The organism is Xanthomonas sp. WHRI 7064 (assembly GCF_040202355.2).
Taxonomy (GTDB): Bacteria; Pseudomonadota; Gammaproteobacteria; order Xanthomonadales; family Xanthomonadaceae; genus Xanthomonas; species Xanthomonas arboricola.
In genome coordinates, this window is the sequence record NZ_CP167821.1 from 686687 (window position 1) to 744357 (window position 57671).

Here is a 57671-nt window from a genome sequence, read left to right on the forward strand (position 1 = left end):
ATGGCAGCACCTCCACCGCCGGCGCCGACAGCACCTTGATCGCCGGCTATGGCAGCACACAGACCTCGGGCGGCGACAGCTCGCTGACCGCCGGCTACGGCAGCACGCAGACCGCACGCAGCGGCAGCGACCTGACCACCGGCTACGGCAGCACCTCCACCGCCGGCGCCGACAGCACCTTGATCGCCGGCTATGGCAGTACGCAGACCTCCGGCGGCGACAGCTCGCTGACCGCCGGCTACGGCAGCACGCAAACGGCGCGCAAGGGCAGCGACCTCACCACCGGCTACGGCAGTACGTCCACGGCCGGTGGCGACAGCACCTTGATTGCAGGGTACGGCAGCACGCAAACCTCTGGCGGTGACAGCTCACTCACTGCTGGCTACGGCAGTACGCAGACCGCGCGCAGCGGTAGCGACCTGACCACCGGCTACGGCAGTACCTCCACCGCTGGCGCCGACAGCACCTTGATTGCAGGGTATGGCAGCACGCAAACCTCTGGCGGTGACAGTTCGCTCACCGCCGGCTATGGCAGCACGCAGACCGCGCGTAAGGGCAGCGACCTCACCACCGGTTATGGAAGTACCTCGACGGCTGGTGCCGACAGCACGCTGATTGCCGGTTATGGCAGTACGCAAACCTCGGGCGGCGACAGTTCCCTGACGGCGGGCTATGGCAGCACGCAGACTGCCCGGAAAGGCAGTGACCTCACTGCCGGCTACGGCAGCACCTCCACCGCCGGTTCGGACAGTTCATTGATCGCCGGCTATGGCAGCACGCAGACGGCCGGCTTCAAGAGCATCCTGACCACCGGCTATGGCAGCACCCAGACTGCGCAAGAGGGCAGCATGCTCACTGCCGGCTATGGCAGTTCTTCCACCGCAGGCTCGGACAGCTCGCTGATCGCCGGCTACGGCAGCACCCAGACCGCCGGCTTCAAGAGCATCCTCACCGCCGGCTACGGCAGCACGCAAACCGCGCAGGAACGCAGCACGCTCACCACCGGTTACGGCAGCACCTCGACGGCAGGGCATGACAGTACGCTGATTGCCGGCTACGGCAGTACGCAGACCGCCGGCTACAAGAGCATTCTCACCACTGGCTATGGCAGTACCCAGACCGCGCAGGAAGGCAGTTCGCTGATCGCCGGCTACGGCAGTTCCTCCATGGCCGGCCCGGACAGCTCGCTGATCGCAGGGTATGGCAGTACCCAGACCGCCGGCTACGACAGCTCATTGACCGCCGGTTACGGCAGCACCCAGACCGCGCAAAGCAGCAGTTGGTTGATCACCGGTTACGGCAGTACCTCCACCGCCAGCTTCCAGAGCTCGTTGATTGCCGGCTATGGCAGCACGCAGACGGCCGGTTACGAAAGCACGCTGACTGCCGGCTACGGCAGCACCCAGACCGCGCAGGAAATCAGCTGGCTCACCACCGGTTACGGCAGTACGCAAACCGCCGGCCATGGCAGCATCCTGACTGCCGGTTACGGCAGCAATTCCACCGCCGGCTACGAAAGTACCCTGATTTCCGGCTATGGCAGCACGCAGACCGCCGGTTACGAAAGCACCCTGACGGCCGGTTACGGCAGCACGCTGACCGCGTTGGAAAACAGCTCGCTCACCGCCGGCTACGGCAGTACCGAAATCGCCGGGTTTTCCAGCACCCTGATTGCCGGTTACGGCAGCAGCCAGACCGCCGGTGGCGACAGCACGCTGACCGCAGGCTATGGCAGCACCCTAACCGCGCAGGACAACAGCTCGTTGACCGCAGGCTACGGCAGCACCGAAATCGCCGGGCAGGACAGCTCGCTGATTGCCGGCTATGGCAGCAGCTTGACCAGCGGCGTACGCAGCTATCTGACCGCCGGCTACGGCAGCAACCAGATCGCCAGCTATGGCAGCTCGCTGATCGCAGGACACGAAAGTACCCAGATCGCCGGTCACCGCAGCATGCTGATTGCCGGCAAGCTGAGTTCGCAGACGGCCGGTTCGCGCAGCACGTTGATCGCCGGCATGGGCAGCGTGCAGACCGCAGGCGACCGCAGCAAGCTGATCGCTGGCGCCGACAGCACCCAGATCGCTGGCGATCGCAGCAAGTTGCTGGCCGGCAGTAATAGCTTCCTCACCGCCGGTGACCGCAGCAGGCTCACCGCCGGCGATGACTGCACGCTGATGGCGGGCGACCGCAGCAAGTTGACCGCCGGCAAGAACAGCATCCTGACGGCGGGCGCCAACAGCAGATTGATCGGCAGCCTGGGCTCCACCCTGACCGGTGGCGAGGACTCGGTGCTGATCTTCCGCTGCTGGGACGGCAAGCGCTACACCAACATCATCGCCAAGACCGGGGAAGAGGGCGTCGAGGCCGACACCGCCTATCAGATCGACGACGACAAGAACGTGGTGGAGAAGTTCGACGATCCGTTCGACACGCTCGCCACCATCGTGCCGGACCATGGCAGCGGCCCGGCCCCGGCAGCGGATCATGCAGCGGTGACGCAATTGCCGAACTAAGCAGGCAACTCGCCCAGCCGATCGGCATCGCCGATTGAGCACTGCAGCCAACCGCCGGATCCCCGGCGGTTGGCCCGATCAGATGAAGAGCGCGCGCGAGACAGGGCACGCTGGGCGCGACGGAAGTCCTGCGAAGGCATGGCAGAGGAGACACATCAGGCAGCCCTACCGGGCATCAACACGCAGAACATTCCACAAACACGCAATAAGGATCGGCATCGGCCGCGTCATCACCAAGCGTGCAAGCGCAGTGCACTGCCAGCCCGCAGCACACCCCAACGCTCTAACGATTCCCCAATCCCGATTCCCGATTCCCGGCTTACGTCAGCCCATACTCTTTCAGCTTCTTGCGCAGCGTGGCACGGTGAATGCCCAGCATCGCCGCCGCGCGGCTCTGGTTGCCTTCGCAGTGGTTGAGCACTTCCACGAACAACGGGATCTCCATCTCGCGCAGCACGATTTCGTACACGTCGTCGGCGTCGCTGCCGTCCAGGTCGCGCAGGTAACGGCGGACGGACTGGGCCACGTGTTCGCGCAGCGGCGACTTCGGGGCGCCACGACTGGTGTCAGGACGAGAGGGGGCTGCGTTCAAAGGAGGTTTCCCAGTGTCACGAAGCCGGGACGCGTGGCCGGCGAGGGGGAGTGAGTCTAGCGCGTGACCTCCCCGCTCGCCACGCCCGTGTGGCCGTGGGCGCAGGTCGGGTCCGCTCAGCGGAAGTCGAAACTGAAGGCGGCCGTGCTCGCGGCCGGTTCGCGCACGCGAAACGCCACCTGCACCGCCTGGCCCGGCGCGAGCGTGTCCTGCGCCGCCGGCGGCTGGCCCAGATACTCCTGCGGCGCCAGCACACGCGTGCCGATCACCCGCCCGTCGGCGTCGGACAGCGACAGCTGCAGCCACGGCCAGGCCTGCGCCCAGCGTGCCTCGTTGCGGAAGCTGGCCTGGATCTGCAGCACGCCCGGCACCCCGGGCAGCGGCCGCACCTCGCGATTGAGCAAGGTCAGCGCGGCCGGCTCGCGCCAGGCCGGCAGGGTGCAGCGCGCCACCGTGCAGGCGGCACTGACCAGCGGACGCCAGCGCGCATCGGCGGCCAGCTGCGCACGGTCGGCGATGACGATCTGCAAGGCCAGCAGGCCGACCAGCCCGACCAGCAACGCCCACTGGCGGCCGCTGGCGCGCAGCCGTGGCCGGCCCAGCCCGCGCCGTGCAAATGCAGGTGCGGGCTGGGCCGGCAGTGGCTGGAACTGGGCGGGCGCTGCTGCGTCGGCAGCGCCCGCGTCGTTGTCGCTGGGCTCGGCGTCCGTGTCCGGATCGGTGCCGGGTGCTGGCGGGGCGGCCAGGTCGGAAGCGGGGGCGGACGCGGTGCCGTGCTCACGCTGCCGGTCTGTGCCTGCCATGCCGGCGGCTGCTACGCCGCGCGGATGCACGGCGGCCGACTGTGCAGCGGCAATGCCGGCGAGGCCGGCGTGGGTGTCGCTGCGGCCGGCCGCTGTGTCTTCGGCAGGATCGCCGGGCAGCTGGCGCGTGGTCGCCGTGGTCCACGCCAGCCGGTCCGGCTCGGCGGCATCTGCCGCGGTCTGGCTGGCATCGCCGGGCGGCAGCAGGATGTCCAGCGGCACCGAATCGCTGTGCGGCGTCGTCGCCGGCGGCGCAGACGGCGGCGGAACGAGCGGCGCCGCCGGTGCGGCCACCGGCTCGGCCAATGGTGCCGGCACCAGTGCGCCGGCCGGCACCGGCGGCGCGTGCAGCGGCGCGTCGGCCGCAGGCACCACCGGGGTCGGGATCAGCGACGGAGCAGCCGGCGTCGCACGCAGGAACGTGGCCAGGGGGCGGCGCGGTGGCGGGGTCTCGGACATCGGCAGGCGTGCAGCGGGAAGAACCCTATTCAACCACGCGCACGCCAATGGGCGAACCCGGGCGCGTCATGCGTGCAGCACGCAGCCGCAAGCGCAGATGCCGCTTCCATCGACTGCGGGGTACGCATCTGCGGGGTACGCATCCCGTTGGCTGGCCAACCGTCGCGCCGCTGTGACCACCCTGCCGCAGCCCAAGGCCGCATTCCAGCAAAGGCAGCATTCCAACCAATAAGCAAACGCAACGACCGGCACCACGTCATCCAACTCCGACTGAGCCAGCTACCAACACCGAGCTTGCCTCACAAACGAAGCGCCCAGCAGCCTGCCCCCGATTCCCGATTCCCGATTCCCGATTCCCGATTCCCCAACTCAACGCCGACGCCGCGTCTTGCTCTCGGCCAGCAACAGATCGAGCAGGCCGCTGCGCTGGCGCGGCGCCAGCGTGTCGAAGCGGTTCAGCAGCACGCGTTGCTGCTCGTCCAGATGGCGGTACTGCGCGGGTTCTTCGGCGATCGTCGGTACCGGTGGGCCGAAGGTGCGCTCGCCGCGGCCGGTGGCCAGGTATTCGAACGCCATGCCGCTGCGCCTGGCCAGGCCGATCAGGTTGTCCACCGAGGGCGCGGTGCCTTCGGCCATCTCCCACTGCGCCACCGCGCTGCGGGTCACGCCCAGCTCGCCGGCCAGGCCTTCCTGGGTCAGCTTGGTCAGGGCGCGGGCTTCGCGGACGCGTTCGTACAACTTGCTCACACGGCACCGTGAGTGGGGAACGGGCCGGGAGATATAGCCCTAGCAGCAATCAGGGATAGTTCGTATACCTTTCATATGCCGATATGTTTGCGATACTGTCTGGACGTCAATGATGACGGGATCACAGCGAACTCAAGGAGGACATCCATGGTCGAGCCAGCCGCTCCCAAATCCGCCCGTTCCACCACGCCGGCAACGCCGCCCGCCGCGCCACCACCAGCCGCATGGCCGGCACATTCGCCGCTGGATCCGGCGATCACCCGCTTTCGGGGCGCGCCGTGTTACCAGGTCTGGCAGCGCCAGGACGCGTGGACCGCCGTGGCCGACGGCACGCAGTGGTCGGCCGGGCTGGCGCCGCGGTGGTGGGCGCTGCGCCAGCGGCACTGGCGGCTGCTGGCGCTCGGTGTGGGTTTGCTGGCGCTGGCCGGCGGCCTGGCCAGCCTGGGCCCGCGGACGTGGTCGCTGCCGGCCTGGGCGGCCTTGCTGCTGGCCGAGCTGGGCCTGCGCGTGCAGCTGGCCCGGCAGGCCGGGCCGTGGCGCAACGCGGCGCTGCGGCGTGCCGGCTGGCAGGCGGTGACCCGCCTGCGCGCCATCAGCGTGGCCGATGCGGTGACCACCGCGCAGATCCGCGCCGGCCGGCCACACCGCTGACCCGAGGCGGCGTCAGTGGCGGCGCACGCCGTCGATGCGCATCCAGTCTTCGTCGCGTTCGCAGCGCAGTTGCTCGAACCAGGGCGCGTAGCGCTGCAGCAGTTCCTCTTCCTGACCATGCAGGATGCCCGACAGCGCAATCCGCCCGCCCGGTGCCACGCGCGCGGACAAGGTGTCGGCCAGCGCATCCAGCGCCGAGGCCAGGATGTTGGCGACCACCACCGGATAGGTCTGCACCGGCTCGTCCTGCGGCAGGTACACCGCCAGCTGCGCCTGCAAGGCATTGCGCTCGGCATTGTCGGCAGTGGCCAGCAGCGCCTGCGGATCGTTGTCCACGCCCACCGCGCTGGCGGCCCCCAGCTTCAGCGCGGCGACGGCGAGAATGCCCGAGCCGCAGCCGAAATCCAGCACGCTGCGGCCCTGCAGCTCGCCGCTGCCGGCCAGGCTGTCCAGCCAGCGCAGGCACAGCGCGGTGGTCTGGTGCGTGCCCGAGCCGAACGCCAGGCCCGGATCCAGACGGATCACTGCGGCGTCGGGCGCCTGCGCGGCCTCGGGCAGCGCGTGATTCCACGGCACGATGAAGGTGCGCGCGCCGAACTGCATCGGCTTGAACTGATCCATCCAGGCGCGCTCCCAGTCGCTGTCGTCGACCGTGCGGAACGCCACCTGGCTCCAGTCCAGCCCGGGGTCGAACGCTTCCAGCGCGGCGAGCAGCACCAGCGCATCGCTGTCGCCGTCGAACAGCGCGTTCAGCACCATGGTGTTCCACAGCGGCGTTTCGCCGACGCCGGGCTCGAGAATGGCGCGCTCGTTGCTGGTATCGGCATTGGCGTCGAGCAGCGTCACCGCCAGCGCGCCGATGTCGTCCAGCGCATTCTGGTAACGGGGCTGGGTGGCGTCGGAGCAGGGCAGGGTCAGTTCAAGAAACGGCATCGTGGCGGTCGGGCAATTCGAAAGCGTGCATCGTAGACCATTCATGCCGGCGGACTCCTGCGCGGGGGGGGGGGGCCGGATAGGCGGACCCATCGCGTGTGCGATACGGCGGATGCCGTCGCCTGATCGGTGCAATCAGCGCATGCGGCGCGGTGGCGCCGGCCGCTGCCGGCGCAGCACGCGGGCGCGCCGGCAACCAAACGCTCGCTGCGCAACACCCACGCCACACCCGTGCAGATCACCGTCCTCATGCAATGCACCGTCCGCCGTTCGCATCGGCATCGGCAGCGTCCGCTTGCGCGCCAGCGCGCGCGGATGTGGGTGCTAGACTCCGCGCCGTCGCTGCGGGGCTTTCCGCAGCAGGGTCGCCGCTGTCCATGCCGCTTGCTCGTGCCCGCCATCTCTGGCTGTTGCTGGCTCCCGTCGCGCTCGCGGCGGCGGCCTGGTGGCATGTGCGCGCGCAACCGGGCGATTCGCCCACCGCCGCGCTGCCGGCGGTTGCAAGCAGTGCCCGTGCCGGCGTGCCGGCAGCGGTGGCGCACGCGCCCGCCGAACGCGGCACTGCCCTGCAGTTGCCGTACCGCGATGCGGTGGACGCGCAGCCTGACCTGTACCGCTATGCGCAGCAATTGCAGCAGCAGGTGCGCGCCGGCAATGCGCAGGCGGGGTGGCGCCTGAGCCGCGTCTACGATTACTGCGCGCCGTATGCGTCCAGCCCGGCCGGTTACGCCGCCGACAGCGCCTGGATCGCCGCGCAACACACACCCGGCGTGGTGGCGATGCACGCGGCGCGCACGCGCGTGGCGCAACGCTGCGCCGGCTTTGCGCCCGGCGATGGTCTGAGCCCGCGGCTGGTGGCGCAGCAGCGGCAGGCGGCCGCGCGTGCAGGCAATCTGGCTGCCGAGGCGGCGTTGCTGGCGCTGGGCGAGCCGCTGCAGCGCTCGCCCAGCTACAAGCGCGCGCTGGTGCAGCGCGTGCTGGCCTCGCGCGACCCGGAGGCCTACCTGGCGCTGGCGCCGGCGATGGGTGCGCGCGCCAGTGGCGATGACAGCCTCGACGGCTACGTGGCCGGCGATCAGTTCGCCGAGCTGGCCTGGCAGGTGGCTGCATGCCGGCTGGGGCTGGATTGCAGCGCAGACAGCACCCTGGTCACCAGTTATTGCGCCAACGCGGGCATCTGCTCGCGCAACAGCGCACAGGATTTCGTGTCGTTCGTATTCGATGCCGCGGTGCCGCGGCAGGGAGCAGACAGAGTGGATGAGATGGTCGATAGCTTGGTCTCCGAGCCGGGAGCGCAGTCATGAATTACCGTCGCCTGGCGCATGGCGCCAAGTTCTGGTTCTGGGTCGCGTTGTTCGTGGCGTATTCGGCCGCGGCCGTGGGCATCGTGATGATCGACACCGCCGATCACCGCTACCAGCCGCTGTCGGTCAAGTCAACCACGGTCGCCGCCGACGAACAGCAGCGACGGCATGGCGCCAGCCAGGTGGCCGCGGTCTACCGCGCCAGCAGCGCGATGCCGTTTTCGACATTGCCGGCCGGCTCCACCTTCCAGGTGGTGTGGCCGGATGGCTCCACCGAAACCATGACCGTGGTCGACCCGGCCTCCTCCAGCGGCATCGTGCCGGTGCCGGGCAGCCAGCAGCCGGCGCCGCGGATCCGGTAGCACGCAGGATCCCGTAGGAGCGCACCTGGGCGCGACGAGGTTTCACCGATAAAGCGCGGTCGCGCCCGGGTGCGCTCCTACGCATAGGTCGGCTGGCCTGCGTGAGGCACTGCCGGCGCGATGCACCGGAAATAACGCAACAAGCCCGGTTTCCCGGGCTTGTTGTGCGGTGCACTGGCCGGTGCGATCAGACCAGCGCGATCGACTTGTTCTTGCGCTCGGCCAGGCGCTTTTCCAGATAGTGGATGTTCTGCCCACCGGCCTGGAAGCCCTTGTCGCGCATGATGCGCTGCTGCAGCGGGATGTTGGTCTTGATGCCGTCCACCACCATCTCGCTTAGCGCTACGCGCATGCGCGCGATCGCGGTCTCGCGATCGGGGCCATGCACGATCAGCTTGCCGATCATCGAATCGTAGTTCGGCGGCACCTTGTAGCCGGCGTAGATGTGCGTATCCACACGCACGCCCGGGCCGCCGGGCGGATGGAACGCGGTGATCAGGCCCGGATTGGGCATGAAGGTTTCCGGGTCCTCGGCATTGATGCGGCACTCGATCGCATGCCCGCGCAGCACGATGTCGCTCTGCTTGATGGTCAGCTTGCGGCCGGCGGCGATGCGCAACTGCTCGCAGACCAGGTCGATGCCGGTGATGCGCTCGGTGACCGGATGCTCCACCTGGATGCGCGTGTTCATTTCGATGAAGTAGAAACGCCCGTCTTCGAACAGGAACTCGAAGGTACCCGCGCCGCGATAGCCGATGCGGATGCAGGCATCCACGCAGACCTTGCCGATCTCGTTGCGCAGTTCTTCGGTGATGCCCGGGGCCGGCGCTTCTTCCACCACCTTCTGGTGGCGGCGCTGCATCGAGCAATCGCGTTCGCCCAGATGGATCGCACCGCCCTGGCCGTCGGCCAGCACCTGGATTTCCACGTGGCGCGGATTTTCCAGGAACTTCTCCATGTAGACCTGATCGTTGCTGAAGGCGGCCTTGGCTTCGGACTTGGTGGTTTCGATGGCAGCCTTCAACGCGGCCTCCGAATGCACCACGCGCATGCCGCGCCCACCGCCGCCACCGGCGGCCTTGATGATCACCGGGTAGCCGATCTCGCGCGCCACCTTGGTGTTGGCGACGATGTCGTCGCCCAGCGGGCCGCCCGAACCGGGCACGCACGGCACGCCGGCGGCCTTCATCGCGCGGATCGCCTCCACCTTGTCGCCCATCAGGCGGATGGTGTCGGCCTTGGGGCCGATGAAGATGAAGCCGGATTCTTCCACGCGCTCGGCAAAGTCGGCGTTTTCCGACAGGAAACCGTAGCCGGGATGGATGGCCTGCGCATCGGTCACCTCGGCCGCGGCGATCAACGCCGGGATGTTGAGGTAACTGTCGCTGGAGGCGGCCGGGCCGATACACACCGACTCGTCGGCCATGGCCACGTGCTTGAGGTTGCGGTCGACCGTGGAATGCACCGCGACCGTGCGGATGCCGAGCGTGTGGCACGCGCGCAGGATGCGCAGCGCGATTTCACCTCGGTTGGCGATGACGACTTTATCTAGCATGGGAATAGGGAGTCGAGAATGGGGAATGGGGAGAAGCGGGCATCATGGTGCGGCTCCACGTCTGCGTAAGGCATTCATCAATGCGGTGAGCTTGGCGAAGACCTGGTCGACCTGCTGGCTGACGATGTCTTCGTCTTCGGTGTTGCTATAGCCCAGTCGTACGGCGATCTGGACCTGTGTATCCAGTTCGGAGAGCGAGCCGCGCGCAATCGAGAGAAACCGCGCGTAATCGGGAGTGAACGTCGCGCCGCACCTTCGGCGATATTCGACGGGACGCTGATGGCCGCACGGCGCAGTTGCGCCGTCAGACCGTAGCGTTCCTGCTCGGGAAAGACCTCGGTGAACCGGTAGATCATTTCCACAAGCTCCATGGAATCGCGCCAGGCCTCCAGGCGTTCATGAGGCCGCTTTGCCGATTCCCGATTCTCCACTCCCGATTCCCGGCTCTCAGCCAATCACAAACAACGGCTGATCGAATTCCACTGGCTGGCCGGTTTCGCCGAGGATGGCCACGATGGTGCCGGAGACGTCGGCTTCGATCGGGTTGAACATCTTCATCGCCTCGATGATCGCCAGCGTTTCGCCGGCCTTGACCTGCTGGCCGACGGTGACGAAGGCCGGCTTGTCCGGCGAGGGCGAGGTGTAGAAGGTGCCGACCATCGGCGCGCGCAATACGTGGCCTTCCGGCAGGGCGGCAGCCTGCTTGGCGCCGCCGGTGGAGGCCTCGGTGGGCGACTGCATCGGCATGCTGGGGGCGGCCGGGGCCTGCGCGGGCGGGGCAGGTGCGTACTGCTGCACCGGCGCGCTCATCACGGTGGTGCCCTTGGGCACGCGCGCCAGACGCACGCTTTCTTCGCCTTCCTTGATCTCGATTTCGGCGAGATTGGATTCTTCGAGCAGGTCGATCAGTTTCTTGATTTTGCGGAGATCCATACGGGCCTCATGAGGTGAATCGGTGGAGGTTGCCGGCGGCTGCCGGCGGAAGGGGGTCAGGCCGTCGGCGCGGGCGCCGGCGTGGGTGATCGGGATGTCATGCGTCGCGTTCCAGCCGCGCAATCACCGCTTCCAGCGCCAGCCGGTAGCTGTCGGCGCCAAAGCCGCAGATCACGCCGTCGGCCTTGTCGCTGAGATAGCTGTGGTGACGGAACGGCTCGCGCGCATGCGGGTTGGACAGATGGATTTCCACGAACGGCAACCCCACGCCCAGCAGCGCGTCGCGCAGCGCCACCGAGGTATGGGTGAAGGCGGCCGGGTTGATCAGGATGTAGGCGGTGCCGTCCTCGCGCGCGGCGTGGATGCGCTCCACCAGCACGTGCTCGGCATTGGACTGCAAACAGGCCAGCGTATGCCCGGCGGCCTGCGCACGATCCACCAGAGCCGCATCGATCTGCGCCAGCGTGGTGCGCCCGTAGACATCCGGCTCGCGGGTGCCGAGCAGGTTGAGGTTGGGGCCGTGCAACAGCAGCAGGTGGGCCATGACATCCGGGAGAGCGGAAAGGCCGGAAGTCTGCGCGATGTCGCCGATGCTGTCCAGATAGGCGAAGTTAGGTCTGTTTTAAACGACTGATTGAAAATCTGGCTTCGCAGGCATTTAAGTGACACAGGTCGCCGTACGAAAACAGTGGTGTCTCGTCTGCGGCAGGAGTTGCCAGTGAGGGGGAGGGACTGGCTTGATGCACGCGACTTGCAGCCTGATGCCCTGCAATCTGGCACAAGCGACCACATCAGCGGTCCTGTCGAGGTATTCGCCCTGGCAGGCCGTCTGGCTCAGGATGACACGCCTGGCAGTACACCCGCTTCACCGAACGCAGCTGCTTGGCACCGATGCGTTGCCGGTCGTGATGACCTCGGGATGCACCTGCTACGCATGGTCATGGCAAGCAGACGTTCCGGGGAAAAGCCAGTTCAGTCGTTGGCTACGGCATTGTGTCTGGGTAGATCGGCTGCATGTTGTCTCGACAATGCTGCACCGCTGCAGCGACAGGAGCCACTTGCCCGTGGAAAAAACGAATGCATTATCTGGCGCCGCGGCAACGCGGCCATGGCGTTTTCTGGCGATCGGCCGCTGATGACGGCGAACAACAATCAGGCGCCTGGACCGAGTCCAGGATTGGACGTGGACGTGGCCACGCAAACGGCTGCGGGAGCATTGCAGACTTCGGATCGTGGTGGAGGTAGCTGAGATGCGATCCATTCGCCGCATGTTGACGGCTCCGTTCGCACGGAAATGGGGTGCGCTCATTGCAGCGAGCACCCTGATCCTGTTGGTGTCCAATCCCGAGCTGGTGTCCGCCTTGCTGTTGATCAACATGGTCGGCATCGATGTGCTGGTGTTGTTCGCCGTCATTCAACTGCGTCAGCACTGGTCGATGCTCGATGCCTTCGTCATCGCACCATGCCGTTTAAAAATCAGGCAGCTGTTCAAGCCGAAGTGACGGCCGAGGTGTCTGCTGAAGAGTGTGTGCTTTCGCCGGCTCATTTCGGTTGATCGCCTGCGTGCCCATCCTGACCGCTCTGCATCGGACAATGCGCATCAGTGCCGACCCGGCCCATGCAGCCCACTTGAGCGTCCCGTCGCTCCTGCAATGGATAGGCCACGCCCGTCCCTGCGCCGAGCAACCCCGATCGACGGCTTTGCACACATTGCCTCATGCGGCACACGCGCACGATCGACACACCACGGACAAAACGCCGCGCTTGCACGCGCGGCGCTTCACTTCACCGCGCCGCGCGCAGCAACGCATCCTCGGTGATCGCGTTGGTCAGCACGGTCGGCAGCACCGCCGGCGGTGCGCCGGGGCCGTAGACCACGTACAGCGGCACGCCGACGGCCTGGTGCTGGTCGAGGAAGGCGCTGATCCTGGGGTCGACGTTGGTCCAGTCGCCTTTCATGTAGACCGCGTCGACGCGGCGCAGTGCGTCGCGGAAGTCGGCGCTGCTCAGCACGTTCTTCTCGTTGGCCTTGCAGGTCACGCACCAGTCGGCGGTCATGTTGACGAACACCACGCGGTTGTCGGCGCGCAGGCGGTCCAGCAACTGCGGCGAGAACGCCACCACGCCTTCGGCAGCAGTGGCAGCCGGCAGGCGCAGGCGGGTGACCCCGACCACCGGCACGATCGCCAGCACCAGCATCACCGCGGCCAGGCCCATGCCGATGCGATGGCTCTTCCAGCGGCTGCGCTCGAAGCAGAACAGGCCCAGTGCCAGCAGGGTGGCGCCAACCAGCATCAGCGCCAGCGCGTCCACGCCGCGCTGCTTGCCCAGCACCCACAGCAGCCAGATCGCAGTGAGATACATCGGGAACGCCAGCACCTGCTTGAGCGTTTCCATCCACGCGCCGGGCGTGGGCAGCCGCCGCGCCAGCGAGGGAATGAAGCCGATCAGCAGGAACGGCAGCGCCAGGCCCAGGCCCAGCGCCAGAAACACCAGCATCGCCAGCAGCGCCGGGGCGGTGAAGGCATACGCCAGTGCGGTGCCCATGAACGGGGCGATGCAGGGGCTGGCCACCACGCAGGCCAGCACGCCGGTGAAGAAATCACCCAGCGGGCCATTGCGCGCTGCCAGCGACTGGCCGATGCCGCCCAGATTGCTGCCCAGCGTGAACACGCCCGACAGGCTCAGCCCCACCACGAACATCAGATAGGCCAGCGCCGCGACGAACCACGGCTGCTGCAGCTGGAAGCCCCAGCCGGCCGCCTGGCCGGCCGCGCGCAGGCCGATCACCAGCGCGCCGATCGCCGCAAACGACACCAGCACGCCCAGCGAATACCAGATCGCATGGCTGCGCGCGTGGCTGCGGCTCTCGCCGCTGTGGGCCAGGCCCAACACCTTCAGCGACAGGATCGGCAGCACACAGGGCATCAGGTTCAACACCAGCCCGCCGAGCAAGGCCAGCACCAGCATGGCCAGCAAGCCCTTGTCGGTGTGCGGTGGCTGGGTGCGCTGCGGATTGTCGGCCGAGGCATCTGCGGCCGGCGCTGCAGTCGCCGCGGGCGTCGGTGCCGGCGCCGGTTCCGCAGGCAGCTGCCCGGCCGGCAGCGGCGAGATCATCAGCGGCGCGGCCTGCGCCTGGTTCTGCGGCGACACCGTGCCGGCGGGCAACTCCAGCGCCACCCGACGGGTCATCGGCGGGTAGCAGATGCCGTCGGTCTGGCAGCCCTGGAAGGTCGCCACCAGGGTCGCCTTGACCGGCTCGGCGTGCTCGCGCAGCAGCGGCAAGGTGACTTCGGCCTGGTCGAAATACACCACCACATCGCCGAAGTGCTCATCGCGGTGCGCCTTGCCCTGCGGCCAGCGCGGCAGCCCGGGACGCACGCCGCCGACGCCTTCCAGCGCCAGCGAGGTGCGGTCGCGGTAGATGTAATAGCCGGGCGCGGGGGTGAAGCGCAGCAGCAGGCTGTTGCCGTCGCCGACGATGGCTTCGAAGGTGAAGGCCTGCTCGGCCGGCAGCGGCAGTGCGTCCACGCCGGCGGCCTGGCCGGTGCTGCCGAACAGCCGCGGGCCTGCCGGTGCGCGCGGCACCAGTGCGCCCAGGTTTTCGCGCGGGGTGGCGGGCGTCGCGGCGGGAGCCGAGGCATCGGGCAGGCGCACGCGCAGCTCGCGGCGTTGCGGCGGGTAGCACACGCCGGCGTCGGCGCAACCCTGGTATTGCACCTGTAGCACGGCGGTCTGCAACCCGGCATCGGCCTTGCCGGCCAGCCTGGCCTGCAGCTGCTTGCGGTAGGTCTGCACCTGGCCAAAGAACTCGTCGTGCTTGCTCTCGCCTTCCGGCAGCGCCAGCTCGCCGGCGGCAAAGCCTTGCCCGGATTTGACGCTGATGCGGTGGCGATACAGGTAATAGCCCGGCGCGATCTTCCAGCGCAGCGCGATGCTGTCGCGGCTGTCGGCAGTGGCGCTCAGGGTGAAGGCCTGATCCACCGGCAGCAGGTCGGCCTCGGTGACCGCGGCCTGCGCGGGCAGGGGCGCCACCAGCGCCAGCGGCGCGGCGAGCAACGGTACGGCCAGCAATGCGCAGCGGGCGATCCAGCGGGACAGAGACTTCATGGACGTCAGGATTCCTTGCGGGTTTCGGCCCGGACCCAATCGAGATACGCCGGCAGCCCGGCGCTGGCTTGGACCGCGATCGCCTCCGGCAGTTCATACGGATGCAGCGCTTGCAGCCGCGCGATGGCGTCCGGCAGGCGGTCTTCCCAGGTCTTGATCAACAACTGCACTTCCTGGCTGCGCTCGATCGCCCCGTTCCAGCGGTACAGCGACTGCACGCCGGGCAGCTGGGTGACGCAGGCGGCCAGGCGCTCGTCCAGCAGCACGCGCGCAATGCGCTCGGCGCTGTCGGCATCCGGGCAGGTGCTGAACAACAGATGGAGGGAAGAGGCGCTCATGTGACCGCGCAGTGTAATCCCCTGTCTGCGGGGGATCGACCGCAGATTCCGGAACAGGGCATTAAGTTCGCTGGGCCTGGCGGCTGGCCGGCGACACCGCGCCTTGGTGGCCGACCATGCGAGGGTGCGATGGCACTACACCGGAGTAAGCGGGCGTAGTGCGGGCACGTGGTTGGAACAGGCCGAGCGACCACGCGCTGGCCGGGCCGAGACAGCGAGCCGGGGCTCAGCCGGGCATTTCATCCATCCAGCAGGGCACGCCATGCTGCGACTGGCGTTTTGTAGATGCTGTCATACACGTCGACCTGCGTTACCCAGGTCTTCGCCTGCCCACTGACGTTGCAGGTCGCGGGGCCGACGGCACCGCGCAGCAGGCGCGCGAGCGGGCACGTGGATTGCCGCTGCAGGCCGTCTCCCGGCCCGGCGCCTGGGGCACCGGGCCGGGCCGGATCAATTGGCCAGCTGGCAGCTGGCCGGCTTGGCCGAGGTGAACAGGCTCGAGGTCGCCCATTCGGGGTGATCCACGAACGGGTTGCGGTTGCCCTGGAAGCTGAAGATCACCTGGTTGCGCGCCCGCTCGGCATCGTCCGGCGGGTCGGCCTGGTGCCAGGCCAGCAGCGTGGACAACAGGCCCATGTAGGCCGGCGAAGCCGAGGTCTGCACGATCTTGCTGCGGTCGTCGGTGAGTTCCAGGTCCGGCTCGGACTGCCCGGTGGCCGCGTCGGTACCGCCTTCATAGCGGATCGCCATGTACATCACCGCACGCGCCATGTCGCCCTTGCGCTTGCCCCACACCTCGAAGGTGCCGCCGTTGCCGTCCGGGGTGCGCACCCAGTTGGAATTGCCCGGATAGCGCCCGCTGCCGCCGCCACTGCCGTCATTGACCTCGGTGACCCGCTCGCCGCAGCTGCTGGTGCAGGCCGCATAGGGCTTGTTGCCGCGGTCGGCGTTGAAGGCGGTGTCGGTCAGATACAGCATGTGGGTGTCGGTGTAGGGCGCATATGGCAGCCCCTTGTCGCCGCTGGCGCTGCCAAAGCCCAGCGAGTTGGGCCAGGTGTGCTCGCGGTTGTAGGTCAGCCCGCTCCCGGTGCCGGCGCGGTCGCTGCCCTTGGCGTAGCTGCGGTTGCGGTAGGCGTCCAGGATCCGGCCGCTGTTGTTGGGATCCTCGTCGGCCATCTCCAGGATGGTCCAGGTGCTGGTGCCCGAGCCGCTGTACGGATAGGCCGTGTGGCCCTTGATCACGGTGTGCAGCGAACAGCGCAACTGGCTGGCATTGGCGGTGTTGACCCGCGAGTAGTAACCGGTGCCGCCGCCGCTGGCGGTGGCCACGGTGAAGGTGATGGACTGGTTGGCGGCCGGGCTCAGCCCGCTGGCATCGCGGATGGCGCTGGCGGTGATCGCCAGGGTGCAGCGCTCGCCACCGACCAGGGCGGTGTTGGTGGACAGGCTGAAGCGGGTGCCGCTGGTCGGGTAGCTCAGCGCCACCGTGCCGGAGCTGGCGCAGCTCAGCGCGAACGCGCCGCTGCTCAGCGTCACCGCCTCGCTGAAGCCCACGCTCAGGTCGCCGGCGGCGGGAAAGCCGGTCGCGCCCTGGGTCGGGGTGGTGCTGGTGATCGTCGGTGCCGCGCCGGTCTCGCCGCCACCGCCGCTGCCGTTGAAGCTCTGGCCGCGGTTGCACGCGCCAAAGCTCTGCGCCGACGAGCCGGCCCAGCTGAAGTTGGCCGCGCTGCTGCCGGTGCCGGTCAGTTGCAGCGAACTGCCGACCGCGCTGCTGTTGCTCTCGCTGACCGGCAGGTTTTGGCTGGTGATGCCGGCGGCAGGGCCGCCGCTGGCGGTGATGGCGCCTTCGTAACTGAGGAACTGCACCAACTGGCCGTTGGGGTCGACCAGTGCCACGCCGTCGTTGGGCCCGTTCTGCACGCCGTTGCTGGCGTAGCCGACCGTGGCCACGCGCACCTGGCTGCCGCAGCTGGCCAGGCTGCCGGCCGGCACCGCCGTATTGGCGTAGACCGTTGCCGCGCCCGGTGTGCTGCCGTTGTACAGATAGATGCGGTAGCCGCTCAGCGATTCGCCGGCGGTGGCCACCACTTCCACCCCTTCGCCGCTGTCGCCGGAGGCGCCTGCGTCGTCGTAATGCAGTTCGTTGATGAACACCGCCGCGTGGACGGTGGGGACGGCCAGCGCGAGCGCACAGGCCAGGGGAAGCGTGCAGCTGGGGGACCAGCGCAAGGGGAAAACACGGGCAGGGGACGGCAACCTCATCGACAGCTCCTTGTGATCGGGGAATGCGTGGCCGACTGTAAAACGTGCGCATGACAATCGGTGGAACCTGGTTCCATTTTTAGAGCGGCTGCTCCGGCGACTGCTCACCGCGCACTGCCCGACGTGCCAGTGGTCTGGTAGCCGGCCTCAGGCGTAGCCGGCTGTTGCGCAGACCGGTTCCCACTCGGCTGTCGGTCGCCAGCGGTCGTACTGCTTGCCAGGTCGTGTCGGCCGCGTCGTGGCCCTGGGACGGAACTGCCCGGCGAAAATTTTTTGCCCCCAGCCCTTGAAAGCTGGCCACACAGCACAATCTCTGGCCCGCACCCGCTCTGTCGGGTTTTTTCCGCGCGCTGTGCTGGCAGTCGTCACATACGAGTGCTAACATCGCCGATAATTTCCAGGCCAATCAATCACTTAAGAGGGTCTTTCTCTATGAGCATCAAGCCGCTTCACGACCGCGTTGTAGTCAAGCCGATCGAAGCCGACGAAGTTTCCGCCGGCGGCATCGTGATCCCGGACTCCGCCAAGGAAAAGTCCACCAAGGGTGAAGTCGTCGCCATCGGCGCCGGCAAGCCCCTGGACAACGGCAGCCTGCGCGCGCCGGTGGTCAAGGTCGGCGACAAGGTCATCTACGGCCAGTACGCCGGCAGCAGCTACAAGTCCGAAGGCGTCGAGTACAAGGTGCTGCGCGAAGACGACATCCTGGCCGTCATCGGCTGATCAGGCGCTATGCGCCGGGAATCGGGAGTTGGGAATCGGGAATGGGCAAAGCGGCTAACCCACTTCGCCATCCCACCCCGCCCCGATTCACGCTGTTGATCTGCCGATTCCCCATTCCCTATTCCCCATTTCCGGAGTTACATACAAATGGCTGCTAAAGACATTCGTTTCGGTGAAGACGCACGTACCCGTATGGTTCGTGGCGTCAACGTGCTTGCCAATGCCGTCAAGGCCACCCTGGGCCCGAAGGGCCGCAACGTCGTGCTCGAGAAGAGCTTCGGCGCGCCGACCATCACCAAGGACGGCGTCTCCGTCGCCAAGGAAATCGAACTGGCTGACAAGTTCGAGAACATGGGCGCGCAGATGGTCAAGGAAGTCGCTTCCAAGACCAACGACAACGCCGGCGACGGCACCACCACCGCCACCGTGCTGGCCCAGGCCCTGATCCGCGAAGGCGCCAAGGCTGTGGCCGCCGGCATGAACCCGATGGACCTCAAGCGCGGTATCGACCAGGCCGTCAAGGCCGCCGTCATCGAGCTGAAGAACATCTCCAAGCCCACCACCGACGACAAGGCGATTGCCCAGGTCGGCACCATCTCGGCCAACTCGGACGAGTCGATCGGCAACATCATTGCCGAAGCGATGCAGAAGGTCGGCAAGGAAGGCGTGATCACCGTTGAAGAAGGCTCGGGCCTGGAAAACGAGCTGGACGTGGTCGAGGGCATGCAGTTCGATCGCGGCTACCTCTCCCCGTACTTCATCAACAACCAGCAGAGCCAGTCGGCCGACCTGGACGACCCGTTCATCCTGCTGCACGACAAGAAGATCTCCAACGTGCGCGACCTGCTGCCCGTGCTGGAAGGCGTGGCCAAGGCCGGCAAGCCGTTGCTGATCGTCGCTGAAGAAGTCGAAGGCGAAGCGCTGGCCACCCTGGTGGTCAACACCATCCGTGGCATCGTCAAGGTCGTGGCCGTCAAGGCACCGGGCTTCGGCGACCGTCGCAAGGCGATGCTGGAAGACATGGCGGTGCTGACCGGCGGCACCGTGATCTCCGAGGAAGTGGGTCTGGCGCTGGAGAAGGCCACGATCAAGGACCTGGGCCGCGCGAAGAAGGTGCAGGTCTCCAAGGAGAACACCACCATCATCGACGGCGCCGGCGACTCGGCCACGATCGAAGCCCGCGTTGGCCAGATCAAGACCCAGATCGAAGACACCTCGTCCGATTACGACCGCGAGAAGCTGCAGGAGCGCGTGGCCAAGCTGGCCGGTGGCGTTGCAGTGATCAAGGTCGGCGCGTCGACCGAAATCGAAATGAAGGAAAAGAAGGCCCGCGTCGAAGACGCCCTGCACGCCACCCGTGCAGCCGTCGAAGAAGGCGTGGTCCCGGGCGGCGGTGTGGCCCTGGTGCGTGCGCTAGTGGCTGTCGGTAACCTGACCGGTGCCAACGAAGACCAGACCCACGGCATCCAGATCGCCCTGCGCGCGATGGAAGCCCCGCTGCGCGAAATCGTGGCCAATGCCGGCGAAGAGCCGTCCGTGATCCTGAACAAGGTCAAGGAAGGCACCGGCAACTACGGTTACAACGCGGCCAACGGCGAGTTCGGCGACATGGTCGAGTTCGGCATCCTGGATCCGACCAAGGTCACCCGCTCGGCGCTGCAGAACGCAGCCTCGATCGCCGGCCTGATGATCACCACCGAAGCCATGGTGGCCGATGCACCGAAGAAGGACGAGCCGGCGATGCCGGCCGGCGGTGGCATGGGCGGCATGGGCGGCATGGATTTCTGATCCACGCCACTCGGCTGTTGCAGCAAAAAAGGACCCCGCCGAAAGGCGGGGTTTTTTTGTGGGCGATGAGATGGATGCCGCAAGAGGTCGTGCGTGGCCACGCAGACCCCATCATGACCCGTAGGAGCGCCCCTGGGCGCGAAAGGGCTTCACCGGGAATGCCCCAGTCGCGCCCGGGTGCGCTCCTACCTGGCACCGGTGCGGCCAACGATTCGCGAACCCGACCGTTTCGAACCCACGCGTGTATAACCACGCAAACCCCATGACCCCGTAGGAGCGCCCCAGGGCGCGAATGGGCTTCACCGGGAATGCCCCAATCGCGCCCGGGTGCGCTCCTACGTGGGGCCGATGCCACCGGTTCGCGCAATCGGTTCGCGGCCTCGACCTTGTCGAACTCGGCGCTTGCATGGCCACGCAAACCCCATGACCCCGTAGGAGCGCCCCAGGGCGCGAAGGGGCTTCACCGGGAACGCCCAATCGCGCCCGGGTGCGCTCCTACGCGGCGCAGATGCCACCGGTTCGCGCAATCGGTTCGCGGCCCCAACCGTGTCGACGTGCGTGCCATCGCGTGGATCGCGAACCCCATCACACTTGCATGACAGTGTGTTGACATCGATGTCAGCGCCAACCTAGCGTCGCTGGGCAGGCGCTTGCGCCGAACGGTCGGGGGGCCATCGGACAGGGGGCGGCGATGCGGTGCATCGCTCGCAGGCGTCGTTGCAGTGGAACGCCACGCCGGTCATGCCGGCCTCTCCCGGGGATCTTATGAACTGCCGCATTCATCGCCTTGCCTTGTCGATTTCCTTGTCCCTCGCCCTGACCGCCGCCATCGCACCGTCGGCGGCGGCCCAGCAGGCCGAGCCGGAGCAACCGCGCGCCACCTCCACGCTGGACGCGGTCAGCGTCACCGGCTCGCGCATCAAGCGCGCGCAGGTCGAAGGCGCGCAACCGGTGGTCACCATCTCCGCGCAGCAGATCCAGCAGGAGGGCTTTGCCACCGTCTACGACGTGCTCAACAGCATGAACCAGCAGGGCTCGGTGGAGGCTGATACGCAATGGGGCTCGCATACGCCCAACGCCTCGCCGATCAACCTGCGCGATCTGGGTCCGGGCCGCACCCTGCTGCTGGTCAACGGCCACCGCGTGGCCGATTACCCGCTGCCGTACGGCGGCGAGAGCAACTTTTCCAACTACAGCAACATCCCGTCCGCGGCGGTGGAGCGCATCGACATCCTGACCGGCGGCGCCTCAGCGATCTACGGCTCGGACGCGGTGGCCGGCGTGGTCAACGTGATCCTCAAGCGCGATTACCAGGGCGACCAGGTGCGGCTGCGCGGCGGCACTGCCACCGAAGGCGGCCGCGACAGCTTCGACGTGTCCTGGGCCGGCGGGCGCACCGGCGAGAACTGGAGCCTGACCTACGCGCTGCAGGCCACCCGGCGCGATCCGTTGAGCGGGCGCGATCGCCCCGAGATGGACGATTCCGACGACATGGCCTATTCCAACTGGACCGGGCAGAACCGCCGCTACGGCTTCAACCCGTTCACCGGCCTGAGCCTGGTCGATGCCAACACCAACGAACGCCTCGCACCGCCCGCCGGCACCTGCGCGCGCTTCGGCGGCGAGTTCATCGACGGGCAGCGGCTGAGCTACAACCAGAACACCGGGGTGGTCACCAACGCCGGCGATTACTGCGGCGTGGCCCGCGACTACGGCGACTGGGGGCTGGTCACCGGCAGCGAGGACTACTCGGCGTATCTCTACGGCACCTGGAAGTTCGGCGAGCACACCGAAGCCTGGGCCACGCTGTCGGCCAACCGCAGCATCGGCCGCTGGACCTACGACCCGCCGTACGCATACCTGGGTCCGTTCCAGGACGCGGCCACCGGCCGCTCGCTGTATGCGATCCGGCAGCTCACCCGGCGCGAGGCCGGTGGTTGGGACCGGCTGGCCAACTACAACAAGGAGCAGTCCTGGGACCTGAGCGCCGGCTTGCGTGGCGTGTGGGCCGACCGCTTCGACTGGGAGCTGAGCGTGGGCCGCTCGCGCTACACGGTGGACGAATACGTACGCACCGTGGACACCGCCCGCGCCACCGATTATTTCCTCGGCAGCCCCACCGGCAGCGCCGCCGACGGCACGCCGATCTATGCGATCAACCAGGCGCGCCTGTATGCGCCGCTGTCCTCGAGCGAGTACGACGACCTGGTCGCCAAATCGCATAACTCGGCGTATTCGTGGGTGAACCAGGCCAGCTTCAGCCTGAGCGGCGATCTGGTGCAGGGCTGGGCCGGGCCGATCCGCTTCGCCACCGTGGCCGAAGTCGCCAAGCAGGGCTACCAGCTGTCGCCCGACCCCTGCGCCAACGAGTGCTATCCGGTCGATGTGGTGGACAGTGGCGGCGGCGAGCGCATGCGCAGTTCGGCCGGGCTGGAATTCCAGATTCCGCTGTTGTCGACGTTGAGCGCCAATGTCGCCGGCCGCTACGATCGCTACGGCAGTTATCGCTCTTCGGCGGCGATTCCGACCGATGTCGGCACCCAAAGTGACACCACCTGGAGCGCGGGTCTGGAATGGCGCCCGGTCGAGAGCCTGTTGTTGCGCAGCACGCTGGCCACCAGCTTCCGCGCGCCGGACATGCATTACGTGCTCGGCGAACCCAGCTCCACCAACCAGACCGTGATCGACCAATACCGCTGCATCGCCACCGGTGCGTATCTCACTGGCGGCTGCAACGACGAAAACAGCAACATCTACTACACCGTGGACGTGAACCGTCGCGGCACGCCGGATCTGCGCTCGGAAACCGGCCGCTCGTTCACTGGCGGGGTGGTGTGGGACATCGTGCAGGGCCTGTCGCTGAGCGTGGATTACTACCGCATCGAGCTGGAGGAAATGATCAAGGATCTGGACCGCGACGAGATCCTCTCGGCCGAAGCCGGCTGCCGCACCGGCACCACCATCAGCGGCGGCGCCTGGAACAATCCCGGCGGCGCCGGCTATTGCGACACCATCACCTCGCGCGTGCTGCGCAACGCCGACGGCACCATTGCCAGCATCGAGCGCGGCCCGATCAACCTGGCGCAGATGGAAACCTCCGGCATCGATGCCTCGCTGAAATACCGGCTTGCTACGGCGGGTTGGGGCAACTTCCAGTTGTCGCTGGACTACAACAATCTGCTGGCCTATCGCGAGCAGATCTACCGTACCGACAGCGACGAAAACCGCCGCGACGAACGCGTGCGCAGCCGCGTGCGGGGCAGCGTGCATTGGGACAACGGCGGCGCCTGGGATTGGACGGTGTACTTCCGCCGGCTCGGCTCCATGCGCGCTGTCAACTGGGGCACCTGCGAGCGCTTCGACGACGGCTACCAACCCAGTGCCTCGGACGCATGCGTGGTCACCGACACCGCCAACGTGCATCTGGGCGAGAGCAGCAAGCGCTACTTCGGCCGCGTCGGCCCGGCGATCTACTGGAACCTCAGCACCGGCTACAGAATCACCGACCACGCCAAGGTCAACTTCTACGTCAACAACGTGTTCAACGAAGTGGGCTACGAGAACAAGGAGCGCTTCTACGGTTACGGCTTCTACAACACCACCTTGTTCAACCCGATCGGCCGCGAAGTGGCGGCGGAATATGTGTTTACGTTCTGATTGAAGGTGGTGGCCGCATCGCACGTCACGGCACCGCACCGTGGCGTGCGATGCATGGTCGATGGCACCTGCGCAGGCAAGCCGTGCTCGATCCCGGCCTGCCAACGCGCGCGTGGTAATGCCGCGCATCGGTTCGCCCAGCTTGTCGTGCGCCGCGGTGGTCGGCGCGACACATGCGGCTTGCAGGCACCCCCGCATTGGCAGCGCTGCAACGTTCCGTTGCCGATGAAACAGTGGCAACGGCCAAACGTGCGTGGTATCAATGCACTCAATGAACGCACCCCGCAGCCAGTTTTACTTTTGGTACTACGGTTTTCCGATGCCGCTGGCGGAGGACGGATTGCGCTCACCCTGAAGAAATCTTCAGCAGCATTCCCGAAAAGCCGCCAGCGCACACTGGCGGCTTTTTTGTTGCCGCCGCGCCTGGCTCCCTGATGCAACACCGCCCACCGAGACACTGTTATGCCGCCTGTGACCGATGACCTGCGTATCCGCAAGATCGAAGCCCTTGCCCCACCTTCGCAGCTGCTGTCGCTGCTGCCCTGCGACGAGCGCGCCTCCGAGACCGTGACCAATTCGCGTGCCGCGCTGCACGAAATCCTGCATGGCCGTGACGACCGCCTGGCTGTGGTGATCGGGCCCTGCTCGATCCACGATCCGGTCGCGGCGATGGACTACGCGCACCGCCTGCGCCCGCTGCGCGAGCAATTCGGCGATGCGCTGGAGATCGTGATGCGGGTGTACTTCGAAAAGCCGCGCACCACCATCGGCTGGAAGGGCCTGATCAACGATCCGGATCTGGATGGCAGCTTCCAGATCAACAAGGGCCTGCGGGTGGCGCGCGGTCTGCTGCGCGACATCAACAACCTCGGCCTGCCGGCCGGTGTGGAATTCCTCGACATCATCTCGCCGCAGTACATCGCCGACCTGGTGGCCTGGGGCGCGATCGGCGCGCGCACCACCGAAAGCCAGGTGCATCGCGAAATGGCCTCGGGCCTGTCGTGCCCGGTGGGCTTCAAGAACGGCACCGGCGGCGACGTCAAGATTGCGGTGGACGCGGTGGGTGCGGCCTCGCACCCGCATCATTTCCTGGCCGTGACCAAGGACGGCCACACCGCGGTGGCCGCGACCGCAGGCAACCCGGATTGCCACGTGATCCTGCGCGGCGGCAAGCAGCCCAACTTCGACGCGGCCAATGTGGAAGCGGCCAGCCAGGTGCTCAACACGTCCGGCTTGCCGGCGCGGCTGATGATCGACGCCAGCCACGCCAACAGCGGCAAGAATCCCGAGAACCAGCCCAAGGTCATCGACGATATCGCCACGCAACTGGAAGGCGGCGAGACCCGCATCGTCGGCGTCATGGTGGAAAGCCACCTGGTCGGCGGACGCCAGGAACTGGTGCCCGGCTGCGCACTGACCTACGGCCAGAGCATCACCGACGGCTGCCTGGGGTGGGACGCCTCGGTGCAGGTGCTTGAGCGCCTGGCGACAGCCGTGCGCGCACGTCGCGCAAGGCGGGTTGCCGAAGCTGCGTGATCGGCGAGGCGGTGGGGTGAGAACACGAGGCTTCGCGCGTACCCTCATCCGGCGCTGCGCGCCACCTTCTCCCGCCGGGAGAAGGGATAAGCCCCTTTCGAGCAGCCTGGCAATGAACACAAGCGCACGCGTGCTGATGGCCGCTCCAAAACGAGAACGCCGGGCCGGCGCAGGGAGCCGGCCCGACGGATTGGACACCACCCAGTGGTGACCCGTCGCGCCCAGCGGCAGGAGGGGGAGAGAGCCGTCCTGCCGCCGAATGCGAGCGGGCAGAAACGTTATCCGCCACATCCGTGACATCGCGATGTCGCAGCATGTCGGCGCCAGCAATGAAGTTCGCGAAGCGTTAAACACAGGCATGACAGCCGTGCTCCGATCCCTCTAGCAACACCGCCACGCTGCGCTACAACTCCCGATTCCCGATTCCCGATTCCCTGCTCACCCCAACATATCCCCCGTCTCCAACCAGCGCTGATGCCACGACAGCGCCTCGGTCAGCAGATGCGGGGTGTGCTTGCCATAGCTGTCGCGATTGGCACGCGCCACATAATCTTCCAGCGCATCGCGATAGCGCGGGTGGACGCAGTGATCGAGCAACTGGCGTGCACGTTGCTTGGGCGTGAGGCCGCGTAGATCGGCCAGGCCTTGTTCGGTGACGATCACCGAGACGTCGTGTTCGGTGTGGTCGACATGGCTGACCATCGGCACGATCGACGAGATGCTGCCGGCCTTGGCGATGCTGGGGCTCAGGAAGATCGACAGGAAGCCGTTGCGCGCAAAGTCGCCGGAGCCGCCGATGCCGTTCATGATGCGGCTGCCCATCACGTGGGTGGAATTGACGTTGCCGTACAGGTCGGCCTCGATCATGCCGTTCATGCCGATGCAGCCGAGCCGGCGCACCAGCTCCGGATGATTGGAAATCTCCTGCGTGCGCATGATGATGCGCTGCCGGTAGAAATCGATATTGCGCTTGAACTCCTCGTTGCCCTCCGGGCTGAGCGCAAAACCGGTGCACGAGGCGTAGCGCAGCACGCCATCGCGCAGCAGCGCGAGCATGCCGTCCTGGATCACTTCGGTGAACGCTTCCAGGTCGCGGAAGCCGCTGCGTGCAAGCCCCGCCAGCACCGCATTGGGAATATTGCCCACGCCCGATTGCAGCGGCAGCAGGCTGGCCGGCAGCCGGCCCTTGTCCACTTCGTGGCGCAGGAACGCGATCAGGTGCTCGGCGATGCGTTCGCTGCTGTCGTCGGCGGCAGCGAACGGGCTGTTGCGGTCCGGGCCATGCGTGCGCACCACTGCCACGATCTTGTCCGGATCGCAGCGCAGGCTGGGCTCGCCGATGCGGTCGTCGCCGTGGATCAACGGGATCGGCTTGCGCTGCGGCGGCAGCGCAGTGCCGTAGTACACGTCGTGCATGCCATCCAGGCCGGCCGGCTGCCAATCGTTGACCTCGATGATCACCTTGCTGGCCAGGTCCAGCCAGGTCTTGTTGTTGCCGATCGAGGTGGACGGCACCAGGCTGCCGTCGGCGCGGATCGCCGAGACTTCCACCACGGCGGTGTCGATCTGCCCGTAGAAGCCGAACCACACGTGCTGGGCGACGTGGCTGAGATGGATGTCGATATAGTCCAGCGTGCCGGCGTTGATGCGTTGGCGCGCATCCGGGTCGGACTGGAACGGCATGCGCATGGCGATGCCGTCGGCCTTGGCTAGCGCGCCGTCCAGTTCCGGCGCGGTGGACGCGCCGGTCATCAGCTTGATCTGGAATGGCTGGCCCTGCAGATGCGCCGCTTCGATGCGCTGCGCCAACGCCATCGGCACCGCCTTGGGGTAACCGGAGCCGGTGAAGCCGCTCATCGCCACGGTCTCGCCGGGCTGGATCAATGCGGCAGCGGCCTCGGCAGAAACCAGGCGCTCGCGCAGCGGCGCGTACAGGATGCGTTCGTCGGACATGGGCGGCACAGCGGGACAGGGGACTGCCATTATCGCCGCTGCATGCGTCGGCCGCGCTGCGACCATGGTGCAATGCAATGGTGCGGATGGCCGCAACTGCGTGCGAAGCGGGCTGTTGCGTGGCAGGTCGGTTGGGCAACACATCGACGCTTCACCCGCCTTCGCTTCTGCGTATGGAGCCTGGCGTTGGCGTTGCCGCTGGCAGGCCTGCGGTTGCCTGGTGAGCGCCTGCCGGCAAGCCCTGTGCACTGCTGCGCTGTAGCACTAATCGTCAACGCATCCCCATCTGCCGTGCAGCGGATACGGTGATGCGCTACCGGCCATGTTCACGCCTCGCCGCCAGCGCAACCGCGATAGTGGCGACAGACTCGACTTCTGCCTGCGCCCATGTCCTCTCTTCGCGACCGCTTCCAGCGCTGGCCCCGGCCATGGCGTATCGCAGTGGTCGTGCTGGTGGCGCTGTATGCGCTGTATCTGCTGGCCAGCAACCTGTTTCTCAACACGCCGCTGTTCGATGCCGTCACCAACCGGCAGCCGCATAAATTCACCATGCAGACCGGCCCGGCACTGACCGTGTTTCCGGGGCAGGTAATGGCCTGGAACGTGCGCATGCGCGGGCAGGCCAACCGCACCGTGTATGTGTTTCACGCCGACCGCGCCAATGCGCGCGTGGCCTTGCTGCCGCTGTTGCGGCGCGAGGTGCGGCTGCCCTGGCTGCATGCCACCGGCCTGGAAGCGGAAGTGGAAACCTCCGACACGCCCATTCCGCCACCGCCGCGCGGCGATCAGGGCTGGACGCTGCGCTTCGATGCGATCACCAGCAACAGCATCCGCAGTGCGCGCCTGGGCAAGCTGCTGATCGCCGGGCAGGGCCACGGCAGCGTCGGCTTCCTCAAGCAGCTCAAGGGCGGCCCGTCGGAGCTGTTTCCCTCCGAAGCGGGCTTTCGCGATGCGCTGGTCAGCTATGACGGGGTGCAAGTGTTCAATGGCGCGCAGCTGGATGCGCAATTCCAGTTTCCGCGCCATTACCGCGACCAGGCGCCGGGCCTGCGCAAGCTCGGCATCACTCACGCGCGCCTGCAGCTGAAGGCCGCGACCGTGGCGTTGAAGATCGATACCGGTGCGCCGCATGTGGACATCCGCAGTGGGCCGTCCGCGGCGCGGGTGGAGGCCGACATCACGCTGGATCGCGGCACCCTGCAGGAGGGCAGCCATGCGGTCTGGCGTCTGCCGTTGATGGCCGGCGTCGGCGCGACCGACCGCGGCATGCTGGCGCTGCAGCTGGACGTGGCGCGCGACATCCGTGTGCAGGCACGCCTGCCGCGCGACGAGAAGACGGGCAGCGAACTGCAGGCCGATCTGCGCATCGCCGGGCGCAGCATTCCCTTCCAGGATCCTGCGCAGGTGCTGCCGCGCCTGTCCGGGCAGGTGCGTGGGCGTTGGCAGTTCGAATCGCTGAACTGGATCGCCGAGCTGTTCGTGCGCAAGCCCTGGTTCCAGCTCGCAGGCGGCGGCCTGGTCGAGGCCGATCTGCGCTTGGCACAAGGGCGGCTCGCCAGCGGCAGCAGCCTGGAGATTCCGCGTGTGGAGGCGGTGGCGCAGGTGTTCGATACGCGGCTGGCCGGTATCGCCAAGGCGCATGGACGCATCGACGATGCCGCCACGCCGCAGGCGCATCTGGAGGTGAGCATCCCCACCTTCAAGGCCGCACCGCGCGATGCGCCCAGGCAGGTCCTGCTGGACGGCCGCGATCTGCAACTGGCCATGCATGGCGATGCCGAACTGGCGCGCCTGCGCGACACGCTCAAGGCGCAGCTGCGTTTCAGCGATGCGCGCGTTCCCGATCTCACCGTCTACAACCGGTACCTGCCGGGCAAGAACGTGCGCCTGCTCGGCGGCAGCGGCAGCCTGACCGGCGATGTGGCGCTCAATGCCGCTGGCGATGTGGGCAGCGGCCACGCCAACCTGCGCGGGCAGGGCGCGCATTTGGCGCTGGCCGGCGTGCAGATGCGTGGCGATGCCGAATTGCAGGCGCAGCTGCAGCGTGCCGATTTCAAGAACAAGTTTTTTGACCTCAGCGGCACGCGCGTACGCCTGCGCAATATGCGTGTGGGCGACGACAGCAGCGATGCCAACTGGTGGGGGCAGATGCAGGTGGGTGCCGGCACCATCCAGGCCAGCGCACCGTTCCAGGTGGATGCCGATGCGGCGATCCGCATGCGCGATGTCGCGCCGCTGCTGTCGGTGTTTGCGCAACGTGCCGACTATCCGCGCTGGGTACTGGGCTTGCTGGATTCGGGCGAGCTCGACGCCACCGGCCGGGTACGTTGGCGCAAGCAGCAGTTGCTGATCGACGACCTGCATGCGGAGAATGCGCGGCTGTCGCTGCGTGCAAGACTGGCCTTGAACGATGAGCAGCGGCGCGGCGATCTGTATCTGCGCTGGGGCGTGCTGGGCGCCGGGATCGAACTCGATGGCAAGCAACGCCAGTGGCATCTGGCCGGCGCGCGCGAGTGGTACGACGCGCAGCCTGGGTTGTTGCCGGCGGTGTCGAAGGCGAAGTAAGTGGTTCGTTGTCTGAGGCTTGCGCATTGCGGCCAGCCTTGCCGTCTTCGATGAGGCAGTGCGCGCACTGCCGGGCATGTAGGACATCCATTGCACACCGGGCAGCCTGCCGTTGCCCAGCAGCAATTGCCGCTGCGCACCGCGCTCACGGTTTCCTTGGCACACTGCGCCACGCCGCGTGCGCGGTCTTCAGGAGCCTGCCGTCATGACGATGCTTGTTCGCGCCCGCTGGCAAACCTTGCCCCGCCTGGTGCGCTGGCCGTTGCTGGCATTCCTGGTGGTGTACGCAAGCTATTTGATGCTCGGCAACCTGTTGCTCAACACGCCACTCGGGCCGGCCGCGCTCAATCGCAAGCCGGACAGGTTCACCATGCACTGGGGTCCGGCAGTGACCTGGTGGCCGGGCCGGCTGACGCTATGGAAGGTGGAGTTGCAAGGGCGCTCCACACGCACCCGCTGGAACGTCAGCGCGCAGCGCATGAGCGGGCAGGTGCGGCTATTGCCGTTGTTGCATCGGCAGTTGCTGGTGCCGGAACTGCATGCGCACGGAGTGCGCGGCGGCATGCAGGCGGCTGTACCCACAGCCGGTACCGTGGCGACGCCAGCACCGGCGACAGCGCCGGACACGCAGGTGGCTGCCGCACCGCCGGCTGACGCAGCCGGTACGCCGCCGCCAACGACCGCGCAGGACAAGCCACCCACACGCACCCCAGACGTCGCGGCGGGCACGCCGCCGCCCGCACGGACGAGCGGCGCAGCCGCCCGCGTGCCGCAATCCGCCGGGGGCGCCAATACCGCTGGCGCACCCGCAGGTCCCGCATCGACCGCTCCGGCCTGGACCCTGCAATTCGACCGCATCGTCGCCGATCAGGTGCAGGCAGTGACGCTGCGTCAGCTGCGGATCGAAGGCGATGGTCAGCTGCAGCTCGGCCTGTTCAAGCAGTTGCGCGGCGGGCCGATGGAAGTGTTTCCCTCGCGGGCGAGCTTCGACAACGCACGCATGCGCTGGGGTGACAGCGAAGTGCTGCGCAACGGCCAGCTGCGCATCGAAGCCAGCATCGCGCGGCATGCGCCGGAGCAGGCACGTGGGCTGGCCATGCTGCAGCTTGCCGATGCGCAGGTGAGCGTGCATGGCGACACCGCGGCACTGGATGTCGTACGCAATGCGCAGGGGCGCCACACGCTCGCCACACGCGCCGGCACGGGGCGTGCGGATGGGCAGTTGCGCTGGACGCGCGGCGCCTTGCAGCCCGGCAGCCAACTGCAATGGCGCGCACCTCTGCACGACAGCACGCGCACGCCGGCCGCCCTGCTGGGCGAGCTTGCAGCGCAACTGCAGGTGGATCAGGACATGCGCCTGCAGGTGAGCATGCCTGAGCCGGCCGATGCCGGGCTGACCCTGGATGCGGATCTGCGCGTGCAGGGCCGGCAGCTGCCGCTGCAATCGATGCGCAGCCTGCTGCCGCGCACCTCCGGGCATGCGCGCCTGCACTGGCAGCTGTCCTCGCTGAGCTGGATTCCGGCGCTGTTCCCGGACGTGGACTGGCTGACGCTGGAAGGCGACGGACTGGTGGATGCGGATCTGCGCATTGATCGCGGCCAGCTCGGTGCCGGCAGTCGCCTGCAGGTGCCGCACGTGCGTGCGCATGTCGGCGTGATGGGGCATGCGATCGATGGGCAGGCCAGCGCCGACCTGCGGGTGAGCGCCGATGCGAACGGGCAGCTGCTGCCGGCGCTTGCCTTGCAGATGCAGCAGTTCTCCATTGCGCACAGCGATGCGCCCACGCGCCCGTTCGTGCAGGGCCGCGACCTGCGTCTGGATCTGCAGACGCGCGCGGATGCGCGCAACCTGGCCACGCTGCGCGACGCCACGCGCGCGCATCTGGTGTTCGCCAATGCACGCGTGCCGGATCTGCGTGCCTACAACCGCTATCTGCCGCAGCAGCAACTGCGCTTCGATGGCGGCAACGGTGTGCTCAGTGGCGATCTGCAGATCGAACCCGGTGGGCGTATCGGCAAGGGCGGCCTGCGTATCGGTGCACGTGCGGCGCGGCTGCAGTTTGCCGGCCTGGCACTGCGTGGCGATGTGGATGCCGATCTGCGCTTGCAACGCGGCGATCTGCGTGCGGAAAACTTTCGCCTCGACGCCAGCACCATCCAGCTGCGCAATATCGGATTCACCGGGCCGGATGGTCAGCGCCGCGATGGCTGGTGGGCGCGCATCGTGCTGGAGGACACCCGCATGCAATGGCACCAGCCGGTTGGTGTGGATGGACGCGTGCGCATCCAGGTGCGCGATCTGGCGTTCCTGATGGCGCTGTACGCGCGCGACCGTTCGATCCCGAACTGGATGCTGCGGCTGGTGGATGCAGGCCAGGCGGAGGTGACCGGGCGCGTGCACTGGCAGGGCGACACCGTCATCGTCGATCGTTTGCAGGCGCGCAACCAACGCTTCCAGGTGGATGCGCGCTTGCGTTTGCAGGGCAGCCAACGCAGCGGCAGTCTGCTCGCGCGCTGGGGCATGTTGAGCGCAGCGGTGGGGTTGCGCGGCCAAACCCCGGAATGGCATCTGCTGCGTGCACCGGAGTGGTACCAGGCCCAGCCCGATCTGCTGCGCTGAGGCTGCCGTGCGCCAGTGCGGTGTGAAGGAAAAAGCGCCAGTTCTGTACTGCCTGGTGTTGTTTTGCAGTGCAGCGTGCAAGTGGCGTTCGGGGCGCGCACTATGATCCTGCATCCCGACGTGGGGGAGGGAGCAAAGCCCGCTGGCAGTTCGCTGCAAGCGGGCTTTTTTATTGCCTGAAGCTTGGCCAGTCAAGCCACTTCGACTCCGCTCACCGCGCGAAACGCCCAGATATTGAAGGCTTGGCCAGGCCACTGCCGGGTCGCCGTGGGCGTCAACCGCCCGCAAGTTCTCGATCCGCGTGACGGGAGTGGCCGGCGGCTGCGCCTGCACACGCCGCCGGCTTCCGCTAGAATGAGATCAATTCTCATTTATCGCCAGGCGCCTTGCCGCCTGGGTCCAGCCGTCCAGGAGGTCATCGTGTCGGTCACGCAAGGCGCGCTTCATCAGCAGGTGGAGCGCCTGTACACCGACCACCACGGCTGGCTGCAGGGCTGGCTGCGGCGCAAGCTGGGCGATGCGTTCGTGGCTGCCGACCTGGCGCAGGACACCTTCATCAGCGTGATCAGCGCGGGCGCCGCCGACGAGATCCGCGAGCCGCGCCCGTTCCTGGCCACCGTCGCGCGCCGGCTGATGGCGCACCGGCAGCGGCGCAAGTTGCTGGAAACCAGCTACCTGGAACTGCTGGCTGCGCTGCCGGAGGAATTGGCGCCGTCGCCGGAGCTGCAACTGCTGGCGCTGGAAGCGGTGCAGCAGGTGGACCAGGCGCTGGATGGCCTGCCGCCCAAGGTGAAGGAAGCCTTTTTGCTGGCGCATCTGCAGGAGCTGAGCTACGCGCAGATCGCGCAGCGGCTGGGCGTGTCCAGCAGCTCGGTCAAGCAATACCTCACGCGTGCCAACCGGCATTGCCTGTTCGCCCTGTCGGCGTGAGCTGCACGGATGGCTGATGCCGCCTCACCTCGTGCGCGCACCGCTGCCGGCCAGCGCGCGCCGCTGGCCGGCGGGCAACCGATCAGCGCCGAGGTCGCCGACCAGGCCGCGCAATGGCTGACGGTGCTGATGTCCGGCACTGCGAGCGAGGCGCAGCTGCAGCGCTGGCAACAGTGGCGCGATGCGCATCCGGACCACGCGCGGGCGTGGGCGCATATCGAGGCGGTGACCGGGCGGCTGAAGACGCTGACCCCGCAGGCGGCCTATCGCAGCCTGTCGCCATATGCGGGTAGCAACGGCCAGGCATCGCCGGGCCGGCGCAAGGCGCTGAATCTGCTGCTGTGGGGCGGGGTGGCCGGGGCCACCGGTGTGCTGGCCGCGCGCACCGAACGCTGGCAGCGCGCCACCGCCGATTACGCCACCGCGACCGGCCAGCGCCGCGAGGTGCAGTTGCAGGACGGCAGCCGCATCACCCTCAACACGCGCAGCGCCATCGACGTGCGCTTCGACGCGCAGCAGCGGCTGCTGCAGCTGCTGGCCGGCGAGATCATGGTGACCACCGCGCATGCGCTGGGCGCGGATCACGACGCGCGCCCGCTGCTGGTGCGCACCGCGCAGGGCGATATCCGTGCATTGGGCACGCGCTTTTGCGTGCGCCAGGACGAACACGACACCCGGCTGAGCGTGCTGGAAAGCGCGGTGGAGGTGCGGCCACATGCGGCCGCGCAGGCCGTCGGGCGCGTGCAGGCAGGGGAGCAGTGTCGGTTTACTGCCGACGCGCTCGGTGCCATCGCGCCGGTCGATGCACAGGCCGCGGCCTGGGTGCGCGGGCAGCTGGTCGCCGACGAGTGGCGCCTGGATGCCTTCATCGCCGAACTCGACCGTTATCGCGCCGGGCTGCTGCGCTGCGACCCGCAGGTGGGCAGCCTGCGCGTCTCCGGCGTGTTCCCGCTGGACGACACCGACCGCATCCTGGCAATGCTGCCCAGCGTGCTGCCGGTGCGGGTGAGCCGGCGCAGCCGTTACTGGGTGACGGTGCAGGCGGCTGGGCAGGCCTGAGGCGCCGCCAGCCGGCCGTCGCCGAAAAAAGTTTGCATCCGGGCTGCCCGATCGCCGCAGTTGTGGCACCTCCCCAATGACGGTGTCAGTGCGACACCAAACCTTTGTGGGAACAGCATGTCGATCACTGCCCGCCGCCGCGGTCAACTTTCTTCTTCGTCGTTGCAGCGCAACGCCCTGGTGCAGGCCGTGCAGCGGCCGCTCGGCACCGCCGTGGCGGTTGCGCTCTGCAGCCTGGGCGTGTGTGCGGGCATGCCCGACGCCATCGCCCAGACCGCGCCTGCCACGCAGGATGCGCGCCAGGCCTATCGCATCCCCGCCGGCCCGTTGGCGCCGGCGCTGCGTGAACTGGCCGGTTCGGCCAACCTGTTGCTGAGCTTCACCGCCGCGCAGACCGACGGCAAGACCACCGCCGGGCTGGATGGCAGCTACACCGCACCGGCCGCCCTGGCTGCGCTGCTGGCGGGCAGCGGCTTGCAGGCCGTGCCGTTGCAGACCGGCGGCTACGTACTGCGCGCCGCGCCGCAGCTGAGCGCGAGCAACAGTGAGGTGGACGCGTGGCTGCTGCCCACCATCAAAGTGACCGCGCAGGCCAACCGCAGTGCGACCACCAGCGGCACCGGCAGCTATACCGCGCGCGCGGTCAGCATCGGCCGCGGCGAGCAGGCGCTCAAGGACATCCCGCAGTCGATCAGCGTGGTCACCCGTCAGTTGATGGACGAGCAGAACATCACCTCGGTCTACGACGCGCTGGCCAGCACCACCGGCATCACCATCGTGCAGAGCCCGCAGGGCGGCAAGTACATCTATTCGCGCGGGTTCGACATCACCACCGTGCAGTACGACGGCGTGCCGCTCAATCGCGGCATGTACGGCCGGGCGAGCAACTACAGCGCCAATATGGGCATCTACGATCGCGCCGAAGTGCTGCGCGGTGCGGCGGGCCTGCTGCAGGGTGCGGGCAACCCCGGCGGTGCAGTGAACCTGGTGCGCAAGCGCCCGCTGGATGTGCCAGGCGTCAGCGTGATGGTGCAGGGCGGCAGCTGGGATCGTTACGGCGCGCTGATCGATGGCAGCGCCAACCTCAGCGCCGATGGCGCATTGCGCGCGCGCGGAGTGATCGACTACCAGGATCAGCGCTCGTTCGTCGATGGGGTCACACGCCGCACGCCCACCTACTACGGCACGCTCGACTACACGTTCTCGCCGCAGACCCAGCTCAGCCTGGGCGTGAGCTACGAACAGGTGGAAGGCCGGCCGTTCTTCGGCGGTCTGCCCAGTTTCAGCGATGGCCGCGATATCGGCCTGCCACGCCAGACCAATCTGGGTGCGGCATGGAACCGGCAGTCCTCGTCCAATCGCGGGCTGTATCTGGACCTGGACCATCGCTTCAATGCCGACTGGGTGTTCAAGCTCAGTGCGGTGCAGGTGCGCGAGCTGCACGATCTGAAATATGCCAGCTCCAGCCGCGCAATCAATCCAGCCAACGGCACCGGCGCGCTGCTGGCCGCGCGCACCATTTCCGATGCGGACGCCTTCGGCTTCGACGCCAATGTGATCGGGCAGTTCAATGCACTGGGGCGCAGGCACGAGTTGGTGATCGGCAGCAACTTCGCCGAGACCACCGTGGATACGGTCTACGGCAACAAGAACAACTTCCAGACCTTCAATGTGTTCAATCTGCAGCGCAATGTGCGGGCGATCAGCGATGCAGAAATCTTCGCCAATGCACGCGAGGCCCGGCATGGCACCTCGCGCGAATTCGGCCTGTACGGCGTACTGCGCTGGCAGCTGACGGATCCGTTGAGGGCCATCGTCGGCACCCGCGTGAGCTGGCACGACACCCTGTGGAACACCACCACCACCGGGCTGTCGCCGTCGCAATCGATCGAGCACACCCGCGAGACCGGGCAGGTCACGCCGTATGCCGGCCTGTTGTACGCCTTGAGCCCGACCTGGTCGGCCTACGCCAGTTATGCAGACATCTTCCAGCCGCAGAATGCGCAGACCGAAGCCGGCGAGATGCTCAAGCCGATGACCGGTGCCAACTACGAGCTGGGCATCAAGGGGGAGTGGCTGGACGGGCGCATCAACAGCGCGTTTGCGCTGTTCCAGATCGAGCAGAAAAACCGCGCCCAGGCCGACCTGACCACCAGCCCCACGTGCCGCAACAACGATTTCTGCTACATCGACAGCGGCAAGGTGCGCAGCCGCGGCTTCGATGCCGAAGTCAGCGGCGAGGTACTGCGCGACTGGAACGTGTTTGCCGGTTACACCTTCAACCGCACCACCTACCTGCAGGATGTCAGCAGCCAGGGCCAGGCCTTCAACAGCTACACGCCCAAGCACCTGCTGCGGGTATGGACCACCTACCGTCTGCCGGGTGTGCTGCAGGACGTCACCGTTGGTGGCGGTGTCAGCGCGCAGAGCGCGGCATATCGGCAGATCGGCACTGCCACCGCGCCGATCCAGGGGCGTGCTGTCTGGAATGCATTGGCGCGGTACCAGGTCAACCGGCAATGGTCGGTGGCGGTCAATCTCAACAACGTGTTCGACAAGCACTACTACAACACCTTGTCGAGCTTCGTTAACGGGCGCTATTACGGCGAACCGCGCAACGTGATGGTGACCCTGCGCGGCGCGCTGTGATGCGGGCACCAGCGCTGCGGTGGCGCATGGCGCGTGCCGGATGAAAGAAGGCTTTCGCCAAAGCATGGCCTGGCTGCACACCTGGTGCGGCCTGAGCTGTGGCTGGTTGCTGTGCGCAATCTTCCTGACCGGCACGCTCAGCGTATTTCGCGATCCGATCACCAGCTGGATGCAGGGCACACCGGCCTTGCCGAGTGCGAGCACGCAGATTGTCTTGTCGGAAGCAGCGCTGGTACCGCGTGCACTGGCGCAGCTGCATCAGCTTGCGCCACAGGCGCGCCTGTGGCGGATCACCTTGCCCGCGCATCCGGGTGAGGCGCTCACGCTGTTCTGGCGGACACCAGAGGGCCAGGATCAGGCAGCGCTGGACCCCGGGAGCGGCGAGTTGCTGCCGTCTCCGTGGGGCCGGCAGACCGAAGGCGGCCGGCATTTCATGAGCTTCCACTACACCTTGCACGGCGGCATTCCCGGCTATTGGCTGGTGGGCTGGGTGTCGCTGTGCGGGCTGATCGCGCTGGTATCCGGGGTGATCGTGCACAAGCGGATCTTTCTGGATTTCTTTACCTTCCGCCCGGGCAAGGGCCAGCGCTCGTGGCTGGACGCGCACAACGCCACCGCGGTGCTGACGCTGCCGTTTTTGCTGATGATCGTCTACACCGGCCTGGCGTATTTCCACACCAGCTACATGCCCGCGCCGTTGCACGCGCTGTACGGCAGCGACGAGGACGCGTACACGCGTTACGCCGATGACCTGTCGCCGGCAGTGCCTGCGGCCAGCACAGACGACGCCGCAGTCAACCGCGTGCCCGCCTATCTGCCGGAGCTGGTGCTGCGTGCAGATTCGCTCAACGCTGCGCCCGCGCAAACGCTGGTGATCGAGCGGCCCGATCAACCCGGCAGCAAGCTGCGCGTGATCGCGCGCGTGGCCGCGACCGGCAGCTCGCGGCGCCTGCTCAACCCAGCCAACAGCGTGGTGTTCGACGCGAACAGCGGCGCGCTGCTGGAGCGGCATGCGGATGCCGCACGCACGGACCTGCACGCGCAGGATGTGGAAGAAGTCATCAAGACCCTGCACGTGGCCGGGTTCGGCGGCTGGACCAGCAAATGGCTGTATTTCATCTGCGGCCTGGCCGGCACCTTGATGATGGCCACCGGCACCTTGCTGTTTTCGATCAAGCGGCGTCGGCGTAGCGAGCAGGAGTTCGGCGCGGCCACCGCCGGCATCTATCGGGTAGTGGAAGCGCTCAATGCCGCCGCGCTTGCGGGAACCGCCTTGGCGAGCATTGCGTATTTTTATGCCAACCGCCTGGTGCCGATCGCGCAGGCCGGCCGCAGCCAGATCGAAATCCACGCATTCCTGTGGGTATGGGCAGCCACGCTGCTGCATGCGCTGCTGCGCCCGCCCGCGCGTGCATGGGTGGAGCAACTGGCGATGACCGCGCTGCTGTGTGTCGGCTTGCCGCTGCTCAATGCGGTCACCACCGGGCAGCATCTGGGCGTGTACCTGGTTGCCGGCGACCTGCAGCGCGCCGGGGTCGAGCTGGTCTCGCTCGTCCTCGGCGTTGCATTTGCTTACGCAGCGTATCGGGCGCACCGCAGCGCCGTGCGACCGGTGCCGACACGCGCCAGGCGCGGCGCCACTGCCGCGATGGATGTGTTGTGAAGCCTGCTTCGAGCACCGCATCGGTGACGCGCTACCGCTGGTCGGTTGCCGGTCGCGTGCTTGCTGCCAGTATCGGCGGCTATGCGCTGACCTCCACCGGCTGCAGCGTGCTGGCGCAGCTGCTGTCGCGGTTTGCCGGCGTGTCGCCTGCGGTCTCGGTGCTGAGCATGACCTTGCTGAGTTTCGCCATCTACACCGTCGTCGTGCTGTGGATGTTTCGTGCGCGCAGTGCATTGCGCATGTGGGGCTGGCTGGGCGTGGGTATCGCTGCGCTGGGCGGCGCGAGCTGGTTGCTGGGACATCCGCCATGGATGGGCTGATCACCGCGCTGCTGGCCACCGCGCTCTGCCACGCCGCACTGATGGCCCTGGCCGTGGCGATGCATCGCCATTACGAGCAGCTCACCGGCCGCCGCACTGCGCCGATCATGCAGCGATGGTTGCTGCGTGCGATGGCTGTCTGTCTGTTGATCGCCGCGCTGGTGCTGTGCGTGCTCGCTTGGGGCGGAACAGTGGGCACCTTGTTGTGGCTGGGGTTTGTCAGCGTGGCCGCGCTGTGGGTAGCGCTGGGCCTGGCGTACGCGCCGCGCTGGAGTGCGTGGCTGGCAGTGCTGCTGGGCTGCGTCGCATGCGGCGTGATTGGTTGGCGTGTGCTGTAGCTGGCACGGCGTTTTTGTCAACGAGTGCCTGATGTCGGGGATGGCGGTGACATTGCCCGCATCGAAAGAGCTGATCGGATCGCAGCTCATCTGATCTCGTAGAGGGGTCTGGATGTGGTCGACAGCACCGCACCAGGGAGTTTGTCGGTTGCTTGCTTAAAAGCTTGTCCATCGATCGTCTTGCATTGGGAACATGCCTGGACGCGCCGTGATCCGAGTAGCGGACGGAGTGCCTGCTCGCACCACACACACCGACCATCTTGACTGGCTCTTGCCCGCCCACCGTCGCGGGACCTTACGCGGCATGGATGCCGCGTAAGAGCCTACAAGGACGTACTTGCGGCGTGTCCTGCGATGGTGGGCGGGCAAGGGCCCTGCAAGGAAGCCTCAGATCACATGCTTCGCCTCTGCTTGACCGCCTCATCCGGCCTGAGCGCAAACAGCCGGCTTTCGAACTCTGACGCTGTTTCAACACGCGATACCTTCACCACTTCCGGGACACGTCGTAAATCATCCGTGGATTTCCATGGCTGCATCCATACGGCCAAGGAGCCCGCAACCAGTGAGGACATCACGCCCGCCGACATGGCCGCGGGCTGATGGGACTACACGCAGCGCGGTGGTAAACCCGGTAGTTGTGTTGCTGCCCCTAGACACCGCGGGATCAACCGTAGACACGTGCCGCCATCGCGCAGGGATGCCAGAATCTGCGCATGTCGCTGCCTACCTCATCCGTGTCTCCTGCGCTCACCGCCCTGATCGAGCGGGCCGTGGCGCGTGTCCGTCATGCCGTGCCGGCCGACCAGCCCTGGCCGGGCGATGACTTCGCTCGGCAGCTCGAACAGGTTGCGCTTGCCAGTGAGTTTGCGCTCGATACCTTGGCACGTCAGCCGGCCTTGCTGCAGCACCTGGCGCAGCCGGATCCACCGCCGTTGCCACTGCCGGTGCTCGACCCCGCACAGCCCCAGGCCTGGCCGGCGCAGTTGCGGCGCTACCGCAGTGCCGAATCCACACGCCTGGTCTGGCGCGACGTGCTCGATCTGGACAGTGTCGATGCCACCCTGGCCGGTGCCACCCGCCTGGCCGAAACCTGCCTGCGATGTGGGCTGCAGGCGTTGGAGCAGCAGTTTCGCGACCGCCACGGCCAGGTGATTGCCGAAGACGGCAGCGTGCAGCGGCTGGTGGTGTTCGGGCTGGGCAAGCTTGGTGGTGGCGAGCTGAATTTTTCCTCGGATGTGGATCTGGTCTATGCGTATCCGCAGGGCGGCCAGTCCGATGGTGCCCGCCCGTTGGCAGCCGAGGAATATTTTGCGCGGCTTGGCCAGCAGCTGGCCAAGCTGCTCGACGAGACTACCGCCGATGGATTCAGCCATCGCGTGGATCTGCGTCTGCGCCCGTTCGGCACGGCCGGGCGGGTGGCCTTGTCGTTCACCGGCATGGACCAGTACTTCCAGCGCGAAGGACGCGACTGGGAGCGCTATGCGTGGCTCAAGGCGCGCGCGGTGGCCGGCGACATCGACGCCGGCGAAGCCTGGCTCGAGACGCTGCGCCCCTTCGTTTACCGGCGCTATCTGGACTTCACCGCACTGGACGGCCTGCGCGAGATGAAGGCGGCGATTACTGCCGAAGTCGCCCGCCACGATCGTCTGGACGACATCAAGCGCGGGCCGGGCGGCATCCGCGAGATCGAGTTCCTGGCGCAATCGCTGCAGCTGATTCGCGGTGGGCGCGAGCCGAGCCTGCGCGAGCGTCGCCTGCTGCCTGCCCTGCAGGCGCTGGTGGAGGCCGGCCAGATCGATGCGGACAACGGGCATGCATTGACCGAGGCGTATCGCTTCTTGCGCCGGCTCGAAAATCGTCTGCAGATGTTGCGCGATGCACAGACCCATGCCTTGCCGCAGGCGCCGCTGGATCGCGAACGCATCGCGCTGGGCCTGGGTTATGCGGATTGGCCGGCACTGCTGCAGGCACTCGCCCCGCAACGCGCGCGCGTTGCCGCCGAATTCGCCGAGCTGCTGGCACCGCGCGTGCGCGCCACCGCGCCCGACGCGCTTGCCGACTACTGGCGCGCACTGCCGGAAGGCGATGCCGCGCCGCTGGCCGGCATCGGATTGCACGATCCAGCCGGCGCGCACCAGGTGCTGGCCGATTTTGCGCAGTCCTCCGGCGTGCGTGCGCTCTCCGATACCGCAAGCGCGCGGCTGGACCGCGTCATGCCGGCGCTGCTGCATGCGGCCACCCGCGCCAGCCAGCCGGACGCCGCCGTGCGCCGCGTGCTCGGCCTGCTGCAATCCACCTTGCGCCGCACCAGTTACCTGGCCTTGCTGGACGAACAACCCAGCGCGCTCGCACGCCTGGTCGATGTGCTCTCGCGCAGCGCCTTGCTGGCCGAGCGCCTGGCTGCGCATCCGCTGTTGCTGGACGAATTGCTCGACACCCGCATCAGCGGTCCGTTGCCCGACCGCGACGCGTTGCACGCTGCGTGCCTGGACACCTTGCAGATCGAGGACACCGAAGCGGCGCTGCGCGAACTCAACGAGCGCCGCCTCGCCTTGAGCTTCCGCATTGCACTGGCCACGCTCGATGGCCGCCAGCAGGCCGTGGACAGCACCCAGCAGCTGGCCTGGCTGGCCGAAGCAGTGGTGCAGACGGTGCTGCAGCTGGCGCGCCGCGAACTGATCGCTGCGCACGGGCAGGTGCCGGGCGGGGCGTTCGCCATCATCGGCTACGGCAGCCTGGGTGGCCTGGAGCTGGGCTTCGGCTCGGACCTGGATCTGGTGTTTCTCTACGACCACCCGCGGCAGGTGGAGGCTTCCGATGGCAAGCGACCGTTGGACGCCGGGCGCTGGTTTGCGCGGCTGGCGCAGAAGGTGATGACCTTGCTGGCTGCCGAAACCGGCGCCGGCCGTCTCTACGAGATCGACGTGCGGCTGCGCCCGGACGGCGGCAAGGGCGCGTTGGTGTCATCGCTGGCCAGTTACCGCGAGTACCAGCGCGAGCGCGCCTGGACCTGGGAACATCAGGCGCTGGTGCGCGCGCGTGCGGTGGCCGGCGATGCGGCGCTGTGCGAAGCGTTCGCGCAGGTGCGTGGCGACACGCTGACACGCGTGCGCGACACCGCAGCGCTGCACGAGGACGTGCGCAAGATGCGCGCGCGCATGCGCAGCGAGCTGGATCGCAGCGATGCGGGGCGGCTGGATCTCAAGCAGGGCGCCGGCGGCCTGGTCGATCTGGAATTCGTCCTGCAGGCCGGTGTGCTCGGCCAGGCCGCACACCATCCCACGTTGCTGTTGGCCTGCGCCACGCCCGCCTTGATCGATGCGCTGGTGCAGGTGCAGTGGCTGCCGGCCGAGAGCGCAGCAGCGCTGCACCAGGCCCATGCCACGCTGGTGGAAGCGGGCCTGAGTTGCACGCTGGATCGCCGGCCGCGGCTGATCGCACCGACCCCGGCCATCCAGCAGGCACGGCACAGCATCTTCACTACCGCGCACGCGCAAGGGCTGGAGTTTCCGCTCGGCAAGGACGTGGCAACGCCACCGCCTTGAGTGGCCGGTAGCTGGCGTTGCAAGGTGAGACGCGTGCGGTGCGCAGCCCGGGTTGGCAGAAGCGCGGGTGCGTTGGACTGGCGTCCCTCCACCGCGCCTGCTGTCGGCCTGATTGCCGGTGCGCAGGCGAGCCGGTCAGCCCTGCGGGCGCGGCGCACTGCGCCACAGCAGTGCGCGGAACGGGCCGAGCAGGAACACGCCCATGCCCAGCTTCACCGCCAGGTCGCCGGCCGCCCAGCTGATCCATGGCAGGCCAGCGCCGGCAAAGGCGATGCTCCAGAAGATCGTCGTATCCAGCGTGGCGCTGCAGGTGGTGGCCACGATCGGTGCACGCCACCAATTGCCACTGCGCAGCCGGTCGAACACGCTGATATCCAGCAGCTGGGCAGCGATGAAGGCGGTGCACGAGGCCGCCGCGATGCGCGGGGTGGCCAGCCAGAGCGACAACACCACCGCCAGCGCAAACCCGCACCAGGCGACCTTGCGCGCCGCGCGCGGGCCGAAGCGCCGATTGATCAGGTTGCTCACCAGAAACGCCAACGGATACGAGAACGCACCCCAGGTCAGCCAATCGTTGATCGGGTACTGCACCAGAATATTGGACAACAGCACCACCGCGCCCATGGCCAGGACCGCCCACGCCAATGCGCGCGCGGTGAGTGGGGTGAATGGCGTCGGCGCGGTGCTGGACATGACGGTGCGGTAGTGACAGAACAGTGCGGATTATCCGCGCGTTGACGCATGCGGGCCAGTGCGCCAATGCGCATGCACGACACGGCCGCGTGCTGCTGGTTCAACCAGCATGCCGGTCAACGCATGGCCGCCAGCATTGGTGAGTGAGGCGCTGCGGATCGCTCGTGCTCGCCAACCGCGTGATGCGTGAGCACTCCGGCGTTGCGCTGTGCTGCCGTTTGAGCGCATGCCGGCGGGCCATCAGGCAATCTGCGTGTACAGCGTTGCCGATTACGGCGCGATCAGCACGCTAGCACTGCGTGCGTGCCACGCATCGGTGCGCCAAGGCTCTGCATCGGCACGTGGCAGTACGCGTCGGTGATCAACAAACCATTGCGCAGGCAGTTAGGCAGACAGTGGAAGATGCCTCTGCGCGCACCGCACGTACCGCACTTAGCGCCGTATCCGCAAACGGTGCGTCAGTAACGCCCCATCCTGGCCGACAGCGTCTGCGAGCGGCTTCCCTGCATCACCAGGTGGTGCTGCTGTTCTGCGCGGCGGATTCCGCGATCGGCACGAATGCCAGCGCCTGGCCTTGTGGCGAATGCACCGTCCAGCCCGCACCGGCCGGGCTCGGCTGGAAGGTCACCGTCTCGCCAACGCGAAAGCCCGCCGTCGGGTCGTCCTGGCGAGCCGGCCAGCGCAGCAGCGCGGTGTTCTCGGCGTTTGCCGGATCCTGCAACTGCACCTGGCAGCCGCCGTCAGTCTTTTTTTCCACCGACTTTACCCGCATCGGCGGCAATGGCCCGGCCGAGGCCTTGTGCGATGCGTCGCTCAAGGCTTCCGAGCCTGCGATCGCACTATGGCCCAGCGCCAACGACACGAAATACGGCGCGGAGATCACCAGGATCGCCGACATCGCCGAGGCATCGCCACGGGTGATCGTGGTCAGGCCCGCATGGGCCTGCATCGGCTGGCCAAACGAGATGGCCAGCAGCAGCCCAAGGCCGGCAGATCGAAGAGGGATGTTCATGGAGATGCTCCGTGCGTGGCAACGCTGTTTGGAATGGACTGGTCCTGCTGCAGCATGTGTTGCTGCTGCAGGAAATCGAACACCGACTCGACCGTGATCACCGAATAATTGCCGGAGATGCGCTCGCTGGCGGGATGGTCGGTCACTGCGGCATTGGCGACGAAGAAACGGGCGCCGATGCGCTTGCTCAGGTCCAGGTGCAGGCGGGTAGGTTGGTAGCCGTTGCGTTTGAGCCAGGCTTGCGCGCTGCGTCGATCGCTCACCGGTGCAGCTGTCGCCTCTGCTGCGCTGGTCGCCGCCAATGCCGCCGCCAGCACTTCGAGCACCCACTGGTTGGAATTCTGATAATCGGTGGAGAACGGGTAGGCGATCATGCTGTAGCGCGCCTCGTGCAGTGCATGTGCCAGCGTGGCCGGATCCTGCAGCAACGTGCGCAGTTGCTGCTGCAGCGCCGGTGCCGGCACGCCGACGCGCAGATCGGCAGTGAGGGCACTTTCGCCGATGAAGTTGCTCAGGCCTTCGTGATACAGCGCGGAGTTGTCCGACTTGCAGTGATTGAGCAGGTGTTTCACCCGCCAGGTGCCGTCGTCCTCGCGCAGCGCGAAGGCCAGATGGCTGTGTTTCAGCCCATAGCGGCTCAGATCCTGGCCGCCGCGTGCCAGCAGCACGACCTGCGCACCGTCCACTGCGTCCAGCGCCTGCTGGGTGGACCTGGCCATGTCGAACATCGCCGCCAGCGTGGCGGGGGTCGGATAGTGCGTGGTGCACACCGGCGCGGCGAAGGCGGGGAGTGCGCACGTCAGGGAGACGAGCAACAGCGCCGTTGCAGGCCAGCCGCGCCGTTTGTGTGCAAGTTGCATGGGGAGTGCAGCGTCCTTGTGTCTGCCCCGTGGCATCGGCGGCGGCACCATCATACGTGCAGGCGTGCACGCACCAGTGCGGCGATGCGCTGGGTTTCGCGCAATGGATGCAGCTGCGGCGGCGTTGCGAAAACATCGCTGGCATCGCACAGACGGCCACGTGCCTGCAGTGCCCGCACATACGTCGCCACCCGGCCTTGTGCCTGTCCGGCAAACGCCGCTGCCACCGGTACCCGCGTGGCGCAGGCTTCGGAGAGCAGGTTGACCGAGTCGGCACTGGCCACGATCGCATCGGCCCAGCCCAGCAGGCCGGCGTACGGGTTGGGCCCGTCGCGCTCGTCGCACCACAGCAGGCCTGGCAGGCCTGCATGCATCTTGCGCAGCATCGCGATCGCCTCGGGCGGGGTGCGCCGTGAGGTGGTGACCAGCAGGCTGCCGCCGGCGGCGAGCACCTGCGCGCGCAGGTGCGTGCACAGTGCCGCAAGCGCTTCGGTGGTCCAGGGCAGCTGCGCGGTGGGGCCACCGATCAACAGCGCCACGCGCGGGCCGGGCAGCGCGCCGAGCGCGGCGAAGGCGGTGCGCCCGGCGGCCAGCCAGGCATCGTCCACCGGGTGCAGGCTACCGAGCAGGGTGAGCACGTTGGCGCCACGCAGCGCATCGTGCTCGGGCACAACCAGCAGATCCCAGTGGCGCGGGTCCAGGCGCGGATCCAGCAGTTGCACCACCTGGCTGCCGCGCGTGCGCAGCAGCCGGGTGGCCAGCGCGGCCTGGCGCCCGCAGCCGATCGCCAGCGCCGGCGGCTGCTGCAATTGCCGGGCAAAGCCGGATCCAAACGCCGCCTGCGCGCCCGGCAACAGGCGCGGTGCGGCCCAACGCCACGGCGCGCGGGCCTGCAGATGCAGCGCCGTGACCGGTGCGGAGTGCAGCGCCTGCGCCAAGGCCTCGGCCTGGCGTGCATTGCCGGCGCGGCCGTCGCTGACCGCCCAGGTCAGCGCCATCGTTTCAGATCCGACATAGATTTGTTTCAGATTGAGCGTGTGTTGCCGCAATCGCGTCACTCTACACTGCGGGTCTTCACGCTGGCGCCGGTGCTGCACCCTACTGTCGCCCATTCCCTTGCTTCCCGGAGTCTCCATGTCCGACTTGCTCGACGCTGCCGCGCTGGATCAGCTGTTTCGCACCGCCCGCACGCAAAACGCCTTCCTCGACAAGCCGGTCAGCGAGGCGCAGCTGCGCGAGCTCTACGATCTGCTGAAGTGGGGCCCGACCGCCGCCAACGGGTCGCCGGCGCGTTTCGTGTTCGTGACCACGCCGGAGGGCAAGCAGAAGCTCAAGCCGGCACTGTCCGAGGCCAATGCCACCAAGACCCTGGCCGCGCCGGTCACGGTGATCATCGGCTCCGACGAGGAGTTCCACGAAAAGCTGCCGTATCTGTTCCCGCATGCCGACGCCAAGAGCTGGTTCGAAGGCTCGCGCGAGATGCGCGTGTCCGGCGCGTTCCGTAACAGCTCGCTGCAGGGCGCCTACCTGATCCTGGCCGCACGTGCGCTGGGTCTGGATGCCGGCCCGATGTCCGGCTTCGACAATGACAAGGTGGATGCGGCGTTCTTTGCCGGCACGCCGATCAAGTCCAACTTCCTGGTCAATCTGGGCTATGGCGATCCGGCCGGGCTGTTCCCGCGGCTGCCGCGGCTGAGCTTCGACGAAGCCGCACGCATCGAGTAATAGCGGCTGGCACCGCGACTGCGCGCACCGTCGGGCAGGCGCAGCCGGCGCTCCGGCACGCAGGAGCCACGTACACTCCGGCTTCGGGGCGCGCCACCCGCACCACCTGACGACCGCGCCTTGTGCAATCCGCCCCGGGCGCCCGTTTCGATTTTCCTGCAGTCCTCGTCCGTCTGCGTCTGTTCCATCCGCGTTGATCCAATGCGGTCCCTCATCTCAAGGAGTTTCAATGAAGACCACCCACAAACTGTTGCTGCCGCTCGCCCTGACCCTGGCCATCGCCGCCTGCTCCAAGCCGGCCGACAACGCCGCCGCGCCGGCCGCTGAAACCCCGGCCGCCACCGCACCGGCCGATGCCGCTGCCACCACCCCGGCCCCGGCTGCTGCGCCGGCCGCCTCGACCGCGCCGGCCGTGGAAGTGGCCTCCGGCACCTACACGCTGGATCCGAGCCACACCGACGTGATCGCGCAGTGGAGCCACTTCGGCTTCTCCAACCCGAGCGCGCATTTCGGCAATGTCGACGGCACCCTGGTGTACGACGCGGCCGACGTGACCAAGTCCACTGTGCAGGTCACCCTGCCGCTGTCGGGCCTGAACAGCTTCACCGCCAAGTTCGACGAGCACCTGAAGAGCGGTGACTTCTTTGACGCGGCCAAGTTCCCGACCGCCACCTTCAAGAGCACCAAGGTCGAAGCGGCCGGCCCCAACAAGCTGACCGTCACCGGCGATCTGACCATCAAGGATCAGACCAAGCCGGTCGTGCTGGACGTCACCCTCAACGGTGCCGGCGAGCACCCGATGAAGAAGGTGCCGGCAGCCGGCTTCGACGCCACCACCACCATCAAGCGCACCGACTTCGGCGTGGGCCAGTACGCCCCGAACGTCAGCGACGAAGTGAAGATCCGCATCACCACCGAAGCCCTGCAGGCCAAAGCCGGTGACGCTGCTGCTGCCAAGTAAGGCGCAGCGCAGTCGATGCATCGGTGCGAGCGATCGCACCGATGTGCGGAACGCAAAAGCCCGCCAATCGGCGGGCTTTTGCTTGAGCGTAACCGCCCGGCTTTTGTAGGAGCGGCCCAGGCCGCGACAGCTCCACCCTCCGCCCGCCACAAGGCGCACGCCAACGCCTCACTCCGCAGCAGGGTTCGCCTTCCAGTAGCCCTTCGCGCGCACCGACTCCTTGTCCACGCCCATGTGCTCTTCCAGAAACTTGCGCATCGCACGCGCGCGCATGGATTCGGTGCCGATCCAGTAGAACGTGTCGCCGTCGTGCGGCTCGTAATCGCGCAGGCTGTCTTCCAGCAACGTGCTGCTGGCGGCATCGAAGCCATTGCGTTCCAGCCAGTACACGTCCACCTCGGCGGCACTGAGCAGTTCCTGGCGCTCGGCCGCATCGGCGATTTCGATAAAGACCTCCGCATGCATGTCGGCGGGCATCGCTTCCAGCCAGCGGCCGATCGCGGGCAGCGCGGTTTCATCGCCGATCAGCACGTAGTGGTCGTAGTCGTCGGCAACCAGGAACGAGCCGCGCGGGCCGCCGATCTTCAGCGTGTCGCCGGGCTGTGCCTGCGCCGCCCAACTGGTGGCCACGCCGTCGCCGTGCAGCACGAAGTCGATGCTCAGCTCGCCGCTTTGCGGATCGAATGCGCGCGGGGTGTAATCGCGGCCGGGCGAGGGCAGCGCGCCTTCGGCATAGCGCGGGCCGTCCGGCGTCATCGTCGGCAGCACGAAGGCGCCATCGGCATTAGGGAAGAGCAGCTTGACGTGATCGTCCGGTGCCTCGCTCTGAAAGCCGGCAAGTTCGCCGCCGAACACGATGCGGCGCATCTGCGGCGTCAGCGATTCGCAGCGCACCACCTGCACGGAGCGCAGGCGCGGATCGCGGCGGAGTTGGGTGTGGGTGTGGATGGCCATGTAGTGCTATTCCTGGATGTGGCGCGCAGATGCGCGGCGGGGGAGTGACTGCAAACGGTGATGCGACGATCTAGCCAGCGAGCTGGCAAAGAACAGCGGTTGTTGCTCACCCTTCTCCCATCGGGAGAAAGTGCCCCACAGGGGCGGATGCGGGTACGGGCGAAGCCGCGTGCATCTGCCAACCAAGCAAGGTCGATGTCTTGCAGCGACACGCTGATCAAATCGCGGAACAGCGCAGGGACAGCAATGCATGCATGCCACTGACGCCGCGCAACGCAACCACTGCGATGACGCGTCACTGCCGCAAGGCGCATTCAAACCGGTATCGGTTGGCTTCGGATCACGGCGATAGACGTACTCAGCCGTCGTCGCGCTCCATGCCGTCAGCGGCGGCGTTGAGTAGCGCGGCAATGCGTGTGGTTTCTGCATCCGTCCATTGCCCGTGCCGCGCAAACAGACCGTGCTTGATGCGGTGGATGGCCTCGCGAATCGGCGCCGGGGTCTGTGCCTTGATCAGCTCGCGCGCGCGGCGGTGGGTGCGGGCCAGCGCCGCATCCAGTGCGTCGCGGTGCTGCGCCGCATACGTACGGCCGGAGGCGGTGACCTGGTAGCGCTTGCGTCCTTCGTCCAGCGCGGTCTGCACCCAGCCATCGGCTTCGAGCTGCGCCAGTGCCGGATAGATGGCGCCCGCGCTGGGCGTGTACAGGCCTTTGAACAGCGCAGTGATCTGCCGCATCAACTCGTAGCCATGGCGCGGCTGTTGCTCGATCAACGCCAGCAGCAGCAAGCGCAGGTCGCCATGTTCCAGCGGCCGTGCGCGCCCGGCGCCACCACGGCGCGTCGCACTGGGCGCTGCGGATGGATCGAGCTCGCTCGGCAGGTCGTCGTGGCGGGAGCGCATCGTCATTCGATATATCGAAGTATGGCGAAAAGATATATCGAAGTGTGCTGGTCCGCAAGCGCCTGCCTGTCGCCCGGCTGACCGGCCTGGACATCCCTGCCTCCCATGCTGCAACGCGGCTAGACACAGTTGGCTTCCATAATTACGATGTAATTACTTCGACATTACGGGCTTGGCCCGGTGAGGCAGACGCATGAGTCGACAGTGGGACACCCAGGCCGAAAGCCGGCGCCAGCGCCTGCAGCGCGCCGCAGCACTGGCGCCGCAGGGGCGCGTGGTGGCCGCCGACGATGTGGTGGCGCTGCTGGAGGCGGTGATCGAACCCGGCGACCGCGTCTGCCTGGAAGGCAACAACCAGAAGCAGGCCGACTTCCTGGCGCGCTGCCTCACCGAGGTGGACCCGGCGCGCGTGCACGACCTGCACATGGTGCAATCGGTGTTGTCGCTGCCCGCGCATCTGGACGTGTTCGAGCGCGGCATCGCCAAGCGGCTGGATTTCTCGTTCTCCGGCCCGCAGGCCGCGCGCCTGGCCGGGCTGGTCGGCGAGGGCCGCATCGAGATCGGCGCCATCCACACCTACCTGGAATTGTTCGGCCGCTATTTCATCGACCTGACCCCGCGCATCGCGCTGGTCACCGCGCAGGCCGCCGACCGCCACGGCAATCTCTACACCGGCCCGAATACCGAAGACACCCCGGTGATCGTGGAGGCCACCGCGTTCAAGGGCGGCATCGTGATTGCGCAGGTCAACGAGATCGTCGACACGCTGCCGCGCGTGGACATCCCGGCCGACTGGGTGGACTTCGTCACCCAGGCGCCCAGGCCCAACTACATCGAACCGCTGTTCACCCGCGACCCGGCGCAGATCTCCGAGATCCAGGTGCTGATGGCGATGATGGCGATCAAGGGCATCTACGCCGAATACGGCGTGGACCGGCTCAACCACGGCATCGGCTTCGACACCGCCGCGATCGAATTGCTGCTGCCCACCTATGCCGAATCGCTGGGGCTGAAAGGCAAGATCTGCCGGCACTGGGCGCTCAATCCGCATCCGGCGCTGATCCCGGCGATCGAATCGGGTTTCGTGCACTCGGTGCATTCGTTCGGTTCGGAACTGGGCATGGAGGCCTACATCGCCGCGCGCCCGGACATCTTCTTTACCGGTGCCGACGGCAGCATGCGCTCCAATCGAGCCTTGTCGCAGACCGCCGGCTTGTATGCCTGCGACATGTTCATCGGCTCCACCCTGCAGATCGATCTGCAGGGCAACAGCTCCACCGCCACGCGCGACCGCATCGCCGGTTTCGGCGGCGCGCCCAACATGGGCTCGGATGCGCGCGGCCGCCGGCACGCCAGCGACGCCTGGCTCAAGGCCGGGCGCGAGGCGGCGCGTCCCGGCGAGATGCCGCGCGGACGCAAGCTGGTGGTGCAGATGGTGGAAACCTTCCGCGAGCACATGGCGCCGGCCTTCGTCGACAGGCTCGATGCCTGGGAGCTGGCCGAGCGCGCCAACATGCCACTGCCGCCGGTGATGATCTACGGCGACGACGTCAGCCACGTGCTGACCGAAGAAGGCATCGCCAATCTGTTGCTGTGCCGCAGCGCCGAAGAGCGCGAACAGGCCATCCGCGGCGTGTCCGGTTACACCGCCGTCGGCCTGGGCCGCGACAAGCGCGCGGTGGAAAACCTGCGCGATCGCGGCGTCATCAAGCGGCCGGAAGACCTGGGCATCCGGCCACGCGATGCCACGCGCGACCTGCTCGCCGCGCGCACGGTCAAGGACCTGGTGCGCTGGTCCGGTGGGTTGTACGACCCGCCGAAACGTTTTCGCAACTGGTAGGGGCACAGCATGGAAACCCTGCGGTATCGCTTCGATGGTCAGCATGGCGCACGCGCCGGGCTGGACCATGCGCTGGTCGGCGTGGTCGCCTCCGGCAACCTGGAAGTGCTGGTCGAGCGCGTGCCGCTGGACGGCGCGATGGAGATCGAGATCCTCACCGCCGCGCGCGGGTTCGGCACCATCTGGCAGGCGGTGCTGGACGATTTCGCCGCGCGCCATCCGCTGCGCGATGTGCGCATCAGCATCAACGATGTCGGCGCCACGCCAGCGGTGGTGAGCCTGCGCCTGGAGCAGGCGCTAGACGTCCTGCAGGGAGCCGCCGCATGAGCCACCCCTCTCACCCCGTAGGAGCGCACCAGGGCGCGACGGGCTTTCCTGGTAACGCTTCAGTCGCGCCCAGGTGCGCTCCTACGTGCGTCGTCGGGAGCACCACTGTCGATAGTGCCGAGCGCCGCCACAACGAACCGGCATACCGCAGCAATCCCGTAGGAGCGCACCAGGGCGCGACGGGCTTTCCTGGTAACGCCGCAGTCGCGCCCAGGTGCGCTCCTACGCATGTTGTTGGGAGATATCTATGAGCACCACCATTCCCATGGCCGAGCGCAGCTATTACGAGGCCGATGCGCGCGAGCGCATCGATGGCGTGCTGGATGCCGGCAGCTTCCGCGAATTCGTCGGTCCGCGTCGTCGCCTGATCAGCCCGCATCTGGCCCAGTTGGACACGCCCGGCGCCTTCGATGACGGTATCGTTGTCGGCGAAGGCACGCTGCGTGGGCGTAACGTGCTGATCGCCGCGCAGCAAGGCGCCTTCATGGGCGGCGGCGTCGGCGAGGTGCACGGTGCCAAGCTCACCGGTCTGCTCGAACGCGCCACCGCTACGCAACCGGCGGCGGTGATGTTGCTGCTCGACACCGGTGGCGTGCGTCTGCATGAAGCCAACGCCGGCCTGATCGCCATCTCCGAAATCATGCGGGCCACCTTGAACACGCGCGCCGCCGGCGTGCCGGTGCTGGCCTTGATCGGCAGCGGCAACGGCGCTTTCGGCGGCATGGGCATCGTGGCGCGCTGCTGCAGCGCGGTGATCATGTCCGAAGAAGGCCGCCTGTCGCTGTCCGGCCCGGACGTGATCGAAACCGTGCGCGGTGTGGAGGAGTTCGACGCGCGCGATCGCGCCCTGGTGTGGCGCGTCACCGGCGGCAAGCACCGCTATCTGCTGGGCGAGGCGCAGACGCTGGTGGCCGACCGCATCGCCGCATTCGCCGAGGCCGCCGTGCAGGCGCTGGACACGCTGGCAGAGCCGGAAGGCGAGGCCGCATTGCAGGCGCTGGAACTTGCACAGCAGCAGTTGGCCACGCGCATCGCCGCCTATGGCGATTGCCGCGACGGCCTGGAGATCTGGCAGCGGCAGGGCATTGTCGAGGCGCAGCGTCTGCCGCTGCTGGACACCGACGCCTTCCTCGCCGCCACTGCCGACCGGAGCACGCCATGGAACTGAGCCAACTGCTGGATCAGCTGTTTCCGCTCGGCCACGCCATCGCCCGCAACGACGATGTGCTCACCGGCAGTGCCACCACGGCCGCGGGCGAGGTCACCGTGATCGGCACCGCCAACAAGCTGGAAGTCGGCGTGGACCACGCGCTGGCACTGGCGGCGACCGTATTGGCGAGCACGCGCGCGCACCCGCAGCGGCCGATCGTGATGCTGGCCGATACCGCCGGGCAACGGCTGGCGCGCCGTGACGAACTGCTCGGCATCAACGGCTATTTCGCGCATCTGGCACGCACGCTGGATCTGGCGCGCACGCGCGGCGCGCGGCTGGTCACGCTGGTGTATGGCGAATCGGTCAGCGGTGGCTTTCTGTCGTTCGGTCTGATGGCCGACCATATCCACGCATTGCCGGATGCGCAGATCCGGGTGATGGATCTGCGCGCGATGGCGCGCGTCACCAAGCAGAGCGTGGACACCTTGCAGGCGCTGAGCAAGAGCTCGCCGGTGTTTGCGCCTGGCGTGGAGAACTACGTGCGCATGGGCACGGTGGAGTCGCTCTGGGACGGCGATCTGGCGCAGGCGCTGGGCGATGCCCTGGCCGCGCCCAGCGATGGCGATCAACGCCGGGCACTTGGCGCACAGCGTGGCGGGCGCACCCTGGCGCGCGATGTCGCTGCGGCCGTGGCCGCGGGCGAGGGCTGAGCATGCCCGGCCGCCACGCACTGGTGTGGTTGCATCCCGGCGCGCGCTGGCAAGCGCTGACGCCGGGTGCGCAGCCGCGGCTGCAGCAGTGGTTTGCTGAAGGGCTGCCAGCGGTGGTGGCGCGTGGCGACGGCAGCGAGGCACCCGGCAGCCTGCGGCTGGGCGTGCCGTTGCCGCCAGACGAAGGCAAGCAGCGCCTGGCATTGAGCGCCGGCCTGGACGAGGTTGCGCGCAGCACCGCGCCACTGGCGCTGGATGCCGTGATCGCAGCCGCACCCGCCGCGATGCAGCCTGCACTGCAGGCCTTGCTGACCCAGTGCAATGCCAACGCCCTGCAGCCGCGTGTCTTCGGCAGCTTCGCATGGCAGGCCCTGACCGGGCTTGCGTATGTGCATGCGCAATCGGATCTGGACCTGCTGTGGTCCATCGCCACACCCGAGCAGGCGCAGGCCGTGGTGACAGTGCTGCAGCGCTGGGAACAGCGCCACGGGCTGCGCGCAGACGGCGAACTGCTGCTGCCCGACGACACCGCGGTGAACTGGCGCGAGTACGCCGGCAGCGCGCAACAGGTCTTGGTGAAGTCCCCCAACAGCTGCCGCTTGCTGCCGCGCAGCGCGCTGTTTCCGGTATGGAGCGCGGCATGAGCACGCTGGTCGAACGCATTGCCGATGCCAGGCACTCCGTGACGCCTTGCAACGCGGTGGAGCGGCAGCGGCCAGTGACAGGAGCCAAACAAACGGGCATCGCACCATCCCTGGTTGATGCGGCCAGCCAATCGACGCACCAAGTGCGTGCCGATCGCGAATCGACGCTCGCACCGACACTGGCAGCGGCACCGGCAGCACCGCACGACGTACCACCGCAGCCGCTACTGCGCCTTGCCCCCGCAGACGATGGTTCGAACCGCGTGCATGCGCCATCGCGCGCTGCGCGCACGCATGGCGAGCTGCAAGACAGTGCAGCCCGGCAACACGCATTGCATGCCAAAGCCGGCACCGCCAGCGCACTGGCGCATTGGCTGGGTCGGCTGGCGGTCGCCGCCCTGCATACGGAACTCGGCTGCGCGCCCAAGCCCGGCCTGGTCACGCCGTTCGACAGCGGCAGCCATGCCGATATGGACGCGTCGACATTCCTGCGCAGCCTGTTCGCCCTGCGCGGCTACTTCGTCGCGATTGCACAGGCCGGTATCGACAACGCGCCGTTCGAGCAATTGCGCCAGCTCGGCATCGCGGCCGAAGCGGCGATGCTGCGCGCCACCGGCGGCATCAACACCCACCGCGGTGCGATCTTCAGCCTGGGCCTGCTTACTGCGCAGGCAGCGCGCTTGCGTGCCGTGCACGGGCATGCCCCTGCCGGCGAAGCAGTCTGCAGCGCGGTACAGGTCTGGCGCGACGCATTGCGGGCCGCGCCGCTGGATCCATGCAGCAATGGCCAGCGCGTGCGCGCGGCGTTCCGGATCAGTGGCGTGCGCGAACAGGCCGCAGCCGGGTATCCATTGCTGCGCGAGATCGCACTGCCGTCTCTGCGTAGCGCACTGCGCAGCGGCGCCACGCGCGAGGCCGCACTGGCGCAGACCTTGATGCACCTGGTTGCCGAGGTCGACGATCTCAACCTGCTGCACCGCGGCGGGCAAGACGGGCTGGCTTACGCAAAGGCGCAGGCGCATGCGTTTCTGGACGATGGCGGCATTGCGCACCCGCAGTGGCGCGAATGCTTGCACACCATCGGCAGGCAATTTGTCGCGCGTCGTCTGAGCCCGGGCGGCAGTGCCGATCTGCTGGCCTGTGCCTGGTTCCTGCACTGTCAGGAGACGGCATGAGCCTGTGTCGACCACTGGCACCTGCGAAGGCAACGTCCACCCAGGCGTGTGGCGGCGCGGCCCTTCGCACTGTCTCAGTGAACGGCGTGCTTGTCCTGGTCACGGAACAAAATGCCCACAGTGCGAATGAAGGCGACGCTCGCACAAGGCACAGCATGTTCTGCAAGCAGGCCACCGCATGAGCCTGGCCGTGCTCTGTCCCGGCCAGGGTGGGCAGCACGCCGCGATGTTCGCGCGGGTTGCCGATGCGCCTGCCGCGGCCGAGGTAATCGCTGCCGCGAGCGAGCTGCTTGGCGCCTCGGCGCAAACGCTGGCCGGAGACAACTCCCGCTACACCAATGCCATTGCACAGCCGCTGGTCTGCGCCGGCACGCTGGCGCACTGGCAGGTGCTACGTGCGCAGCTGCCCACGCCGGTGCTGGTGCTGGGCTACAGCGTCGGCGAGCTGGCCGCGCATGCGGTTGCCGGCAGCATGGAGATCGCCACCTGCTTGCAACTGGCTGCCACCCGCGCGCGCCTGATGGATGCGGCCAGCCCGGACCATGCCGGCTTGATGGCGGTACTCGGCCTGCCGCTGCGCACGCTGGAGGCGCTGTGCCGGACGCATGGCGCGGCCATCGCCATCGTCAATGGCGACGACCACGCCGTGCTCGGTGGCCCGCAGGCGGCGCTGCAGGCACTGGGCGATGCAGTGCAGGCGCAGGGCGCACGTGTCACGCCGTTGCCGGTGAGCGTGCCGGCGCATACGCCATGGTTGCGTACGGCCGCCGAGGCATTCGCCATCGAATTGAACAACGCGGCCGTGCAGGCGCCCAGGCTGCGCGTGCTGGCCGGCATCGATGCGCGTGCCGTCACCACGCAGGCCCTGGTGGTGGACACGCTGGCCGCACAGATCGCGCAGACCGTGCGCTGGTCCGAGGTGCTGGTGCAGGCCGCCGAGCGCGGCGCGCGGGTGTTTCTCGAACTGGGGCCCGGTGGCGCACTGGCGCGCATGGCGCGCGAGCGCGTGCCGGGCTGCGAAGCGCGATCGGTCGACGAATTTCAGAGCACCCACGGGGTGGTCGAGTGGGTCAACGCCGCATGCGAGCGCGCGGCATGACGATTGAGCAGGTGCTGCACACGGCGTGACCCTTGGGTGGCGGGTGGCCATCCGTGCTGTACGCGTATCAGGTGTCTGGGAGGGCGCATGACCCCGCAAATTGCAACGATTCTTGGCTTGGTGATCATGTTCATCGTCGCCACCGCATTGCCCATCAACATGGGCGCGGTGGCCTTCGCGCTGGCCTTCATCATCGGTGGCGTGTGGGTGGGGCTGGACGGCAAGGAGGTGCTGGCCGGCTTTCCGGGCGACCTGTTCCTGACCCTGGTCGGCATCACCTATCTGTTCGCCATCGCGCAGAAGAACGGCACCATCGATCTGCTGGTGCACTGGGCGGTGCGCGCGGTGCGCGGGCGCATCGTCGCCATTCCCTGGGTGATGTTCGTCATCACCGGCCTGCTCACCGCCTTCGGTGCGCTCGGGCCGGCGGCGGTGGCCATCATCGGCCCGGTGGCGCTGCGCTTTGCCAAGCAGTACCGCATTAATCCCTTGATGATGGGCCTGCTGGTGATCCATGGCGCGCAGGGCGGCGGCTTTTCGCCGATCAGCGTGTATGGCGGCATCACCAACAAGGTGGTGGAAAAGGCCGGGCTGGACGTCACCGAGATGGCGGTGTTCCTCACCAGCCTGGGCTTCAACCTGATGATGGCGATCATCTGCTTCTGCGCCTTCGGCGGGCTCAAGCTGATGCGCCGGCAGGAGGTGTCGCTGG

General features: G+C 67.4%; 45 protein-coding genes and 3 pseudogenes (2 of these 48 running past the window's edge). 30 read left to right on the forward strand and 18 right to left on the reverse strand.

The genetic code is table 11. The features are described from left to right. Positions 1 to 2513, forward strand: partial view of a beta strand repeat-containing protein gene (locus ABQY74_RS02980; protein WP_372470085.1) — the 3' portion only. 1483 nt of this gene lie to the left of the window's left edge; 2513 of the gene's 3996 nt are visible here — the last part of the coding sequence; the start codon falls outside the window, past its left edge; the stop codon is at positions 2511 to 2513. Between the two features lie 319 nt (positions 2514 to 2832). On the opposite strand, the gene fis is transcribed toward ABQY74_RS02980, so the two are convergent. The 3 genes from fis to ABQY74_RS02995 all read right to left on the reverse strand — a co-directional run bounded on the left by fis (position 2833) and on the right by ABQY74_RS02995 (position 5114). Continuing rightward, positions 2833 to 3105, reverse strand: a complete 273-nt coding sequence (fis, locus tag ABQY74_RS02985) for a DNA-binding transcriptional regulator Fis (protein WP_002804983.1) — start codon at positions 3103 to 3105, stop codon at positions 2833 to 2835. A 116-nt stretch (positions 3106 to 3221) separates the two neighbouring features. Beyond that, entirely contained in the window at positions 3222 to 4367 is a 1146-nt protein-coding gene (locus tag ABQY74_RS02990; RefSeq protein WP_349793328.1) for a DUF3426 domain-containing protein, read from the reverse strand. Positions 4368 to 4736: 369 nt separating this feature from the next. Beyond that, positions 4737 to 5114, reverse strand: a complete 378-nt coding sequence (locus ABQY74_RS02995) for a helix-turn-helix domain-containing protein (RefSeq protein ID WP_016903361.1) — start codon at positions 5112 to 5114, stop codon at positions 4737 to 4739. A gap of 147 nt (positions 5115 to 5261) precedes the next feature. Here ABQY74_RS02995 and ABQY74_RS03000 point away from each other — a divergent pair, with 147 nt between their 5' ends. Beyond that, positions 5262 to 5765 (forward strand): hypothetical protein, encoded by a 504-nt coding sequence (locus ABQY74_RS03000; protein ID WP_184230282.1) that lies wholly within the window; start codon positions 5262 to 5264, stop codon positions 5763 to 5765. A 12-nt stretch (positions 5766 to 5777) separates the two neighbouring features. Here ABQY74_RS03000 and prmA read toward each other — a convergent pair whose 3' ends face one another. Beyond that, a complete protein-coding gene (gene prmA, locus ABQY74_RS03005; RefSeq protein ID WP_039509979.1) occupies positions 5778 to 6698 on the reverse strand; it encodes a 50S ribosomal protein L11 methyltransferase in 921 nt (306 codons plus the stop codon). A 377-nt stretch (positions 6699 to 7075) separates the two neighbouring features. On the opposite strand from prmA, the gene ABQY74_RS03010 reads away from it, so the two are divergent. Continuing rightward, positions 7076 to 8002: a hypothetical protein gene (locus ABQY74_RS03010; RefSeq protein WP_104570989.1), complete on the forward strand. Its 927-nt coding sequence runs from the start codon at positions 7076 to 7078 to the stop codon at positions 8000 to 8002. Further along, positions 7999 to 8364 (forward strand): hypothetical protein, encoded by a 366-nt coding sequence (locus tag ABQY74_RS03015; protein ID WP_016903365.1) that lies wholly within the window; start codon positions 7999 to 8001, stop codon positions 8362 to 8364. The genes ABQY74_RS03010 and ABQY74_RS03015 overlap by 4 nt, the downstream gene beginning before the upstream one ends. 187 nt (positions 8365 to 8551) lie before the next feature. On the opposite strand, the gene accC is transcribed toward ABQY74_RS03015, so the two are convergent. The 4 genes and pseudogenes from accC to aroQ form a co-directional block, all read right to left on the reverse strand. Next, complete coding sequence (gene accC, locus ABQY74_RS03020; protein ID WP_016903366.1) at positions 8552 to 9919, reverse strand: acetyl-CoA carboxylase biotin carboxylase subunit; 1368 nt, start codon at positions 9917 to 9919, stop codon at positions 8552 to 8554. 42 nt (positions 9920 to 9961) lie between these two features. Further along, positions 9962 to 10290, reverse strand: a pseudogene (locus tag ABQY74_RS03025) (four helix bundle protein). Between the two features lie 76 nt (positions 10291 to 10366). Further along, the gene (gene accB, locus ABQY74_RS03030; protein ID WP_016903367.1) at positions 10367 to 10852 is read right to left on the reverse strand and encodes an acetyl-CoA carboxylase biotin carboxyl carrier protein; all 486 of its coding nucleotides are present in this window, start codon (positions 10850 to 10852) and stop codon (positions 10367 to 10369) included. Between the two features lie 97 nt (positions 10853 to 10949). Then, a complete protein-coding gene (gene aroQ, locus ABQY74_RS03035) occupies positions 10950 to 11396 on the reverse strand; it encodes a type II 3-dehydroquinate dehydratase (protein WP_024940552.1) in 447 nt (148 codons plus the stop codon). 724 nt (positions 11397 to 12120) lie between these two features. Between aroQ and ABQY74_RS03040 the strand changes: the two genes are divergently transcribed. Further along, positions 12121 to 12354: a hypothetical protein gene (locus ABQY74_RS03040; protein WP_372470031.1), complete on the forward strand. Its 234-nt coding sequence runs from the start codon at positions 12121 to 12123 to the stop codon at positions 12352 to 12354. 283 nt (positions 12355 to 12637) lie between these two features. Here ABQY74_RS03040 and ABQY74_RS03045 read toward each other — a convergent pair whose 3' ends face one another. From ABQY74_RS03045 to ABQY74_RS03055, 3 genes are all read right to left on the reverse strand, one after another. Next, the gene (locus ABQY74_RS03045; RefSeq protein ID WP_349793331.1) at positions 12638 to 14962 is read right to left on the reverse strand and encodes a protein-disulfide reductase DsbD; all 2325 of its coding nucleotides are present in this window, start codon (positions 14960 to 14962) and stop codon (positions 12638 to 12640) included. Positions 14963 to 14967: 5 nt separating this feature from the next. Beyond that, the gene (cutA, locus tag ABQY74_RS03050; protein ID WP_024940554.1) at positions 14968 to 15300 is read right to left on the reverse strand and encodes a divalent-cation tolerance protein CutA; all 333 of its coding nucleotides are present in this window, start codon (positions 15298 to 15300) and stop codon (positions 14968 to 14970) included. Positions 15301 to 15750: 450 nt separating this feature from the next. Further along, positions 15751 to 17562, reverse strand: a complete 1812-nt coding sequence (locus ABQY74_RS03055; protein WP_126967837.1) for an endonuclease — start codon at positions 17560 to 17562, stop codon at positions 15751 to 15753. Between the two features lie 432 nt (positions 17563 to 17994). Between ABQY74_RS03055 and ABQY74_RS03060 the strand changes: the two genes are divergently transcribed. The 5 genes from ABQY74_RS03060 (at position 17995) to ABQY74_RS03080 (ending at position 25263) form a co-directional block, all read left to right on the forward strand. Beyond that, complete coding sequence (locus ABQY74_RS03060; protein WP_003483210.1) at positions 17995 to 18282, forward strand: co-chaperone GroES; 288 nt, start codon at positions 17995 to 17997, stop codon at positions 18280 to 18282. Positions 18283 to 18429: 147 nt separating this feature from the next. Beyond that, positions 18430 to 20070, forward strand: a complete 1641-nt coding sequence (groL, locus tag ABQY74_RS03065) for a chaperonin GroEL (RefSeq protein WP_011035771.1) — start codon at positions 18430 to 18432, stop codon at positions 20068 to 20070. Between the two features lie 765 nt (positions 20071 to 20835). Then, positions 20836 to 23727: a TonB-dependent receptor domain-containing protein gene (locus ABQY74_RS03070; protein WP_349793334.1), complete on the forward strand. Its 2892-nt coding sequence runs from the start codon at positions 20836 to 20838 to the stop codon at positions 23725 to 23727. A gap of 54 nt (positions 23728 to 23781) precedes the next feature. Next, positions 23782 to 24162: a hypothetical protein gene (locus ABQY74_RS03075; protein WP_126967839.1), complete on the forward strand. Its 381-nt coding sequence runs from the start codon at positions 23782 to 23784 to the stop codon at positions 24160 to 24162. Between the two features lie 27 nt (positions 24163 to 24189). Continuing rightward, positions 24190 to 25263 (forward strand): 3-deoxy-7-phosphoheptulonate synthase, encoded by a 1074-nt coding sequence (locus ABQY74_RS03080; protein ID WP_046345560.1) that lies wholly within the window; start codon positions 24190 to 24192, stop codon positions 25261 to 25263. 438 nt (positions 25264 to 25701) lie between these two features. Here the strand turns inward: ABQY74_RS03080 and ABQY74_RS03085 are convergent, their stop codons facing one another. Beyond that, entirely contained in the window at positions 25702 to 27216 is a 1515-nt protein-coding gene (locus tag ABQY74_RS03085) for an acetyl-CoA hydrolase/transferase family protein (RefSeq protein WP_039523179.1), read from the reverse strand. A 387-nt stretch (positions 27217 to 27603) separates the two neighbouring features. Here ABQY74_RS03085 and ABQY74_RS03090 point away from each other — a divergent pair, with 387 nt between their 5' ends. From ABQY74_RS03090 to glnE, 10 genes and pseudogenes are all read left to right on the forward strand, one after another. Continuing rightward, positions 27604 to 29781 carry a hypothetical protein gene (locus tag ABQY74_RS03090; protein ID WP_115510342.1) on the forward strand — a complete coding sequence of 726 codons (2178 nt, stop codon included), beginning with the start codon at positions 27604 to 27606 and terminating at the stop codon, positions 29779 to 29781. 298 nt (positions 29782 to 30079) lie between these two features. Then, positions 30080 to 30398: pseudogene (locus ABQY74_RS03095) on the forward strand (hypothetical protein); the annotation flags it as partial. 212 nt (positions 30399 to 30610) lie between these two features. Continuing rightward, positions 30611 to 32401, forward strand: a pseudogene (locus ABQY74_RS03100) (hypothetical protein); the annotation flags it as partial. Positions 32402 to 32821: 420 nt separating this feature from the next. Beyond that, positions 32822 to 33331 carry a sigma-70 family RNA polymerase sigma factor gene (locus ABQY74_RS03105; protein ID WP_065048434.1) on the forward strand — a complete coding sequence of 170 codons (510 nt, stop codon included), beginning with the start codon at positions 32822 to 32824 and terminating at the stop codon, positions 33329 to 33331. A gap of 9 nt (positions 33332 to 33340) precedes the next feature. Further along, positions 33341 to 34390, forward strand: a complete 1050-nt coding sequence (locus ABQY74_RS03110; RefSeq protein ID WP_349793339.1) for a FecR domain-containing protein — start codon at positions 33341 to 33343, stop codon at positions 34388 to 34390. A 117-nt stretch (positions 34391 to 34507) separates the two neighbouring features. Then, positions 34508 to 37039 (forward strand): TonB-dependent siderophore receptor, encoded by a 2532-nt coding sequence (locus ABQY74_RS03115; protein WP_349793341.1) that lies wholly within the window; start codon positions 34508 to 34510, stop codon positions 37037 to 37039. Between the two features lie 64 nt (positions 37040 to 37103). Further along, entirely contained in the window at positions 37104 to 38702 is a 1599-nt protein-coding gene (locus ABQY74_RS03120) for a PepSY-associated TM helix domain-containing protein (protein ID WP_349793343.1), read from the forward strand. Next, the gene (locus tag ABQY74_RS03125) at positions 38699 to 39022 is read left to right on the forward strand and encodes a hypothetical protein (RefSeq protein ID WP_104596872.1); all 324 of its coding nucleotides are present in this window, start codon (positions 38699 to 38701) and stop codon (positions 39020 to 39022) included. The genes ABQY74_RS03120 and ABQY74_RS03125 overlap by 4 nt, the downstream gene beginning before the upstream one ends. Beyond that, positions 39010 to 39360 carry a DUF3325 domain-containing protein gene (locus tag ABQY74_RS03130; protein ID WP_104596874.1) on the forward strand — a complete coding sequence of 117 codons (351 nt, stop codon included), beginning with the start codon at positions 39010 to 39012 and terminating at the stop codon, positions 39358 to 39360. The genes ABQY74_RS03125 and ABQY74_RS03130 overlap by 13 nt, the downstream gene beginning before the upstream one ends. A 713-nt stretch (positions 39361 to 40073) precedes the next feature. Further along, the gene (gene glnE / locus ABQY74_RS03135; RefSeq protein ID WP_349793345.1) at positions 40074 to 42905 is read left to right on the forward strand and encodes a bifunctional [glutamate--ammonia ligase]-adenylyl-L-tyrosine phosphorylase/[glutamate--ammonia-ligase] adenylyltransferase; all 2832 of its coding nucleotides are present in this window, start codon (positions 40074 to 40076) and stop codon (positions 42903 to 42905) included. Positions 42906 to 43040: 135 nt separating this feature from the next. Here the strand turns inward: glnE and ABQY74_RS03140 are convergent, their stop codons facing one another. From ABQY74_RS03140 to ABQY74_RS03155, 4 genes are all read right to left on the reverse strand, one after another. Next, positions 43041 to 43598, reverse strand: a complete 558-nt coding sequence (locus tag ABQY74_RS03140) for a VUT family protein (RefSeq protein WP_039510249.1) — start codon at positions 43596 to 43598, stop codon at positions 43041 to 43043. 508 nt (positions 43599 to 44106) lie between these two features. Beyond that, the gene (locus tag ABQY74_RS03145; protein ID WP_349793347.1) at positions 44107 to 44610 is read right to left on the reverse strand and encodes a hypothetical protein; all 504 of its coding nucleotides are present in this window, start codon (positions 44608 to 44610) and stop codon (positions 44107 to 44109) included. Continuing rightward, entirely contained in the window at positions 44607 to 45470 is an 864-nt protein-coding gene (locus ABQY74_RS03150) for a DUF2145 domain-containing protein (protein ID WP_349793349.1), read from the reverse strand. The genes ABQY74_RS03145 and ABQY74_RS03150 overlap by 4 nt, the downstream gene beginning before the upstream one ends. A gap of 50 nt (positions 45471 to 45520) precedes the next feature. Continuing rightward, positions 45521 to 46468: an ELM1/GtrOC1 family putative glycosyltransferase gene (locus ABQY74_RS03155; protein WP_349793351.1), complete on the reverse strand. Its 948-nt coding sequence runs from the start codon at positions 46466 to 46468 to the stop codon at positions 45521 to 45523. Between the two features lie 136 nt (positions 46469 to 46604). Here ABQY74_RS03155 and ABQY74_RS03160 point away from each other — a divergent pair, with 136 nt between their 5' ends. Together ABQY74_RS03160 and ABQY74_RS03165 are read left to right on the forward strand one after the other, a co-directional pair. Then, complete coding sequence (locus ABQY74_RS03160; protein ID WP_039523198.1) at positions 46605 to 47195, forward strand: malonic semialdehyde reductase; 591 nt, start codon at positions 46605 to 46607, stop codon at positions 47193 to 47195. A gap of 229 nt (positions 47196 to 47424) precedes the next feature. Then, positions 47425 to 48156, forward strand: coding sequence for a YceI family protein (locus ABQY74_RS03165; RefSeq protein WP_080716308.1), 732 nt, complete (start codon positions 47425 to 47427; stop codon positions 48154 to 48156). Positions 48157 to 48324: 168 nt separating this feature from the next. Here the strand turns inward: ABQY74_RS03165 and ABQY74_RS03170 are convergent, their stop codons facing one another. After that, the gene (locus ABQY74_RS03170) at positions 48325 to 49110 is read right to left on the reverse strand and encodes a siderophore-interacting protein (RefSeq protein WP_349793353.1); all 786 of its coding nucleotides are present in this window, start codon (positions 49108 to 49110) and stop codon (positions 48325 to 48327) included. Positions 49111 to 49468: 358 nt separating this feature from the next. Then, positions 49469 to 50011, reverse strand: coding sequence for a PadR family transcriptional regulator (locus ABQY74_RS03175; protein WP_039515620.1), 543 nt, complete (start codon positions 50009 to 50011; stop codon positions 49469 to 49471). Between the two features lie 193 nt (positions 50012 to 50204). Here ABQY74_RS03175 and mdcA point away from each other — a divergent pair, with 193 nt between their 5' ends. From mdcA to ABQY74_RS03215, 8 genes are all read left to right on the forward strand, one after another. After that, the gene (mdcA, locus tag ABQY74_RS03180) at positions 50205 to 51851 is read left to right on the forward strand and encodes a malonate decarboxylase subunit alpha (RefSeq protein ID WP_024937871.1); all 1647 of its coding nucleotides are present in this window, start codon (positions 50205 to 50207) and stop codon (positions 51849 to 51851) included. Positions 51852 to 51860: 9 nt separating this feature from the next. Next, entirely contained in the window at positions 51861 to 52178 is a 318-nt protein-coding gene (gene mdcC / locus ABQY74_RS03185; protein WP_016902872.1) for a malonate decarboxylase acyl carrier protein, read from the forward strand. Between the two features lie 265 nt (positions 52179 to 52443). Then, positions 52444 to 53346 carry a biotin-independent malonate decarboxylase subunit beta gene (locus ABQY74_RS03190; protein WP_180971159.1) on the forward strand — a complete coding sequence of 301 codons (903 nt, stop codon included), beginning with the start codon at positions 52444 to 52446 and terminating at the stop codon, positions 53344 to 53346. Then, a complete protein-coding gene (gene mdcE, locus ABQY74_RS03195) occupies positions 53337 to 54041 on the forward strand; it encodes a biotin-independent malonate decarboxylase subunit gamma (RefSeq protein WP_349793355.1) in 705 nt (234 codons plus the stop codon). The genes ABQY74_RS03190 and mdcE overlap by 10 nt, the downstream gene beginning before the upstream one ends. A 2-nt stretch (positions 54042 to 54043) precedes the next feature. Then, positions 54044 to 54685 carry a malonate decarboxylase holo-[acyl-carrier-protein] synthase gene (mdcG, locus tag ABQY74_RS03200; protein ID WP_349793357.1) on the forward strand — a complete coding sequence of 214 codons (642 nt, stop codon included), beginning with the start codon at positions 54044 to 54046 and terminating at the stop codon, positions 54683 to 54685. Between the two features lie 332 nt (positions 54686 to 55017). Then, a complete protein-coding gene (gene mdcB, locus ABQY74_RS03205; protein WP_349793359.1) occupies positions 55018 to 55860 on the forward strand; it encodes a triphosphoribosyl-dephospho-CoA synthase MdcB in 843 nt (280 codons plus the stop codon). Positions 55861 to 56038: 178 nt separating this feature from the next. Further along, positions 56039 to 56959, forward strand: a complete 921-nt coding sequence (gene mdcH, locus ABQY74_RS03210) for a malonate decarboxylase subunit epsilon (RefSeq protein WP_349793361.1) — start codon at positions 56039 to 56041, stop codon at positions 56957 to 56959. Positions 56960 to 57046: 87 nt separating this feature from the next. After that, positions 57047 to 57671, forward strand: partial view of an SLC13 family permease gene (locus ABQY74_RS03215; RefSeq protein WP_024937865.1) — the start only. The gene runs 731 nt beyond the window's last position; the window shows 625 of its 1356 coding nt (coding positions 1-625); it begins with the start codon at positions 57047 to 57049; the stop codon falls past the right edge of the window.

Excerpts from the sequence above, each read along its gene's own strand:
- mdcA (WP_024937871.1), top strand. The coding sequence starts at position 50,205 with ATGAGTCGACAGTGGGACACCCAGGCCGAAAGCCGGCGCCAGCGCCTG.
- mdcH (WP_349793361.1), top strand. The coding sequence starts at position 56,039 with ATGAGCCTGGCCGTGCTCTGTCCCGGCCAGGGTGGGCAGCACGCCGCG.
- groL (WP_011035771.1), top strand. The coding sequence starts at position 18,430 with ATGGCTGCTAAAGACATTCGTTTCGGTGAAGACGCACGTACCCGTATG.
- mdcC (WP_016902872.1), top strand. The coding sequence starts at position 51,861 with ATGGAAACCCTGCGGTATCGCTTCGATGGTCAGCATGGCGCACGCGCC.
- ABQY74_RS03010 (WP_104570989.1), top strand. The coding sequence starts at position 7,076 with ATGCCGCTTGCTCGTGCCCGCCATCTCTGGCTGTTGCTGGCTCCCGTC.
- ABQY74_RS03150 (WP_349793349.1), bottom strand. The coding sequence starts at position 45,470 with ATGCAACTTGCACACAAACGGCGCGGCTGGCCTGCAACGGCGCTGTTG.
- ABQY74_RS03190 (WP_180971159.1), top strand. The coding sequence starts at position 52,444 with ATGGCCGAGCGCAGCTATTACGAGGCCGATGCGCGCGAGCGCATCGAT.
- accB (WP_016903367.1), bottom strand. The coding sequence starts at position 10,852 with ATGGATCTCCGCAAAATCAAGAAACTGATCGACCTGCTCGAAGAATCC.
- ABQY74_RS03085 (WP_039523179.1), bottom strand. The coding sequence starts at position 27,216 with ATGTCCGACGAACGCATCCTGTACGCGCCGCTGCGCGAGCGCCTGGTT.
- ABQY74_RS02990 (WP_349793328.1), bottom strand. The coding sequence starts at position 4,367 with ATGTCCGAGACCCCGCCACCGCGCCGCCCCCTGGCCACGTTCCTGCGT.
- mdcG (WP_349793357.1), top strand. The coding sequence starts at position 54,044 with ATGCCCGGCCGCCACGCACTGGTGTGGTTGCATCCCGGCGCGCGCTGG.
- ABQY74_RS03175 (WP_039515620.1), bottom strand. The coding sequence starts at position 50,011 with ATGCGCTCCCGCCACGACGACCTGCCGAGCGAGCTCGATCCATCCGCA.
- cutA (WP_024940554.1), bottom strand. The coding sequence starts at position 15,300 with ATGAGCGCCTCTTCCCTCCATCTGTTGTTCAGCACCTGCCCGGATGCC.
- ABQY74_RS03070 (WP_349793334.1), top strand. The coding sequence starts at position 20,836 with ATGAACTGCCGCATTCATCGCCTTGCCTTGTCGATTTCCTTGTCCCTC.
- ABQY74_RS03045 (WP_349793331.1), bottom strand. The coding sequence starts at position 14,962 with ATGAAGTCTCTGTCCCGCTGGATCGCCCGCTGCGCATTGCTGGCCGTA.
- ABQY74_RS03110 (WP_349793339.1), top strand. The coding sequence starts at position 33,341 with ATGGCTGATGCCGCCTCACCTCGTGCGCGCACCGCTGCCGGCCAGCGC.
- ABQY74_RS03000 (WP_184230282.1), top strand. The coding sequence starts at position 5,262 with ATGGTCGAGCCAGCCGCTCCCAAATCCGCCCGTTCCACCACGCCGGCA.
- ABQY74_RS03080 (WP_046345560.1), top strand. The coding sequence starts at position 24,190 with ATGCCGCCTGTGACCGATGACCTGCGTATCCGCAAGATCGAAGCCCTT.
- aroQ (WP_024940552.1), bottom strand. The coding sequence starts at position 11,396 with ATGGCCCACCTGCTGCTGTTGCACGGCCCCAACCTCAACCTGCTCGGC.
- ABQY74_RS03160 (WP_039523198.1), top strand. The coding sequence starts at position 46,605 with ATGTCCGACTTGCTCGACGCTGCCGCGCTGGATCAGCTGTTTCGCACC.
- ABQY74_RS03155 (WP_349793351.1), bottom strand. The coding sequence starts at position 46,468 with ATGGCGCTGACCTGGGCGGTCAGCGACGGCCGCGCCGGCAATGCACGC.
- ABQY74_RS03145 (WP_349793347.1), bottom strand. The coding sequence starts at position 44,610 with ATGAACATCCCTCTTCGATCTGCCGGCCTTGGGCTGCTGCTGGCCATC.
- ABQY74_RS03040 (WP_372470031.1), top strand. The coding sequence starts at position 12,121 with ATGTTGACGGCTCCGTTCGCACGGAAATGGGGTGCGCTCATTGCAGCG.
- accC (WP_016903366.1), bottom strand. The coding sequence starts at position 9,919 with ATGCTAGATAAAGTCGTCATCGCCAACCGAGGTGAAATCGCGCTGCGC.
- ABQY74_RS03165 (WP_080716308.1), top strand. The coding sequence starts at position 47,425 with ATGAAGACCACCCACAAACTGTTGCTGCCGCTCGCCCTGACCCTGGCC.
- ABQY74_RS03055 (WP_126967837.1), bottom strand. The coding sequence starts at position 17,562 with ATGAGGTTGCCGTCCCCTGCCCGTGTTTTCCCCTTGCGCTGGTCCCCC.
- ABQY74_RS03130 (WP_104596874.1), top strand. The coding sequence starts at position 39,010 with ATGGATGGGCTGATCACCGCGCTGCTGGCCACCGCGCTCTGCCACGCC.
- ABQY74_RS03015 (WP_016903365.1), top strand. The coding sequence starts at position 7,999 with ATGAATTACCGTCGCCTGGCGCATGGCGCCAAGTTCTGGTTCTGGGTC.
- ABQY74_RS03060 (WP_003483210.1), top strand. The coding sequence starts at position 17,995 with ATGAGCATCAAGCCGCTTCACGACCGCGTTGTAGTCAAGCCGATCGAA.
- mdcE (WP_349793355.1), top strand. The coding sequence starts at position 53,337 with ATGGAACTGAGCCAACTGCTGGATCAGCTGTTTCCGCTCGGCCACGCC.
- ABQY74_RS03140 (WP_039510249.1), bottom strand. The coding sequence starts at position 43,598 with ATGTCCAGCACCGCGCCGACGCCATTCACCCCACTCACCGCGCGCGCA.
- glnE (WP_349793345.1), top strand. The coding sequence starts at position 40,074 with ATGTCGCTGCCTACCTCATCCGTGTCTCCTGCGCTCACCGCCCTGATC.
- ABQY74_RS03170 (WP_349793353.1), bottom strand. The coding sequence starts at position 49,110 with ATGGCCATCCACACCCACACCCAACTCCGCCGCGATCCGCGCCTGCGC.
- prmA (WP_039509979.1), bottom strand. The coding sequence starts at position 6,698 with ATGCCGTTTCTTGAACTGACCCTGCCCTGCTCCGACGCCACCCAGCCC.
- ABQY74_RS03115 (WP_349793341.1), top strand. The coding sequence starts at position 34,508 with ATGTCGATCACTGCCCGCCGCCGCGGTCAACTTTCTTCTTCGTCGTTG.
- ABQY74_RS03120 (WP_349793343.1), top strand. The coding sequence starts at position 37,104 with ATGGCCTGGCTGCACACCTGGTGCGGCCTGAGCTGTGGCTGGTTGCTG.
- ABQY74_RS03075 (WP_126967839.1), top strand. The coding sequence starts at position 23,782 with ATGGTCGATGGCACCTGCGCAGGCAAGCCGTGCTCGATCCCGGCCTGC.
- ABQY74_RS03090 (WP_115510342.1), top strand. The coding sequence starts at position 27,604 with ATGTCCTCTCTTCGCGACCGCTTCCAGCGCTGGCCCCGGCCATGGCGT.